This window comes from Bradyrhizobium sp. 956_D2_N1_4, assembly GCF_052076025.1.
GTDB classification, from domain to species: domain Bacteria; phylum Pseudomonadota; class Alphaproteobacteria; order Rhizobiales; family Xanthobacteraceae; genus Bradyrhizobium; species Bradyrhizobium barranii.
Genome location: NZ_CP197237.1, coordinates 3416952 through 3472030, shown reverse-complemented (window position 1 = coordinate 3472030; position 55079 = coordinate 3416952). Strand labels below are relative to the sequence as shown.

Here is a 55079-nt window from a genome sequence, read left to right as displayed (position 1 = left end):
ATCACTTCGAGCTGCTCGCCACCGATGGCGCCGCGCGCACCGGGCGCCTGACCACGCCGCATGGCGTGGTGCGGACGCCGGCCTTCATGCCGGTCGGAACCGCCGGCGCCATGAAGGGCATGCACTGGCGCGAGGTGCGCGAGGCCGGCGCCGACATCGTGCTCGGCAACACCTATCATCTGATGCTGCGTCCCGGCGTCGAGCGGATCTCGGCGCTCGGCGGCCTGCAGCGGTTCACCGGCTGGAACGGGCCGATGCTGACGGATTCCGGCGGCTTCCAGGTGATGTCGCTGTCGGACCTGCGCAAGGTCACCGAGAACGCCGTCACATTCCGTTCGCATATCGACGGCGCCAAGGTCGAGCTGTCACCGGAGCGCTCGATCGAGGTGCAGCGCTTCCTAGGCTCCGACATTGCCATGCAGATGGACGAATGCGTGCGGCTGCCGGCCGAGCGGGACGACATCGAACGGGCGATGCGGCTGTCGCTGCGCTGGGCCGAGCGAAGCAAGCGCGCCTTCGAGAGTGCGCCGGACGGCTACATGCTGTTCGGTATCGTGCAGGGCGGCGACGTGCCGCAGCTTCGTCACGCCAGCGCCGAAGGCCTCGTTGCAATCGGTTTCCACGGCTATGCGATCGGCGGTCTTGCCGTCGGCGAGCCACAGGCGGTCATGCTGGCGATGATCGACGAGACCGCACCGATGCTGCCGAGAGAGCGGCCGCGCTACCTGATGGGCGTCGGCACGCCCGATGACATCCTCGAAGCGGTCAAGCGCGGCATCGACATGTTCGATTGCGTGATGCCGACGCGCAATGGCCGTCATGGCGTTGCCTTCACGCGCTTCGGCCAGGTCAATTTGCGCAACGCGCGCCACGCCGACGATCCGCGTCCGCTCGACGAAGAGAGTTCCTGGCCGTCGGCGCGCAACTACGCGCGCGCCTACCTGCATCATCTCGTCAAGGCGGGCGAGACGCTGGGAGCCATGCTGCTCTCCGAGATCAATATCGCCTACTACCAGTTCCTGATGCAGGGCATCAGGGACGCGATCGCACACGGGACGTTCGACGAGTTCTACCAGCGTACGCGCCAGGACTGGGCGAGGGGCGACATCGCCCCGCGCTAGTCAGTTGCAGACGATCCGCTGCTTGACGGCGTGCTTGGTCACGAAGCCGTAGCCGCAATTGTCGCAGGTCCAGAGATAGCTGATCATATGGTCGGAGATGTAGGCGGATGCTTCGGCGGCGACCATCGAGTCGGCGCAGACGGCGCAGGTCGGCAACTCGCTGCAACGCGGGGCGCGGTGATGTGCGACGGTCGACAACACTTCAGCGACTGCTGACATCGTGGTGACCTCTCTGCTTTGAGACCTAAGTCTAACATAGACCGAATCAGTTGACGAGGTCGCAACACAAATGCGTTGGTTTTCTGATAATTACAGCTCACGCGATTTTGCGATGCAGCGTATTTAACATGTGCCGCATTGTCGCTTGCGTGTCGTCCCAAGCTGTCCGTTACTGCGCAAGAGACGCTGCAGAAACAGAAATTGTCGTCACAGGGAGTTCATCATGGACGCATCGTCCAACACGGGTGCAGCGCACCAGCCCGGCCGCGGCCGGATCTACTCTTCGATCGTCGAGGCCTTTGGCGACACGCCGATCGTGCGCTTGCAGCGGCTGCCGGGCATGCACGGCGTCAACGCGACGATTTTGGCAAAACTTGAATATTTCAATCCCGCCGCGAGCGTGAAGGATCGCATCGGCGCGGCCATGATCATCGCGATGGAGAAGGCCGGCATCGTCAAGCCTGACACCGTGCTGATCGAGCCGACCTCGGGTAACACCGGCATCGCGCTCGCCTTTGTCGCGGCCTCGCGCGGTTACCGGCTCAAGCTGGTGATGCCGGAATCGATGTCGATCGAGCGGCGCAAGATGCTCGCCTTTCTCGGCGCAGAGCTGGTGCTGACGCCGGCGGCACAGGGCATGAAGGGCGCGATCGCGACCGCCGAGGAGCTCCTGAAGACGACACCGAATTCGGTCATGCCGCAGCAGTTCAAGAACCTCGCCAATCCCGAGGTGCACCGCCGTACCACCGCCGAGGAGATCTGGAACGACACCGGCGGCAACGTCGATATCTTCGTCGCCGGCGTCGGCACCGGCGGTACCATCACCGGCGTCGGCCAGGTGCTCAAGCCACGCAAGCCGTCCTTGCGGGTGGTGGCGGTCGAGCCGGAGGAAAGCCCGGTGCTCTCAGGCGGCCAGCACACGCCGCACAAGATCCAGGGCATCGGCGCCGGCTTCGTGCCCGACATCCTCGACCGCTCGGTGATTGACGAGATCGTGAAGATCAACTCGACGACCGCGATCGAGACCACCCGGGCGCTGGCGCGGCATGAGGGCATTCCCGGCGGCATCTCCTCGGGCGCGGCGATCGCAGCTGCGCTCCAGATCGGCAAGCGGCCGGAAGCTGCGGGAAAAACCATTCTGGCTATAGTGCCGTCCTTCTCCGAGCGGTATCTTTCGACGGCTCTGTTTGAGGGAATCTAGGACATGACGGATCAACCGAGGCGGCCGCGCACGCTTGGCGATGCGCGGTCGGAGGCCGAGGCGGCGTTCAAGAAGGTGACCGCCAAGGTCGCCGTGGCGCCACCGAAGCCGAACGTGGCGCCGGGAATCAAGGAGCAGGTCACGCTGCGCATCGACCAGGACGTGCTGGAGTTCTTCCAGCAGGGCGGTCCCGGCTGGCAGGACCGCATCAACGAGGCGCTGCGCAAGGCGGCGGGGAAGTAGCGCCTCCTGCCCAGGGGCGCCGAAGGGCGGCGCGCCGGCGAACTCAGAGGACCTGCGACAGAAACCGCTGCGTTCGCTCGTCCTTGGCCGCCGTAAACAAGGCTTCCGGCGGCCCGTGCTCGACGATCACACCGCGGTCGGTGAAGTAGACGTGATCGGCGACCTCACGCGCGAAGTTCATCTCATGGGTGACGAGGAGGCATGTCATGCCATCCTCGGCAAGCTCCCGGATGGTGACCAGGACCTCCTTGACCGTTTCCGGATCGAGGGCGGCCGTAACTTCGTCGAACAGCATGATGTCCGGTCGCATCGCCAGCGAGCGGGCGATGGCCACGCGCTGCTGCTGTCCGCCGGAGAGCTCGCCGGGATAGGTATCCTCCTTCCCCGCGAGCCGAACCTTGGCAAGCAGCGCCCGGGCGCGCGCTTCGACCTCGGCACGCTTCTGGCCGAGAACATGGATCGGCGCCATCATCACGTTCTGGAGCGCGGTCTTGTGCGGGAAAAGATTGTACTGCTGGAAGACCATCCCGACCTTGCGGCGCAGCGCCAGCTTGTCGAGCCTGGGATCGGACACCTCGATGCCTTCGATCTGAATGCTGCCGGACGAGATCGGCTGAAGGGCATTGATGCAGCGGATCAGCGTGGATTTCCCTGATCCGGACGGGCCGATGATACAGATCACCTCGCTCTTTTTGACCGACAGGCTGATGCCTTTCAGGACCTCGAGAGCTCCGAACGACTTTCTGACGTCGACGCATTGGACGATGGGCTGATCCGGAGTCCAGCTCGTGGCCATGCACTGCTCCCTCAGCGTATGCGGAACCGACGCTCGAGACGCGCGGTCCAGAGGTTGATCGGATAACAGTAGAGAAAGAAACACAGCAGCGCGAAACCGTAGAGCGGAGCGAACAGCTCCGGCCTGCCGCCTTCGGCGGCATGCACCTGCGCAGTCAGGGTGAGCATTTCCGAAACACCGACGATCGATGCCAGCACCGTCGACATCGCGACCAGCGCATAGACGTTCATCCAGGGCGGCAGCATGCGCTTGATGCACTGTGGCAGCATGATCAGCCACATCGTCTGGCGCCGCGTGAACGAGAGCGATTCCGCCGCCTCCCATTGCGTCGACGGAATGGAGCGGACGGCACCGCGCACGACCTCGGCGACGTTCGCCATGACCGGCAATGCGAAGCCCACCGTCGCCTTGATCCAGTCCGGCAAGGGGATGGTCGTCTTGAAGAGGGTGACCTGGAAGGGCACCAGAAACATGACGAAGAACAGCAGCACCAGCCAGGGTGCGTTGCGGAAGAATTGAGTCAGGAGCCAGCTGACGGCGGCGAGCGGTCGAAACTCCGACAACAACCCCAGACCCAGGCCAAGCCCGGCGATGGTCCCCAGCAGCATGGCCAGCAGGGAGATCAGGATGTTGAAGGCGAACCCGCGCAGCAGCAGCGGCGACCACTTCACAATGACTTGCAGCGGGGACAGCACCGCCGGTCCGGTCTGCGCCCACGCGGTGGACGCGGCCATGATGGCGCAGAAACCGAGGATCGCGGCGGCCAGCGGGCCGATCCGAACGGACATCCGGGTCGGCACGGGACGATACGGCAGAAGGACGGCAAGCCTGTGCTCGGGCTGGGCGCCTTTCATCGGGCGTATCCCGGGATGCGCATCGCTCGCTCCCAGCGATGCATCAGCCAGACGAGGACGCCGACAAGGATGCCGTAGGTCGCCAGCAATACGACCATCATTTCGAAGACGTTCTGCGATTCCGACCAGACCTGCTTGACCGCATACAGCGTCTCGGGAACGGCGATCGCGTAGGCGAGGGTGGTCGTCTTGAGCAGGTTGACGAGGTTGTTGTTCAGTGCGGGAAGGCAGACGCGAATGGCCAGCGGAAGGACGATATGGACGTAAGCCTTAAGGCGCGTGTATCCGAGCGCCTCCGCGGCTTCCAGCGTCGTCCTCGGCACCGCCTCGATGCCTGAGCGGAAGATTTCGACGTTGAAGGCGCCCGCGAACAGCGACAGAGAAATGATGGCCCATTGGACGTTGCTCAGCAGCGGAACGCGCATGCCTGCCGCCTCGACGGCCGGGAGCATGGTGCCGAGGCCGAAATAGAAAAAGAAGATCTGGACCAGCGGCGGCGTGTTGCGGAACACCACCACGAAAGCATTGACGGGCAACCGCAGCAGCATGGACGGACTGCCTTGCAGCAAGGCGCCGACCGCGCCGATGATCAGGCTCAGCAGGATGGTCGTGACACTCAGAAGCAACGTCATCTTGAGCCCGCCGAAATAGCGGTCCCAATCGTAGGCATCGTAGAATACGGAGAAATTCAGCCCCGTCGTTTCGTAGAGCCGTTGAAACCAGTCGCCGATTTCGTGCATTTTGCGCGACACCAAACTGTTGAGGCGATGCCTCGTATCAGTGCATTGGCTCGACCTGTTCGGAGCGCAAGACGGATCTGGCGCTCCGCTCTGCGCGTCTATTTGTCCTTGTATTGCTCGTGCATGAGCAGCGAATACTCGGTCGGCGTAATGCCCCACTTCTTTTCCGCTGCCACGATGAAGCCGGTCTTCATCCAGTCCTTTGTCATATCTTCGAGCAGCTTCTGAAGGCTGGAATTATCGAGCGCGACAGCGATCATCCATGGCGATGGCAAAATACCTTTCAGGGGCAAGTCGTAGTCCGCCTTCCACTCGTCCTCGAGCAGCTTGCCTTGCAGGAAGGTCTGATCGTAGACATAGCCGATGCAGTTGCCCTGCTTCATGGCGAACAGAGGCTTCTCCGAGCCGTCAAACGCAACGATTTCGGGGCCGTAGGATTTGGCAACGTCCTTGTTGTACCAGGCCCCCGACGTTGCACAGACGGGTTTTCCCTTGAGCTCGGCCCAGTCCTTGATGCCGGACTTCTTGTTGAGAAGGATGTTCACATAGTCCGAATAGTACAGCGGCTCGATGGCTTGAACCACGCGACGGCGTTCCGGCCTGTCCGACATGGTCGCGATCAGCAGGTCGACCTTTCCCTGCTGAAGAAATTCGATCCTGTTGGAGGCCGCGACCGGAACGAGTTCGAGTTTGACGCCGAGGCGTTTGGCAATGTCTGCGGCGAGATCCGGCTCGATGCCGACCACGTTTCCCGTGGGATCGCGGAAGCCGAAGGGCTTGTAGTCAGCCTTGACGCCGACATTCAACGTGCCGCGCTGCTTGATGGCATCGACGCCATCGGCGGCTTGGGCACTGCCAAGCATCAGCAGCGCCGCGATGCCTGTCATCATGGAACGGACAATGTCTCTCATCGGATGACGCCTCCAGGATTGTGATCACGACGCGCGTTGAGCGCGCTTGTTCAAGATACAAGGCTCGTGCCAAACGTCACGAAAAACGGGAGATGGAGAATGGGCTGAGGTCGATCGCGCTTCGACCGCCGGTCACCATCCCGGCGACGACGTTGCCGATACCTGCCGAGTGCTTGAAGCCGTGGCCCGAGCACGCCGAGACGACACAAATCCGGTCCTGGTCGGGATGGCGGTCGATGATGAAGCCCCGATCGGGCGTCACCGTGTAGATGCAGGCAGCCGCCTGCGCGACGCGCGGCGTGGCGCCGGCGAGCCGCCCCGCGACGTGCTTCCGGTACATTTCAACCGATTCCGCGGGATCGACGGTGCGGTCGATGGCGTCGGCCGTCGTGTTGGTCTCGTACTGCTCGGTCGCGACCTTGAGACGACGATCGCCAGGCAGCGGCGGGAAGCCGTAGAGGTAGTCGACATCCGTCGCGCCATGCATCCAGATGAACACAGGGGCGTCGGCGCGATACGCGCTGGTATCGTCGAGCTCGTACCAATGCAGCACCTGCCGCTTCACCGTGAGCACGCGATCAAACGGCGCGCCGAGCAGGTGGGAATTCCAGCCGCCTGCCGACACCACCACCTGGTCCGCCTCGAATGTGCCCGAGGACGTTTCCACCCGAACGGCGGGGCCGCGCTGCGCGATCGAGAGAACCTCGACTCCCGTGCGGATCGTTGCGCCGAGCTGCTCCGCGCGCGTCAGCTGCGCCTTGATGCAGCGCTCCGGAAAAACGTACCCTCCGCCGGGTTCGTAATAGGCCTTCTCGTTGCCCTGGAGATTCAGGAACTGCGGGAAGCGATGAGCCACCTCTCGCCCGTCGATCACTTCATGCGCGATGCCGAAGTCACGCGCGGCCCCAATCGAGCGCGCGACGAAATCCGGCTTGCCGTGGTGCGACGTCTCGCCGACACCGGGCGCTATGACGACGAGGCCGCATGGGTTCAGCAGCTCGGCAGACGTCTCGGCTTCGAGCTCACGCCAGATCCGGTGCGTATCCAGCACCAGGGGCACGTAATCGCGGCCTTCGCCGACCGCCTGCCGGGTGATGCGGGTTTCGCCGTGGCTGGATCCCATCGTGTGGGGCGGGGCAAAGCGATCGAGGCCAACCGCCTTTACCCCTCGCTTGGCCAGTTGATAGAGGGCCGCGCTGCCCATGGCACCGAGGCCGATCACCAGAATATCCGCTTGCTCGCTCATGGATCGGGACTGCTCAATTGTTAGGACGATCCGAAGTCTGCTTTCGGATGCGGCTCTCCTACAAGGATAATTCATATAATGAAGGCAATTTGCATGTTAATATGACTTCTGCTTAAGCTATGGATATGACGCCACCTGTTCCAGACTTGCGAAGCTTGCAGATTGTCGCTGCCGTCGCGGAGTCCGGCAGCATGCTTCAGGCGTCCCGTCAGTTCGGGATGACGCAATCAGCGGTTTCTCAGGCTGTGCGGCGGGCCGAGGCCTCGATCGGCGTCGCGTTCTTCAATCGTAGCCGGAGGCCGCTTACATTGACGCGGGCGGGTCGCATCCTTGCTGGCCGTGTTCGCGATCTGAATCGCGACTTTGACACGTTACTCAGCGCACTCCGGGACGCAGCGAAACTGCCTGAGCGTGTCGATCTGAGGCTCGGCCTCATCGACTCCTATGCCGCCACGGTCGGCGCACACCTCGTCAAGGAGCTCATGACGGGCGAGGTCGCACTGAGTCTGTCCGTTTGGTCGGGCCTTGCTCACTCGCATGCCGAGGCGCTGGTCCACCGAACGATCGACGCGGCGATCACATGCGATGCGATGGATGACCTGTATGATATCGAGCGCTTCCCGTTTTACCGCGAGCCAAATCTGCTGGTGGTGCCGCGCGGATTGGAAGCCGAATTTGCTGACCTTGATTTGCGGGAGATCCTGACCCGGCATCGCCTGGTCCGGTACAGCGAACGCTCCTATGCAGGCGCTCAGGTCGAGCGCCACCTGAGCCGTTTGGGCATTCGCCCACCGCGGGCCTTTGAGTTTGACACCTCGGACAGCCTGGTCGCCATGGTCGCCACCGGGATGGGCGTAGCGATCACCACGCCGCTGTGTCTGTTGCAGGGGCTCGCTCACGCTGGTCAAGTCAGCGCTCTCCCTCTGCCGGGCCCCGGATTTTTTCGTGAGCTGCTTCTGGTGACCCGCCGTGGCGATCTCTCATCACTGGCGCCGCGCATCGCGGAGATGGCTCGGACGAGCATTACGATGCAGGCGATGCCGCGGATCCGGACGCTAGTGCCTTGGTTCACCCAAGATTACTAGCCATTGCCACCACGAAAAAGGCCCGGCTCTCGCCGGGCCTTTTTGCGTTTTGGAGCCGGGTCCCGCCTCAGCGGCGGAACATGCCGCCCATCATGCCGCCGACGACACCGCCGACGAAGGCCGCGCCGGCATCGCCGCCGCCGCTGTTGCGATGCTGAACCGGTGCGCCGCTCTGGGCCTGGGCCGGGGCAGCACGTCGGGCCGGCTTCGCGCTGTCGTCGCTCGCGGTGGCCGGCGCGGCCGCCACGATCTCGGACAGCAGGGCCTTGTGCTGGAGCTTGTTGAGGTAGCCGGTCGACGGATAGCCGCGGGCGGCCTGCCAGCGCTTCAGCACCGAGCGGGTCTCGTCGGTGAAGGCACCGGTCACCTTGGTGTCGAAGCCGAGCCCGGTCAGGCGGCGCTGCACGTCGCGGCGCTGGCCCTTGTCGAGGCCGATCTGGTCCTCGGTGAGCTGGGTGGAGTCGTCGGTGAAGGTGGCGGGATCGATCCCGGAGTTCAGATTGCGGGTCGCCGTGGACGGGCCGCTCTTGATCGCCGCAAGCCGCGCCAGCGCCAGCGCCTTGAACTGGCCGTTCGGATAGGCCGAGAGATAGGCGTTGAGCTCTTCCGGCTTGTTGGATTCCTTGACCGAGCGCCAGTACTCGAGCTCGACACCGTCGGAGCTGCTCGCTGCCGCCGGCACGTTTCCGGAAGCGGTCGGGGCTGCGTTGGCAACCTGCGTCTGCTGCGACGGGTTGAGATAGACCGCGCCGATCAGGTTGGTGTGGCCCCAGGGAAGCTGGCCCTTACGGGTCTCTTCGTTGACCTGGGCGCGCACCGACGTCATCGCCTGCTGGATCTCGACGCCGGGCTTGGTGATGTTGTCGATCAGTGCGCGTGTGAACGGGCTGTTGTTGCCCTCCTGGCCGTCGAGCGCGGTCTGGCCCGGGCCGGTGGCGAACGCGATCAGCGTGCCTTCGCCCGACTTCATCTCGGCAAGACCGCTCTGCACGTTGACGCTGCGCGTTGCCGAGTTCGACTTGATCTTGGCGGCGAACGGATTGTCGCGGCAGGCATCGAGGAAGACGAGCTTGACCTTGGCGTCGCCCATGGTCTGCTCGAGCGTCAGGTCGATATTGATGGCTGCGCCGAGCTTGACGTCCATCTCCGACTTGATGTCGGCGTCGACGGGCAGGAGGTAGTTGCTGCCGCTGACGGCGATGCCGTGGCCGGCGTAATAGAACACTGCGACATCGGAGCCTTGCGCCTTGCGGCCGAAGTCCAGGAGCTTCTCCGTCATCTGGTCGCGGGTGAGGTTGGATCCTTCGATCACCTCGAAGCCGACATTGCGCAGGGTCGCCGCCATCGCCTTGGCGTCGATCGGCGGGTTCGGTAATTGTGCGACGTTCTTGTAGGAGCCGTTGCCGACGACGAAGGCGACACGGCGGTCGGCCTTCGCGGCACTGACCGACAGTGCCATGCACATCAGCGAAACGAGCAGGGTGAGAGTGCGCATCTGAAATCCCCAACAGAATCGAATTGCAGGCAGCAACAAATTGGCAACGAACCTACACGAAGTGCCCGACTTCGCGCCACCAAAACGGCAGTACGTCGTATTCAACCCGCTGCTGTGTGGCCGAATGTGCACGATGGAAAGACCCTCCAACGTGATCCAGATCACACGGCCACTTCGTTTTTGTCGCGTGAGGCTGCGCGCGGGTTCACTGCGCGCGGGCGGGAACCGGGGCAGTCGGCTTCAGGTTCAGGAGATTGCCGCACAGGATCAGCGTCGCGCCGAGCACGGTCCAGGCGTCGAGCCGCTCCGAATACAGCAGCCAGCCGACAGTCGCGGTGAGCGGCACCCGCAGGAAGTCCATCGGCACCACGATGGTTGCATCCGCGTAGCGGAGCGCGCTGGCGAGGCAATAGTGCGAGAATGTGCCGCAGACCCCGATGACGAAGAGCCATCCCCAGAGAGTGGTTGACGGCCAGGTCCAGACATAGAGCGTCGGCAGCAGGCCCACGACCATCTGCACGACGATCATCCAGAACAGGATCGACAATGCGCTCTCGGTCCGGGTCAGCGATTTCGCCAAGATCATGGAAATGCTGAAGCCGATCGCGGCTCCGAGTGCGATCAACTGGCCCGGATTGATCTCGCCGGTGGCGGGCCGCACGATCATGACGACGCCGACGATGCCGAGCGCGATGGCGGCGATCTTCCAAACGGTCATGCGCTCGGACAGAAACGTTGCGGCCAGCACCGCAGTCCAGATCGGCATGGTGAATTCGATCGCGACGACCTGACCGATCCCGATCAGCGTCAGTGCGTAGAACCAGCCGAGCTGCGCGAAATAATGGACCCCGTTGCGCGCGAGGTGCTGGGGCAGGCGTTTGGTCGCGACCGCCTTGAAACCGCCGGCCCGGTAGATGATCGGCAGCAGCAGCGTGAAGCCGATCACCGAGCGCACTTCCATGATCTGGAAGACGTTCAGCTCGCGCGTGGTCTCGCGGCCGGCAACCGCCATGACCAGCATCAGCGCCAGCCAGCCGGCCATCCACAGTGCAGCCATCGTTTTGGACGGTGTCGCGGTCATCGTTGCTGGTGCGGGTGATCGAGCCCGAGGGGAGGGCCGGTATCGGCGACATCGCCGGCGTTTGCAACGGCCAAAACTGCGGATGCAGCGATGCAGGGCGGCGTGCTAAGGCATCATTGAACAACAAGAAAAGGGAGATCTTCGCTCATGCAAATCTTGCAGCCGGCCGAATGGAAGAAACCGCGGGGCTTTTCTCACGGCGTGGTGGCCGAAGGGCCGGGCCGCTGGGTGGTGCTGGCCGGGCAGACCGGCGGCGACGAGACCGGCAATTACGCGCCTGACATGGCGGCGCAGGTCGCAACCGCGCTGAAGCGGATCATCAAGCTCCTTGGCGAGGCCGGAGCCGGTCCGGAGCACATCGTCCGCCTGACCTGGTACCTGACCAGCCGCAGCGAATATGAGGCCGCGGGCGCCGGCATCGGCGCGGCCTGGAAGGAAACGCTGGGGCGCAATTTTCCGCCCTCGACGCTGCTCTACATCGGCGGTCTCGTGGACGAGCGCGCCAAGGTCGAAATCGAGGTCACGGCGTTCGTGCCGAACGTATAAAACGGATAAAAAAAGCCCCGGCGGAATCGCCGGGGCTTTTGGCTTGAACGCGGTCCGCCTTAGCGCGACAGCGAGATGTTGGCGCCGCGGAACTGGCTGTCCGCGCGCATCGTGACGCTCTGCTTGTTGCCGGACGTCTTCAGCGAGATGTTGGCGTTGAAGCCGGCGGTCGAGGCGACCAGGTCGTAGTTTCCGCCGGCGCCGCGGCCCTGGAGCGAGCCGGAGATGTTGCGGCTGGCCTCGGACCAGCTGCCGGCGATGGTGCCGCCTTCAGCCCTGACGTTGGCGCCGAGATTGAACTTGTAGGCGTCGCTGGCGCAGGTCAGCGACATCTCCATCGTCGGTCCGATCGGGGCGTATCTGGCCCGGCAGCGGATCCGCTCGGTCGAGCCGTCATCGAGCGTGACGGTGCCGGCACCGCTCCAGCTCCCCGCCAGCGGGGCGAACGGGCCGGACTGGGCCTTGCTCTCAGAGTTGGCGATCCCCGCCGCAAACAAAACGGCGGCCGCGATCAGCAGCCGCCGGCTTACGACGCTGATCCCGAATTTCTTACTGGCGCGATGCTTCCCACCGCCCGCTGCACGGTATGCCTGCAGATGCTCCATTCCACTTCCCCGATCCGGCGTTGCCGCTGAGTTGACCGTTGGCATATGCACCATTGATCGAAACTTTCACAAGTCCCCCGCTGCCGATGGTGCCGGAAACGTTAGCGCCGGGCGCGGTGATCTTGCCGTCGGCAACCGTCAGCATGGAGCTCGCGGTCGGCTCGCAGGTACCGCTCTTGGTCACGATGGTGACATGCCAGTTGCCGTCATAGGGGGTCTGGGCGAAAGCGGGAGCGGCGAGGGTGATAACTGAAGCGGCACAGAATGCCGTAATGCGACCAAAACGCATGAATTCCGTCCTTGAATCTGTCTGATATGCTGACGCTTATTCGGCCCAAATGTGACGGAAATTTGTTGCATTGCCAAAGCGAAAATTGTTCCAGTGGAAACAATAGTTTATTTGTGTTTCCGGCTCCAATTTTCGAAGCAGAATCAACGCGCCTTCACGTTAAGGGTAAACGTCAGGAGAGACTCAGGGGAAGGACTGCGGAAGGGACTCACGAAAGACTTGGCGCCAAGGTGGCGAACTGCTCGTCCTGAACCTTGGAGGGCAGCGCCTTGTGGACCTTGACGTAGTCGATCACGTCGGCCAGCAGCTTGAGGCCGAGCGGAGCGAGCGCGCGCTCCCAGAGTTCGCGAGCCGTCTCGCCCTTCCTGACGAAGCACCAGTCCTGGGCGGCGATGGCGCCGGCGTCCATGCGGTCGGCAAGATGATAGATCGTGCCGCCGGCGATCGGATCGCCTTCCTTGATGGTCCATTCCACAGCGGCTTTGCCCCGATGACGCGGCAGCAGCGAGGGATGATAGCCGATCCCGCCGTACTTCGCGGCGGCCAGGGCGTCCTTGCCGATCCGGGCGTGGCTGTGGGCGGTGATGATCAGGTCGGTGTCGGGGCCGATTTCGGAGGCGACCACCAGCTTCGGATTGGCCTGGACCGTCACCTCGATGCCAGCCGCCTTGGCGCTCGCCGCGAGGCGATCCTCGGCGTCGGCCACGACGACCCGCACGATCGGGACGCCGTGCTCCCGGAGCATGTTCAGGGTGGTCACGCCGAAATGGCGGGAGCCGACGAGGGTAATGCGCATGGGTGTCCGATCCGTCTCGCAACTGCGTCATCCCCCGATAACACGTCGGTGCGTCCTGTCACCAGCCGCGGGCGGTTTGTGCCGGTTATCAACAATGCACCGGGCGCGGGGCGCGACGGGCTCCGCGATTGCGCAGCCGGCCGTTCCGGTGCTTCCATGCGCGTATTGCACCGTATCAGGAGCGAGCGCATGCGAAGCGCGTGGTTTTTCCTTCTCGCGGCACTGAGCGTAGCCACGCCCGCGCGCGCCGGCGGGCCGTATCCGGCGGTCCCGCCCGAGGTCGGGGTGGCGCCGTTCATCGGTCCGACGTGGGATGCCTATCGTTGCGTCGAAGGGCCGGTCTATAATTTCTACCACGACGCCTATTACGGCGAGGAGCCGCCCGCACTCTATCGCGGCTACGCCTACAGGCCGTACTACCGCTACAGCGCCTACCGCAGGCTGCCGCGCAAGTATTTTTGCGTCACGGATTAGCGTTGCCGGGCGGCCACATCGACAGCAAATGATGTATCCGCCGGTTCCTCTGTTTCATTTCTAACATAAGCAGCCCCCGTGTGCCGCTAGAATGCACTAACCGGGGCTGGCCAAATTTGATTCCGAATCCGTTTTCGAACCCGGCTTTGGCCGCTGGCGAGTGATCGCCAGCGGCTTTTCATGCCGGCGCCATCGCGAAATCATCAAACGGTAACGCGTTCTCAACCTGCCTGTCGTATCGACGAATCCGTCGCGGATTTGTATTGCGTACCGCGACACCAAAAATGTCCCGCCGGCGTGGGTGCGCCGCGGGCTTTTTTGCCGGGACCGATTTCATGCCGAGCGCAATTGAGCAGATCGTGGACGCCTATGTGCGGCTGAAGAACCGCCGTGGGCTGGACGAGCTGATGATGCACAGGCAGCGGCTCGCGGTCGATCTGAAGAGCAGGTCCGGCTATGATTTCAGCCTGCCGATCGGCAAGATCGACGAGGAGATCGCGATCATCGAGGAGGGGCTCAGCCGGCTGAAGGCCCAGTCCGTGGATCCTCGCGGGATACGTCCGATCTGACGCGCTCAGTCGCGCCGGCCACCGTCGATGACGGTGAACAGCGGCCGTGCCTGGGTCGGCTCGACCAGCAGTTCCTCCACCAGCGCGGTTGCCGCATCGACATATTTGCGCGTCGGTTTGTCGAGCTCACGTTTGGCCTCGTCGTCGAGCGCGACCTTTGCGGCCTCGACCAGCTTGCGCATGCGCGCCGCATGGTCGTCGCCCGCCGTCAGCGTCGCGCGCGCCAGCGAGCGCAGCACGAACAGCTCGCCTTCGAGGCGGAGCAGGCGGTCGTTGAGCCTGGAGAGGACTGCGTTGAGATCGGCCATAGCTGCTGTTCGTCGCGGAGGATCCATTCTGATCTAGCGGCGATCGGTGAACGGAATCCAAACGCCATTGGCGCAATTGGGTTGATCTCCGGCGTCTCGTGGCAGCAGCGATGCCGCCGATGTGAGACATCGTGACGTTGCGACGCATCGTTCCAGCGTGGTTCCCGCACCACATGGTGCCCGGGTGGACGTCTGGAGCACGTATGATGCGGTCTATCCTGGCTTTGGTCCTCCTGATTGCAACATGTCTGTCGGCGGCTGCCGCGCCGGCGCATCATGCCCGCCCGCGCCATCACGTCGTCGCCCATCTGCCCGAGGACGCGCCGGTCCCGCCCGGCTGGTACAAATTTCCCGGGTGGCCGCCGATCCCGCCGTCGGAGAACAGGAATCTCGATCCCTCCAATTTCGGCGGCGGTTGATCGAAGCTACGCCGCGGTTCGGGCGAGATAATCGCGGGCGAAGGCGAGATACCAGTCGAGGCAGGCGGGATTGGCCATCGCCTCCCTGTTGATGACCTTTTCGACGGGCTGGCCCAGCAGCAGCTTCTTGATCGGCAGCTCCTGCTTCTTGCCCGAGAGCGTGCGCGGGATCTCGGCGACGGCAAAGATCTCGTTCGGCAGGAATCGCCGGGACAGGCCGGCCTCGATCGTCTTGTTGATCCTGGCCTGCATCGCAGCGTCGAAGGCTGTGCCCTCGCGCAGCACCACGAACAGCGGCATGTAGCTGTCGCGGCCGAGATATTCGAGGTCGACGACGAGGCTATCCAGCACCTCCGGCAGCGCTTCGATCGCGGAATAGAGCTCGCTCGTGCCCATGCGCAGGCCGTGCCGGTTGATGGTCGCATCGCTGCGGCCATAGATGATGCAGGAGCCGTCCGGATTGACCTTGAGCCAGTCGCCGTGCCGCCACACCGGCCCGCGGCCGCTGCCGTCGAAATTGTCCGGATAGGTCTCGAAATAGCTGGCGCGATAGCGCGCATCGCCCCTGTCGTTCCAGAAACGGAGCGGCATCGAGGGCATCGGCTCGGTACAGACGAGCTCGCCGACCTCGTCGATGACGGCGCGGCCCTGCTCGCTGAAGGCTTCGACCGCCGCGCCGAGCAGGCGGCACTGCATCGCGCCCGGCGTCTGCGGCAGTTCGCGGTTGCCGCCGATGAAGGCGCCGGCAAAATCGGTGCCGCCGGAGATGTTCGCCCACCAGATGTCGGCCTGCGCCTTGCTGCCGTTGATTTTCGACAACGCCGCGAAGCGATCGTTGAACCAGGCTTGCGTATCGGCGCTGAGCGGCGAGCCGGTCGAGCCGAGGCAGCGCAGCCGCGACAGATCGCCGGCCGCAGTGAGATCGATCTCGGCCTTGGCGCAGTTGGCGAAGAACGCCGCGCCGGCGCCGAAGAAGGTCGCTTTCGACTGTGCCACGAACCGCCACAGCGTGGTCCAGTCCGGCTTGTCCTTGGTGCCGCCCGGGCTGCCGTCGAAGATGCAGCAGGTGGTGCCGCTGAGCAGGCCGCCGACCTGCGAATTCCACATGATCCAGCCGGTCGAAGAGTACCAGTGATAGCGCTCGCCGAACGAGTTCGCGTGGTAGGAGCAGCCGAGGTCGTTGTGCAGGCCCAGCAGCGCCAGCACCACGATGACGATGCCGCCATGGCCGTGCACGATCGGCTTCGGCAGGCCGGTGGTGCCGCTGGAATAGACGATCCAGAGCGGATGATCGAACGGCAGCCAGGCCGGCTCGAACGCGTCGATCGCGGCGCCTGTCCTTGCGGCGATGTCGGCGAGCCGGGCGTCCGGCGCTGCGGGCGCGGCCTCGCTGTGCAGGATGACGTGCTCGACCGTCGGCAGCGATCGCCGCAGCTCCGCGACGACGTCCTTGCGATCATGCCGGCGGCCGGCATAGGTGACGGCATCGCAGGCGATCAGCACCTTCGGCTCGATCTGCTTGAAGCGGTCGATCACGGCCGGCGCAGCCATATCGGGCGCACAGACGCTCCAGACCGCGCCGATGCTGGCGCTCGCCAGAAACGCGATGATGGTTTCGGGGATGTTGGGCAGGTAGGCCGCGATCCGGTCGCCGGGCTTGATACCCCGATCCTTCAGATGCAGCGCGAGCGCCGCCGCCTTGCGCCGCAGCTCCGGCCAGCTCGTTTCGTTGAGCTTGCCGTCCTCGCCGCTACTGACGATCGCGGGCAGGCCGGCGGCGTCGGCGGCCTCGACATGCCGGAACACCTGCCGCGCATAGTTGACCTGCGCGCCGGGAAACCACACCGCGCCCGGCATCTTGCGCTCGGCGATCACGGCCGCAAACGGCGTCGGCGATTGCAGATCGTAATAGTCCCAGATGCTGCGCCAGAAGCCGTCGAGATCGCGCACCGACCACTGCCGCATCTCCTCGTAATTCGCGAAGGAGAGGCCACGCTGCTCGGCGAGCCAGTTGCGGTAGAGGGCGATCTGGGGAACGAAGGGGGCGGTCATTTGCGTGTCGGCTTCTGTTGCGGGGAGGGGGAGTTTATCCGGTGTCTCGGCGTAGCAGAAGGCGCACCTCGATGGGCGGATGGCAGACATGACGTCGCCTTCTCGCGGCGCATTTCGCCCGAGTCTTGCGTCGTCCTTTTGGTCTCGTCGAAACAAGGGCGCAGGAAAGGCCGGGCGCCGACTGGCACCCGCAGGTCCGTGCGCTGGAGATGCGCGCGCCCGATCCGCCCCTTGTCTCGGGCCAGGGTGTGTCGTGTGCGATAAATCTGAAATTCGGTAAAGTGGAATGCAATTGCGATGAGGGCTTGACGATGGGCGCCCGGTGTCCCGACGGTAGCTACGGGTTGATCGTCTTCATGCAGACCGGCTCACTATTGGGGATGCTCTTGCATTTCCAATTTGAGCCGAAGCCTGTGGCTTGATTGGCGGATGGGAACCACACAAGCACGACAGCGGAAATGCAAATCAGGGCGAGCGCGAACAAGATTCCCATTGTCTCGGCCCGCGTCGGACATCTTCCAAGCCAACTTATTTTTCGTTTGTTGAGCTCCACTGGCCTACCACTGCACGCCCGCCCAGCGCCGTCCGAACACCGGCGGTTTTGTCTTCACCGCCCGCCAGCCGAAGAAGTGATGCTTCCCCGACCAGGTGTGCACCACGCCGCTGCAGATGCTGCATTTGAAGCTGCCGGTGTGGGCTTCGCTGTGCTCTTCCCGTGTCGCGGTGTAGTTCATGCTGCAACCCGCGCAGGTGAATTCTTCGGTCGTCCAGATGCTGTTGGCCATTGCACATCAGTGTTTTTGAATGTTGGCGAGAAGCGTAGGTGCGGGGATTTGCATCGGCGTAAACTGACCTCGGGAAATCCGGTTAATCGCCGTTAGCCAAACCGGGCTCCGGTCGCGGCGTTGCAGGAGCTTCCCGGGTCTGACGAGCGCCCGTCAGTCCAAATCGCGCCGCCGATTGGTCCAAGCGCGCGCTTGATCCCACAGCTAGATTTCATCGTCGCCTCGGTCGGAGGGCGGACAATTTGGGGGTGAGATCATGCGGAAGAAACTGGTTTTGGCGTCTGCGCTGCTGTCATTGGCAACGCCAGCATGTGCAGCTGACATCATTGCGCCCGCGCCGGTCAAAGCGCCGGTGGCGGCCCAGATCTTCAGCTGGACCGGCTTCTACATCGGCGCGCATGGCGGCGGCGCCTGGAGCAAATGGACCGGCATCGACCCGACCGATCCGACAGCGACCTGGAGCTCGGCCACGGCCAGCGGCGGCATCGTCGGGGGCCAGATCGGCGGCAACTACCAGATCAGCAATTTCGTGATCGGCCTCGAAGGCACCGGCGCCTGGTCCAGCGTCACACTCAATGCCGGCGGCCCGTTCGGTGGCGGTGCCGGCTTCAACCTGTCGCTGAAGAACGACTACATCGCCACGGTCGCCGGCCGTTTCGGCGTCGCCTTCGACCGCGTGCTGCTCTACGCCAAGGGTGGCGCGGCCTTCACCCGCGACAAGTATAGCGTCAACAACGGCCTTGCCGGCCCGCTCGCCGGTTCCGCCTCGGGCAGCTTCAATCGCACCGGCTGGCTTGCCGGCGGCGGCATCGAGTGGATGTTCATGCCGAACTGGTCGGTGCGGGCCGAGTACAACTATATGGGCTTCGGCACGATCACCGAGCAGCCGGTGACGACAGGCAATCTGGTGGCGACTCCAGCCAATGTGAAGCTGAACATCCAGACCGGCACGGTGGGCGTGAACTACCACTTCTGAGCGGACGGAGCGCCACCGCTCGGCCGACTGGACCAACCCGTTCGGCGACAGCTGATGCCGCGCCGGGCGGCGCAGCGGTCCGATCCCTTGCGCCGCCGCGGGTCCGGTCGTCTTGACGCCGGATGCGCGGCTGGCAATAACGCTTTGCCGCGCAAGTGTCGGAACCCGCGTCAATGCCGCAAGGAAAGGCGTGCCCGTGAAAAGTCTCCGTCAGCTCCTGACGGGAGAGGACATTATCCAGCTCCTGATCCGGGTCGGCCTGCTTGGCCTGCTGATCATCTGGACCTTCCTGATCATCCGCCCGTTCGTGCCGATCCTGGCCTGGAGCGCCGTGCTCGCGGTCGCGTTCTATCCGGCCTTCAGCTGGGTCGCCAAGATCCTCGGCGGCCGCCCGAAGACTGCGGCCGCGATCCTCACCCTGATCACGCTCGGCATCGTCATTGGCCCGGCGACCTGGCTCGGCCTCAGCGCGGTGGACGGTGCGCGCGAACTGGCGAAGCAGCTCGGCACCGGCGACCTCGCGCTGCAGTCGGCGCCGGAGCAGCTCAAGTCGTGGCCGGTGGTCGGCCCTTGGCTCTACGATCTCTGGGATCAGGCCTACAACAACATCCGTGCGGTGCTGCGCGAGGTCGCGCCCTATCTCCAGCCGCTGGCGGGACCCCTGTTGTCGCTTGCGGGCGATGCGAGCCTCGGCACGCTCCAGTTTCTGGTCTCGGTGTTCGTCGCCGGCTTCCTGTTTCCGCATGGGCCGCGGCTGGTTGCGGCCGGGCGCGGCTTCCTGTTTCGCATCGTGCCCGAGCAGAGCGAGCATTTTCTCGAGCTTGGTGGCGCCACCATCCGCGCCGTGGCGCAAGGCGTGATCGGCGTCGCCATCGTGCAGGCGCTGCTCGCCGGCATCGGCTTCAAGATGGCAGCCGTGCCGAGCGCCGGCCTGCTCGCCTTCATCGTGCTATTGCTGTCGATCGTGCAGATCGGCGCGTTCCTGGTGATCCTGCCGGTGATCATCTGGATCTGGACCGCCAAGGACGTCACCACGGCGCTGCTGCTCACCGTGTTTCTCGTCCTCGTCGGCTTCATCGACACCATGTTGAAGCCGCTGGTGATGGGGCGCGGCCTCACCACGCCGACCATCGTGATCTTCGTCGGCGTGATCGGCGGCACGCTCGCCCACGGCATCGTCGGCCTGTTCATCGGGCCGATCATCCTGTCGGTGGCCTGGGAGTTGATGATGGCCTGGATCAGGACCGAGGACCGGGCGGCGGCGAGCGAAAGCTGAGCTGCTCGCACGGGCTGTGGTCAAAGCGCCCCGCGAACTTGTCTATTCAACTAGACAAGTTACGATAGGGCGATTCTGTTTTCGATCTACGGCAGTAATGGCGAAGTCTTCCAAGCTGGTTGCCGCAAAACGCGGCAAGGTATTGTTGGTCAGACGGCGGTCGGACGGCCTGTGGATGTTCCCGGGCGGCCGCAAGCGTTCGCGCGAGTCCGACAAGGACTGCCTGCGGCGGGAGATCAAGGAGGAGCTGCCCAAGCTCAAGCTCGGCCGGATCAGCCTGTGGAAGGAAGTGACGGCCAGGAATAAGCGCTCCGGCCGCAAGATGAGCGACGCGATCTTCATCGCCAAGGGAGCCAAGGGCAGGCTCGAGATCGGCGACAAGAAGGAGATCGACCGCGCCGCCTGGCAGAAGCCGCGCGGCATCCGCCTGACGCCGACCTCGCGCTACATCCGCGATCGGCTGTTTCCGAGCAAGCCGCGGCGCCAGTGAGGAGGGGGCCGCGTCTTCGCGGCGCCGGTGCGACAAATCGCCCGCTGGTCCACAACACGAGCCCGAAATCGACAGATCATCGTGCGGTCAGGTCGGCCTACGGTCGTGGTCTGATCGAGACGGCCCCAGCCAGCTGCTATTGCTTGACCGCCAGCGTGTCCAGGCAATGGTTGAGATAGACGGTGCGATCCCTGGGCAGCACCTTGTCGAGATCCGCCTTCAGTGCGCATTCGCGCTGCCGCATCTGCTCGGCCCGGCGCTTCTCGGCCGCCTCGCGATATTCGGGGGCAACCTTGTTGGGATCGACCAGCGCCTGCGCGCGGGCGGGAGCAGTCACGGCGAGCGCGATGGCGGCGATGATGATAATGAACTGCTTCAAATGAGCCTCCGTAAAAGGGCTCATGCTAGCGCGAGGGTAGCGAGGGCTCAAACGGCAAGTACGGCGAGGCGACCGATCGCGCAGCCTGTCCAAGCTGCGTCCGAGAGGCTGTCGGCGGAGTCGGTTTCGACGACCTGAAGTCGGCCAAATGAAGTGGGCCAAGCGAAATCGGCCAAGTGAAGTCCATTCACTTCGAGGCGTGGTCGATCTTGTGCCCGAGATGCCCGGTGTCGTGATCGCGACGCAACTGGCTCAGCGAGGTCTCGTTCAATTGATGCAAGACCTCGCTGAGCGGGGTCGCATCGGGATAACCGGCCGCAAACGCCTTTCCGTAGATCTTGCGCAACGTACCGACCAGCGTGTTGCCGTGCTTCTTGCTGATCGCGCCATCCTTGTCCCGATGGCGGCCGTCCAGGCCCGGTTCCTTCATGTGGTTCTCCCTGTGCGGCGTCTTAAGCGCCTGGAGAGAGCGTGCTCCCAAACGAATTGGTTGGCAACGGTGCGGCGCGCGGGAGTTGAGCGGCGGTCCGTTCGATCGCAAGAGCGTCGCGTTCGCGCTTCGCTCTCCTAGCTGTGAAGCCGCGTCAGATCGCGGTGGGTCGGTCGGCGTATTACATGAGCGGGAACGGACTCGATTGGAGCCGATACGATGCGTGTTGTTTTGGCCCTGGGCCTCCTGATCGTCTTGTGTACGTCTGCGGACGCCGCGCACCACGCTCGTGCGCACAATCCTGCGACACGCCATCCTCCGGTTGATCGTTTCGGCACGGAAGTGAATCCTCGCGTGCGCTTCGCGGTCCCCGGCTGGAGCGATGAAGCAACGGCGCGCTGGCTCAATGATGCCTCGTCCAACGTCGGCCGAGGCGGATAGCCACACCCGGACGCGGTACGCGAAGATCGGCGGAGCCGTGTGAACCAGTTCACACTCGCGCTTCGAGACCGGTGCTATGAAGGCCTCATTGCTTTTACCGATTGATATTTTGAAAACGCCCCAGCGCTCCCTACCAGGCGCTGGGGTTTTCATTTCGATCGCGGTCACGGCCACGGCTCGCGAAGCGTGATCGGATCGGGCGGATGATTTCTGAAAAGTGCCGAGGGGCGGGCGCGACTAAGCGGCTTGCTCCTCGAACGAGGTGTAGACCTGCCCAGCCGGATCGACGATCTGAACGTCCCAGCACCCGTCTTCGACGAGCTCTCTGGCCTTCTTGAGGGCGGCCGCGAGTGACAGCCGCTTGAGGCTGACGACGCCTGCCGTGTCGAAACCGCTGATTTCAAACATGCCGTTCCTCCGGTTTTCCTGAATCTTACACCTTTCGAGGGCGTTGTCTCCCGGCTTTTGTGGCAAGGCCTTTGAACTGCAGACAGCTGCAGCGTCCAGTGCAGCGCGGTGGCCGCCATCGTGCCATCGGCCGACCCTGATGGTCGTGGCGCTCTCGTCGCGTTCAGGCGTCATTCAGAGGGGTTGTCTATCTTGCGGCCTTGGAGGACCGCTTCGATGTTGATCACCACTATTGCGACAATCCTTGCTCTTCATGGCGGTGCAACGGCGCCTGCCGCAGCTGTCGAACGCCCGCTCGAGGTGCAGTATCGCGGCGTACCGAGGCATCCGCCGCCGTGCGGCGATCATTGGGATCAGAGCGCCCGCGACGGGATGTGCTATCCCAACGGCTATCTCCGTCCCGAAGACCAGGCGGCGCTGCAGGGATACTATCAGGGCCCGCGGCCTTACTATGGAATGCGCCGGCGTCCGGTGCCATGCGGCCACGGCGCTGACGTCGATATCCGCGACGGTGTCTGCTACCCCAACGGCACGGTTCCACTACAATTCCAGGACCGGCCAGAGAATTATTATCGGCGGTACTGAGAGACGGGCCGTCAGGCGTGAGACCGGGTGTGCTCCGGATCAGTGTGCTCCTGATCAGCGTGCTCTTGATGAGCTAGCCGCGGAGCCGGTCCAGCGCTACGCTAAGCGGCCTGCTCCTCAAACGAGGTGTGTACGCGCCCGGTTGGATCGACGATCTGAACGTCCCAGCACCCGTCTTCGACAAGCTCTCGGGCCTTCTTGAGGGCGGCCGCGAGTGACAGCCGCTTGAGGCTGACGACGCCTGCCGTGTCGAAACCGCTGATTTCAAACATGCCGTTCCTCCGGTTCTCGTGAATCTTACACCTTTCGGGGGCCTTGTCTCTCGGCTTTGGTGCTTCGAAGCAGGCGGCCGCGTGACTCATTCGGTCGCATAGCCCCCCGTAATCGGCCGGGGCGGCCGGGCCTGCCAGGCGGCCACGTCGCTAACGTGGAATTAATCCAAAATGCCCACAATTTTAGGCAGTTGTAGGTGGGTGCTGCGTAGAGGAGCCGTCGCGAGGACGTTCCGGCGTCGGCTTCCTGTTGCTCGCTCATTTGAGGTCAATGGACATGGCCACGACATCCGAGGCGCAAGGCCTCGTCGAACAACTCGACCCCGCGGCGCTCGCGCTCGCAGTCGCAGGACTCGAGCCCGCAGCCCCGGAAGCTCCGGCCAAGCGGTCCAGCCGGAAATCGGTCCTGGCACTGTCGGTGTGTGCCCTGGCCATCAATGGTGCGGCGGCGATCTATACATTGCCGGCTGATCTTCCGTCGCCGAATCTCAGCAGTCTGGCTGAACTGCTTCCGCGCCGGGAAGCGTCCGCGCCAAAGGCGGATCCGGTTGTCGCTGCCTTGAAGGACATTCAGTCGGCCCAGCAGCAACACACGGCTTCGCTGCAGGAGAACAACCACGCCTTGCAGCAAAATGCAGCCCTGCTGCAGCAGGATTCAATGGTGCTGCTGTCTCTGCGACAGAGCATCACGGACGAACGGGTGGATGTGAGGAAGATATCTTCACAGCTGTCCACGCTCATCGCGAAGCTCGATACGCTGCAAAATGCGATGATGTCGGACGTCACGTCCTCGATCCGAAAAGCGAATGCACGCTATGGACTGTCGGCAGCGATGCGGAAGCGGATGGTTCGGCAGTCGAAGTCTGTCGGGCCGGTTTCAGTTGGGGGAGCGCCGCTGAGTGTGCCGGCTGCGACGTCGGCTCCGGAAAGCTAAAGATAGTTCAAGCGAAGCAGTTGGCATTACTGGCCCTCGAGTTCACGTTGGCCGGTCTTCTTGTCATGCCAAGCAGGACACGATGGCAAGCACGACGTCTGCGCTTAGCTCCCCTGAGTACATCGTGAAAAGGATGCCAGCGCCAAGAACAACAGCAGAGACCTTGAGAATAATCATTTTGAGATCCCCTCGTGGGTGACGAGACACTGGACCCGGATTGTTTCCTGAGTGCTTCGCGTGATGCGGCGAACGGTTTCATTCACCGAGACGTTATCCGTGAGGGGCTGCTCGACTTGGAGGCCCGAACCCCTAGCTCGCGAATGGGGCGGTGGCCGCTGGCTTATCCCGAGACTGCGGTTGGGCCGGGCGACGCGCATACATTTCAGCAAGCTTCTCCGGTCCGGGATATTCGCCTTTCCAAAGCTGAGGAAATGGTGGCCGGTTCAAAATCGATGGTTCGAGCGCCGCAATTTCAGCGGAAACAAAGTCCGTCTCAAGCCTAATCCTATTGTGGAGCGCTACCCCACCTTGGAAGGCGATCCCTTTGAACTTAGTCCACGCGTCTCGATCAAACGGCCGCCGGGTTCCAAGCAAGGCGTTTCTTACTTCATTTACCGCTCGCAGAGCGTTGTCGACAAAGTAGACAGTCAAGCTTTGTGCATTCTCGTCGCCCCACAAAGTTCGCCGCGCCGCATTTAGGACTCCAGCGCTTTGTTCGAGGCGATCAAAAGCGGCTTGCCTGCCTTCGTTGGCGCCAAGGCCGGAAAGCAATAGCCCGGTTTCCATAGATTCGAGATTCGCGGCAACGTTCTCGATTAGGATTTTCATGTCGATGAGTTCGGCAGCACGCTGTCGCAGACGCTCATAGTGCGCAAAGTTGTTCTGCCTGACCAACTCAGAAAGTTGGCGCTGCATTGGCAGGATCGTTCGATAAGCGGCTATGCCAGCAACAATCGCTGCGAGAAGCGATACGGCAGCTCCTAAGGCATTTCCGGCAAATCCTATCCAAGCGTCTGGATTGGCGGCGTTGCTCGCGTGCCAGATTGGCCCAGCGATTCCAAGCCACATCATCGTCGCAAATATCCACAGGATCGCGACGGCAGTCGCGACGCCTGGCCAATGTCTCTCATTCATGCAGCCGTTCCGAGCTCCGCCAGAACATCAGACTTCAACCGGAGGGCGAGCGCAAGGGTCCTCAGTTGCTCGGTTCCGACCTCCAGCCGGTTTCCCGATGTGAAATGGTGGCGGTGATATCGACGTCTCTGCCGGCGGACTGGCGCCAGGCCGCCACGCCGAAACACACCGTCAGCGTCAATGTCGTCAGCAATAGCAGCACCGACAGAAACTGGCTCACGCATACCCCCAAGCAAGATCACACACGAGGGCGCGCACATCTGGTTGATTCGGAAAATGCAGTCCGACTGACCTAGGGAGCGTTTTCCCCAAGGTTGCAGACCCGTGGACCAACACTCGTAGCCCTTGAGCCACCGCGCTCAGGATCCGGCTCCGCACACACCAGGCTTCTGCGCTTCACAAGAATTGGCCGGCTATTGCCGTCGCCACGGCATAAGCTTTGGCTGGATGCTCGATGTCAGCCTCGCCGGCCTTCGCTCTATGATGGAGGCGATTGTCGGAGGCGGTGACTTCACAGCGCTAATTGCTTGGATGGACCGGCGCTGTAGATCTCGTCCGACCGACCAAATTGGAATCGCAGCCCTAGATCTCGCGATGGAATTAGCTGGCAACGCAGTGAAGCGCTGACCCGCCGGTTCACGCTGGCGGCCCCCCTTTAGAATTCGCTAGTTGGGGGGGCTGCCGCTCTTGGCCTTGGACGAATGTTTCACTACCGGTTTGGCTGGCGTGGCCGGCTTCTTCGCTTCGTCGCCGCGGGCAGTTCCCCACGGATCGACTGCCTTCTGGTCGGGAACATTGCCGAGGGAGCGTTGATAGGCGCGCTCGGCCCGAATGTCGTCCGCCTTCTCGGCCTCCGTCTTGTCCTTGGACTCGCCGTACATTGGAACATGGTCCTGAGCCAATGCGGTCTGTGCGATCAGGGCAAACATGACAGCGGCGGCGATTTTGCGCATCGAGAAACTCCCGGTTCTGCGACTAGCATAACATCGCGCCGATTGCGGCATCAATGCATCGGAGTGGCGTCCGGTAACGGCTGATGACGCATCGCCGCCGCCGGTTGAAGCGGTAGAGATAAGCCCGGCGGCTCACAAGGTCGGCGGGGTTCTCTTGCGGGGCAGGCTAGTCATCATCCGCCGACGAGCCGTTAGTTCGCTAGTTGAGCGCGCGCCTGTTTGACATTGCGTGAGACGACACGATCGTAGGCCGATAAAGCGGCATCGGTCGCTAACTCAACCATTTCTCGATAGGCGGCGTCGTTCGTTTGAGTGAAGCTTTCGCGGATTGCTCTGGCAAGCTGTTCGTCTGAAACGGCGTCTCCAGGGGCCGCTCGTCCGGTGAGTCGGCTATACAGATTCAAGCGATACACGTCGGCGGCGATTTGCCAGGCCCAATCCTCCAGTCCCAGTTGTTGAACCACCCGGTCGACCCCTTGCTCTACGTGCAGAAAAATTGGGGTAGTCGACGCTGGGCATAGAAAAAACTAACTCAGGTTAGAAAAAATCTGCCCTACAAATTCAGGTGGAAGCCGCCGCTCGAGGCGCGCGCCGGTTCAGGCACCAACAAATACGCCGCCGGGCTCTAATACATTGTCCCGGCGGCGGTGTTCATTTCCAGCCCCGAGATGGGAACTAACAAAAACCTCGGATAGAGATTTTACGTACGAAACCTGGGAAGGTTTCAGGCTGCCGGTTCACGCTGGCGGGCCTTGGCAGGCCCTGCAAACTCCTGTTGATGTGGCCGAGGAAGCTGTCACATTACTTTGACAGACAGGTGCCAATTTGGAAGGCGCTGGGATTTCAGAGCCCAGACCGGAATACGCGGCGAACGCTGCCAAGCGAATATATTCCGCTTGTGCAGCGTTCAGTATCCTCTCAATTTCGGGAGTTCGGCGTGTTTGATGCTGAAATGACTGCGCTGCTCAGGGCGGTGCTCGATGAAGTTTGCGAAAATATTCCTGTAAGCGAGACGGGCGCCAGAGCGTACGTTGCTTCGAAGCTGCTCGATGCCGCGGCACATGGACAGCTCTCGACCGACGCGTTGAAAGCGGCGGGTCGCGAGGCCCTGAGCCCACCAACGATGTGGCGCTGATTATCCGCTCCACATCACTCGATCACATCGTATTCGAAGGCGACGCCCTCCGGGTCGTTCTCCTCAAACCGTCGTTCCGCGGCGCCCACCGTCGCGAAGACCTTGATGTGATCGATGTCGCCGACCTGCTTGGGGTGTTGCGCCGGCCCTAGTGGGGCTCTTTCGCGCGCATGGAGCGCATCTGCCCGGATCTGGCGGACGGGGAGGGCGTGCTGCCGCTTGAGCGCGCCGGCCTAGTGGCGATCGCGAGCAATTGCCGCGCTGCCATCCTCGACGCAGATCGGCAATCAGTTTGCCAACACAGTGCCCACACACGGCTTTTTCGGTCGGCTTGTGATTTCGCTTAAGTCATTGTTTTGGCTTGGTGAGCGCGCTGGGGCTCGAACCCAGGACCCCGTGATTAAAAGTCACGTGCTCTACCGGCTGAGCTACGCGCTCCCATGGCCGCTGATGGCTTTCAAGATCGATCGCCATCGTCTTCGGACATTCGAGAAGCATGTCTTGCCGCTGCCTCAACTGGCGTCGCGGGGAAAAACCGGCTGTTTCCGGATCATGCTTTCGGCCCGCGCTGTGTAGGGGGACGGGGCGCTGAGGTCAATAGTGCGAGTGGCGGCCCAAACTCTTGGCGGAGGCGGGGATTCGCTCGCGCTTTCCGCCGCTTAGACCGGAATTTTCAACCCGATTGGCGGCCCGCTATCCACGCCGAACAGCGCCGGTGGCTTGCCGGCGCGGAGGTTTCACCCGCGCCGAGAGGCCGTTCGTCCGTCAGTTCGCTTCCCGCCGGACTTCGCTCGGCACCGGTTGCGGCGTGCCGGCGGGGGTCGGCAGGGCCACGGGGCGCAGGCCGATCAGTTCGGCGGTGCGGATCGCGCTGTCGCGCCAGAACTGGAACGAGTTGATGCGGCTGAGCTCGAGGATCGCGATCGCGACCGCGGCCAGGAACGGCAGGCTTTGCAGCACCAGGACGCCGGCGAAGATGTAGATCTCGGTGATCTGGCGATAGCTGTTGGAGGCGATCAGCACGCCGGCGCCGATCACCAGCAGGGTGCCGATCACGGCCTCCCAGAACGCCTGGAACTCGATCGACATCCTGGACAGGCCGCCCTTGGAGGTGCGCGCGAACGCGATGTGCTCGGTGATCAACCCCTGCGCGACCGCGCGCGACACCGTCCATTGCACGCTCATCGCGGCGATCATCGCGCCCATCATCTGGCCGGGCTTGATCGCGACGCGCGCGCGGTACATCGACAGGAAGTGCGCGAGCGAGACGATGAAGGCGCCGATGATCGGCAGCGTCAGAATCTTGTCGGGGATGGCGATGTCGGCGAAGGCGACGATCGGCACCCAGATGAGATTGAGCAGCGCCACCACCACGCCGAGGCTCTCGGCGCCGAGCCAGTTCAGCCAGCCCAAGCCATATTCGCGCTTCTGATCGGGCGTCAGCCGACTGCGGCCGGGCAGGAAGTTCCGCCAGTGCTTCTTCACGATCTGGAGGCCGCCATAGGCCCAGCGGTGACGCTGCTTCTTGAAGGCCTCGTAGGTGTCGGGCAGCAAGCCCTGGCCGTAGCGATGATTGGTGTAGTGGGTGGTCCAGCCGAGTTGCTGGATCGCGAGGCCGAGATCGCTGTCCTCGCAGATCGTGTCGGACGACCAGCCGCCGGCCATGTCCATCGCGGCGCGGCGGATCAGGCACATCGTGCCGTGCACGATGATGGCGTTGGCCTCGTTGCGCTGGACCATGCCGATGTCGAAGAAGCCGGCATATTCGCCGTTCATGATGTAGTGCATGATCGACAGGTCGCCGTCGCGATGCTCCTGCGGCGCCTGCACGAGGCCAACGCGCGGGTCGGCGAAAGCAGGCACGAGGTCCTTCAGCCAGTCGGGATCGACGACATAGTCGGCATCGAGGATGCCGATGATCTCGGCATCGACGGCGGTGCGATCCATCGCGATCCGCAGCGCACCGGCCTTGAAGCCCTGCACCTTCTCGGCGTTGATGAACTTGAAGCGTTCACCGAGCGCGCGGCAATGGTCCTGGATCGGCTGCCAGAACGCGGGATCGGGCGTGTTGTTGATGATGACGACGCATTCGTAGTTCGGATAGTTCAGCCGCGACAGCGCATCGAGCGTCTGCTTCAGCATCTCGACCGGCTCGAAATAGGCGGGGATGTGGATCGAGACCTTCGGGTAGTAATTCTCGGGAACGTTCTCGACCGGCTTGCTCTTGGAGAGCAGCCGCTGCGGCGGCCGGCCCAAGGCCACTGCCGCGATCTCGTCGACGCGCGCCATCGCGATGAGGACAAGGGGAACAAGCAGGATCATGCCGAGCGTGAGCGCGAAGGCCGAGCCGAAGATGAAATAGTGGTCATTCCAGAACGCGAACACGGTCGCGGCCCAGGCGCCGACGCCGTTGGCGGTCGCCGATAGCAGGAACGCCTGCCTGGCGGTCGGCTGTTCCAGCCGCAGGATCGGCAGCGACAGGAGGATGCCGACCAGCAGCGCAATTCCCATCAGCTTCCAGTAGTCGGGATTCTCGACCGGGCCGGTCCAGGCGAATTTCGGCTCGCGGCTGGCGTTGAGGATGCCCCAGTACGGGCCGACGCCGCCCTCGAAATATTTCCAGGGCTGATCGATGGCTTCGACGATGTTGTATTCCATGCCGATGGCTTCGGCGCGGCTAACGAAGTTGCGCAGGGTCAGCGCCTGCTGGAACGGACCGGGGTCGGCGTTGCGAAGGTTGTAGCCCTGGCTCGGCCAGCCGAATTCGGCGATCACGATGCGCTTGCCCGGGAACAGGTTGCGCAACAGGTTGTAGCGATCGACGGCCTGGTCGACGGCCTGGTCCGAGCGGAAGTTTTCCCAATAGGGCAGCACGTGGGCGGCGATGAAGTCGACGTTGGAGGCAAGGTCGGGATTGTCGCGCCAGATGTTCCAGATCTCGCCGGTCGTGACGGGCACGCGGACCGAGCCCTTCACCTTCTTGATCATGTCGATGAGGTCTTCGACCTTCTGCTCGCCGCGGTAGATCACCTCGTTGCCGACCACGACGCCGACGACGTTGCTGTTCTTGCGGGCGAGTTCGATGGCGGCCTTGATCTCGCGCTCGTTGCGATCCTTGTCCTTGTCGATCCAGGCGCCGACGGTGACCTTGAGGCCGAACTCGGCCGCGATCGGCGGCACCAGCTCCACGCCGCCGGTGGACGAATAGAGACGGATCGCGCGCGTCATCGTCGACAGCGTCTTCAGGTCGGCGCGGATTTTCTCGACGGTGGGGATGTTGTCGATGTCGGGGTGCGCCGCGCCTTCGAACGGGGCGTAGGAGACGCTGGGCAGCAGGCCCTTGAAGTCGGGCGCGGGTTCCTTGTCGCGCAGGACTCCCCAGATGCCGGCGTGAAGCACGGACACAAGCAACAGAACGGCGGCGACAACGCGCATCGCGGCTAAACCAAAAGGGGCTGAGGTGGCAGGGAAGCGGATCCGACCCCGAGATCCGACCGAGTCCGCGGCAAATGGAGCATACCTCTGCCGCGCGGTTTCACAACTGTCATGGCCTCATGACCGTATGAGGGCATGACAGTTTCGGAATGTGCGGCAGTGCCAACCGCTTCTATCGCCGATCGTTCCTGAACGGCGGCTGAAACGATCGCGGCTATTTCGAGGGCGCCGGTGTCGGGCTTGCCGCAGGCGCGGGGCTCGCGGCCGGCTGCGGGGCCTGCGAATTGCCCGTGGTTGGCGCCGCCGGCTGGGAGGCGCTGGCTGACGCCTGCTGCGGCTGGGATGCCGGGTTGATCCAGCAGGCGTGCACGCGGCTGTCCAGGGTCTCGGCGACCTTGGGATCGATCTGGCCGCCAAAGCGGGTCAGGCAGCGGAAGGCGGCCTGGATGTGGCCGCCGGGGCAGCCGAAGCGGTCGTAGAGGTCGAGATGGCGGAACGCGGTATCGAGGTCGTCGCGCCACATCAGCCGCACCACGCGCCGGCCGAGCCAGACGCATTCGGGGTTGCCGGCCGGGCCGTTGATGACCTGGGCTGCTTCGGCGAACTCGTCGGTGCGGCGCTGGTTCTGGGCGGCGTCCTTGGCGGCGGCATCGGCGGGCTGGGTGGCTGCCTTGCCCTGGTCCGGGGCGGGCGTGCCGCTCTGGGCGGAGGCGCCACCGAGACCGACCATCACGACCAGGGAGGAGACGGCCAAGGTGGCGGCGAACTGCCGCAGGACCGCATTTCGTAACTCGAACACCCGTTGCCGCATGAATTCCCCAATATATCAGCTGACCGCCCGCGCCAGGACCTCGCGGACTCGCCGGTGATGGCGTCCAAATGGGTCCCCAATGCGGCGGCAAAGTCCTGCCGAGTCCATGACCTGAATTTGAAATTTTGTCCAGCAAAGTCACGATCCTAGGCCTCTGTCGAACGGCCGCAGGTAAATTCCTCGGGGGAGGGAAGGATCCATCCCGGACACACCCCTTGGCAGATGGCGCGTGAGCAGGTAATCGACGGCACCTCGCGGAGGACGGAACCGATTTCTCTTCGTACGCCACTGGCGCTTCTGCTCGTTTCACTGGGTGCGATTGCTGCCGTGTGGTGGTGGCTGGCCACGCCAATCACGCTCGCGCGCGCCCCGATCGACCCGGCCGACAAGGTCCAATGCGTCTCCTATGCGCCGTTCCGCGGGGAACAGTCGCCGCTGAACGCGTGGACCCATATCGAGGCCGACCAAATCGAGCAGGATTTGCGCCAGCTCAAGGAGATCACCGACTGCGTCCGCACCTATTCGATGGAGAACGGGCTCGACCAGGTGCCGGCGATCGCCGCCAAGGTCGGCGGGCTGAAGGTGCTCCAGGGCATCTGGCTCTCCAGCAACCGCGCCAAGAATTTTGAGCAGGCCGCGCTCGCCGTCCGCCTCTCCAAGGAATTTCCCGGCATCATCACCAGCGTCATCGTCGGCAACGAGGTGCTGTTGCGCGGCGAGATGACGACCGCGGACCTCGTCTCCATCATCCGCTCGGTGAAGGCGCAGGTCAGCGTGCCCGTCACCTATGCCGACGTCTGGGAGTTCTGGCTCAGGAATCGCGAGGTCTATGACGCCGTCGACTTCGTCACGATCCACATCCTGCCTTATTGGGAGGATGTTCCGGTGAAGGCGAAGTTCGCAGCGAGCCATGTCGAGGCGATCCGCGAGCGCATGGCGGTCGCGTTCCCCGGCAAGGAGATCCTGATCGGCGAAACCGGCTGGCCCAGCGAAGGGCGCATGCGCGAGGGCGCGCTGCCGTCGCGCACCAACCAGGCGCGCGTCGTCTCGGAAATCCTGGGCCTGGCGAAAGCAAACAAGTTTCGCGTCAATCTGATCGAGTCCTATGACCAGCCCTGGAAGCGCAAGCTGGAAGGCACCGTCGGCGGCTATTGGGGCCTGTACGACTCGGTGCGCCGGAACCTGAAATATCCGCCGGGCCAGCCGATCAGCAATTTCCCGTACTGGAAATGGTACATGGGCGCCGGCATGGGCCTCTGCGTGCTGGTGTTCGCGGTCGCCGGCCTCACGCTGCGCAGGCGGCCGTGGACGCCGCGCTTCTCGGCCTGGCTCGGCGTCGCGATCTCGGCGACGTCAGCGGGCACCCTGCTCGGGATCGGCGCCGACAAGATGTACTATGAGAGTTACGGCATCGGCGGCTGGCTGCACTGGGGCGCGCTGCTTCTGGCCGGCATCCTGTCGCCGATCTTCTGCTCGCAGGCGATGGTGATCGGCCGCAGCCTTCCGACCTTCCTCGATCTGCTCGGCCCGCGCGAGGGCCGCAAATGGTCGAAGCTCACCGCCGTGCTCGGCCTGACGCTGGCGGTGACCGCGGTGATCGCGGCGCAGACCGCGCTCGCCTTCGTGTTCGACTCGCGCTACCACGACTTCCCCTACGCCTCGCTGACGATGGCGGTGGTGCCGTTCGCGGTGCTGATGCTGAACCGGCCGCAGATCGGCCAGCGTCCGATCGCGGAATCGGTATTCGCGGGCCTGCTCACGCTGGCGGCCGCCTATGTGCTGTTCAACGAGGGCCGCGAGAACTGGCAGTCGCTGTGGACCTGCGCGATCTACTTGCTGTTCGCGTTCACGCTGTGGCGGGCGCGGGCCGAGCAAATCCAAGAATGAACAGGCCGATCGCAAGGCCCGACAGCACGACATTGTAGAGCACGATGCCGAGGCCGGCGGCGACGATGCCGACGGTCAGCAGCACGATCGACGGCCGCATCAGGTTCAGCGTCGCAACCACCAGCGCGACGATGCCGAACACCGAATTCTTGAACAGCACCGTCGAGACTGTGCGCGCCTTGCAGATCAGCGTCTGCAGGCCAGCGTCACAGGCGAGGCCGACGGTCGAGTTCTCGATGCCGAGATAGCGCAGATAGATCGCATAGCCGACGGACACGAAACCGACGACGATCAGGAACTGCACCTGGTAGGGCGTGAGGCGGAAGGGCTTTTTTGTCATGGGCGCAATATGGTCGGGATGACGGGAGGGGGCAACAGGCGAGGTGGATATTTCTGATCGCTTGCGCTGTTCGACGAGTCATTGGTCGACGGCCATTGACGCCCCAATTTGATGAGAGGCCGCAGTGATCTAACTCGTCCGCGTTCCTACCGCCTGAAGAACGACGACAGCGTCGATCCCGCCGAGGCCGTCTCCGGCTTCGCCGGTGCGGCCGGCGGCTGAGGCGCGGGTGCAGGCGCGGGCTCCTCGCGCTTCGACGAGCGTTTTGAGGAGTAGCTGCGGCGGCGCTTCTCCGGTTTGGCGCCAGGAGCGGGCGCTGGCGCAGTCTCGGCTTGCGGGACGGCGTCCTGGTTCTTGTCCGCGTTCTTCTCCTGAACCCGGTCCTGAGTCTTCTCTTGTCCCTTCTCCGATCCGCCGCGCATCGACAGCCGCTGGCCGTCGAACACGGTGGTCTCGCAATGGCGGTCGCTTTCGGCAAGGCCCGCGCAGAGCTTTGCGGCGGCGGCGGCATTGATCAGCGGGCCGGCGCCCAAGCGGAGCTGCATGCCGAGGCCGGTGTTGCCTTCCTTGATCATGATGATCGGCCGCAGCGCCGCGACCTCCGGATTGGACTTGATCAGGCCGCGCCAGAGCGCGCGCAGGCCGTCGAGCGAGTTGGCGCCACCGAGGTCGATGGCGAAGCGCGTCTGCTGGACAGCGATCGCGGGGGCCTCGCTCTCGGCCGTCTCCGGCGGCTTGGCTGGCGCCGCGGCGACCTCGGTCGGGGTGGGCGCCTGTTCGGGCTTCTTCTCGGCGGCCTTCTCCGTCGTCTCGGGCTGCGTCAGCTTCGATGCGGCGGGATCGGGTGGCGCCATGATCGACTTGGATGGCACCAGCGGAAGCATGGGCAGTGCCGACGTTGTCAGCGGCGACTGCGATACCAGCGAGGCCATGGCGGCGTTCTGCGGCGGCGGGATCAACTGATCCTTTGCGGCCTCCTTCACAGCGTCTTTTGTCGGCTCCTTCGCCTGGTCCTTCGCGGCTCCCGCGCGCGGCTTGTCACTCGAGGGAGCCGGCGTGGAGGCGACCGGCGCGACGCTAGGCGCCGCGGGCTGCGCGTCAGGCGCCGGCGCGTCCTGCGGTTTCGCGCTCTGCTTGGCGATGGCGCCGGTGACGGAATCCATCCCTTGCTCGAGCACGGTGACGCGCGAATAGAGCCGGTCCCGATCGGTGTTCAGCGTCTCGATGGCGGAGGCGAGGCGGCGGGCCTCGTTCTGGCTCTCCTTGGTCAGCATCTGGAGCCGGTCGGCCTGGCGCGACAGATCGGCGGACGCAACCTGGTCACGGCGCCAGCCGAGCTGGGCCTGATTGGCCATCACGGCCATCACGACAGCGCCGACGGCAACCACGCCCCACGCGCCCAGCCGCCACATCATGCTGCGGTCGACCGCGCTTTCCTCGGCCAGAAGTCCGGAGAACAGCCCGCCGGTCTCCTTGGTCCCGAAGGCGTCCGCCAGTGGGTCGGAATCCTTTGCCATGAACGTTAAGTGCCCAGCCCCGAGCTGCTTCCCCGAATCAATCAGGGAACATTAACAGGAAAACCCCGTCGCACTTGAATTCCGGGCGTTTGCGGGGGTAGCAAGGCGACAGCTCATGACGGCATCGGCCTGGCGCCGCCCGTTGATTCGGCCATGTTTGACAGGATTTCGATGACCGCCCGTTCCAGCCTCACGATCGTACTCGCCGCCGGCGAAGGCACGCGCATGCGATCGAACCTGCCGAAAGTGCTGCATCCGGTCGCCCACCAGAGCCTGCTCGCGCACGTGCTCGCCGCCACACCGAAGGGAACCGGCACCTCGCTCGCCGTCGTGATCGGCCCCGACCATCAGGCGGTCGGGGACGAGGCGAAACGTATCCGTCCCGATGCGCTCACCTTCGTGCAGGCAGAACGGCTCGGCACCGCGCATGCGGTGCTGGCGGCGCGCGAGGCGATTGCGCGGGGCGCCGACGATCTGCTGATTGCCTTCGGCGACACGCCGCTGATCTCGGCCGAGACCTTTGCGCGGCTGCGCGCGCCGCTCGCGAAGGGCGCAGCAATCGCCGCGCTCGGCTTTCGCGCCGCCGATCCCACCGGCTATGGCCGCTTCATCGTCGAGGGCGACCGTCTGGTCGCGATCCGCGAGCATGCCGATGCCAGCGCGGAAGAGCGCAAGATCGATCTGTGCAATGCCGGCCTGATGGCGATCGACGGGCGCCGTGCACTCGCGATCCTCGACAAGATCGGCAATGCGAATTCGAAGGGCGAGTATTATCTGACCGACGCGGTCGGCGTCGTTCGTGAACAGGGATGGGAGGCCGTCGTGATCGAGACCAGCGAGGACGAGGTGCGCGGCATCAACACCAAGGCGCAGCTCGCGGAGGCCGAAGGCGTGATGCAGGCGCGCTTGCGCAAAGCGGCGATGGAAGCAGGCGTCACGCTGATCGCGCCCGAGACCGTTTATCTGTCCGCCGATACCGTGTTCGGCAATGACGTCACCATCGAGCCGTTCGTGGTGATCGGTCCGGGCGTGTCGATCGCCGACGGCACGGTGATCCATTCCTTCTCGCATATCGTGCAGACCACGCTCGGCAAGAACGTCTCGATCGGCCCCTATGCGCGGCTGCGACCCGGCACCTCGCTCGGCGACGGCGCGCGGATCGGCAATTTCGTCGAGACCAAGGCCGCGACGCTGGAGGCCGGCGTCAAGGTCAACCATCTCTCCTACATTGGTGACGCCACCATCGGCGCCAATTCCAACATCGGCGCCGGCACCATCACCTGCAACTACGACGGCTTCAAGAAGCACAAGACGATCATCGGGCAGGGTGCCTTCGTGGGCACCAACTCTTCTCTCGTCGCGCCCGTGAAGATCGGCAACGGCGCCTATATCGGCTCGGGCTCGGTGATCACGCGCGATGTGCCCGACGACGCCATGGCGCTGGAGCGCAACCAGCAGACCATCAGGGAAGGCGGCGCCGCGCGCTATCGCGAGATGAAGACCGGCGGCAAGAAGCCGGAAAAGAAGCCGGAGAACTGAGCGCCAACTGCCGTGTCCTCTCGCTTTGTGCGCGATCTCTTCAGTTTTCTGATCGACACATTCGTCACGGGGATGGGGCGACTGCTGCTGCGGGAAGTGAACGAGTACGATCCGCCCGAGATTTTGGCCCTCGTCATCGGGCTGGCGTTCTGGGCGCTCCTCATTTCCCTCGTCTGGGCCGTGACGCTGGGGTGGTAGGGCGCGCCGCTATTCGTCGTCGGAGAATTCCGAGAAGATCGCGCGCGTCAGGCGCCAGCCGCGCGGCTTTGCCCGTTTCGCAGGTTCTCCGGCGGCGTGCTTGACGAAGACGGGCTTGCTTTCCTTGCCGCGCTGGGGCGGCGGCCAATGCGCAAGGTGCGTGCCAGTGGTCTCGCTGGCGCGCAAGAACGTCGATGACAGACCTTTGCGGTCGGATGAGCCTTTCATGGCCTTATTCTCCTGTCCCGGAATCGTTGGCCAAACTTGTTGACAAGGAGTTAATGCGCGCGGTTTAAGGCCGGCCAATTCGACGCAGTCGAAGCCGGATGCGAAACGGTGCTGTCTCAATCAGCAATAATTATTGAGTATCTGGTTCCTTAGGAACTTCGCTAAAGACCGAGCGGATCGTTTAGGCGATTTTTCGACGATTTGGGGGATATTGATCCGCATGTGCGGGATTGTCGGCATTCTCGGGCGCACGCCGGTTGCAGAGCAATTGGTGGATTCGCTCAAACGTCTTGAATATCGCGGCTACGACTCCGCGGGCGTCGCCACGCTCGAAGGCAAGCATCTCGAGCGCCGCCGCGCCGAGGGCAAGCTGAAGAACCTGGAGAAGCGTCTCGAAGCCGAGCCGCTCAAAGGCACAACCGGCATCGGCCACACCCGCTGGGCCACCCACGGCAAGCCGACCGTCAACAATGCCCATCCGCACGCGACCGAACGCGTTGCCGTGGTCCACAACGGCATCATTGAGAATTTCCGCGAGCTGCGCGAGGAGCTCGAGAAAAAGGGCACGGTGTTCCACACCGAGACCGACACCGAGATCGTGCTGCATCTCGTAGACGATCTGCTCACGCGCGGCAACAAGCCCGTGGAAGCGGTGAAGCTGACGCTGGCGCGGCTGCGTGGCGCCTTCGCGCTCGGCTTCATCTTCGCCGGTGACGACGACCTCATGATCGGCGCCCGCAACGGCCCGCCGCTCGCGATCGGATATGGCGACGGCGAGATGTATCTCGGCTCCGATGCCATCGCGCTCGGCCCCTTCACCGACACGATCAGCTATCTCGAAGACGGCGACTGGGTCGTGCTGACGCGCAAGGGCGCCACGGTCTTCGACAAGGACGGCCACGCCGTCCAGCGCGAGAAGATCAAGCACGCCGCCTCGACCTCGCTGGTCGACAAGGCCAATTACCGCCACTTCATGGCGAAGGAAATCCACGAGCAGCCGGAAGTGGTCGGCCACACGCTAGCGCGCTATGTCGACATGGCGACCGAGCGCGTCTCGCTGCCGGTCAAGCTGCCGTTCGACTTCAAGAGCATCCAGCGCATCAACATCACCGCCTGCGGCACCGCGAGCTACGCCGGCTTCGTCGCGAAATACTGGTTCGAACGCTTTGCGCGCGTGCCGGTCGAGGTCGATGTCGCCTCCGAATTCCGCTACCGCGAGGCGCCGTTGCGCAAGGGCGATCTCGCCATCTTCATCTCGCAGTCGGGCGAGACCGCCGACACGCTGGCCGCGCTGCGCTATGCCAAGGCTGAGGGCGTGCACACGGTGGCCGTCGTCAACGTGCCGACCTCGACGATCGCGCGCGAGAGCGAGACCGTGCTGCAGACGCTCGCCGGCCCCGAGATCGGCGTCGCCTCGACCAAGGCCTTCACCTGCCAGCTCATGGTGCTGGCAAATCTTGCGATCGCGGCCGGCAAGGCCCGCGGCGAATTGTCCGACGAGGACGAGACCAAGCTCGTTCATGGCCTTGTCGAGATCCCGCGCCTGATGTCGGACGCGCTCACCACCGAGCTCCAGATCGAGAAGCTCGCGCGTGAGATCGCCAAATCGCGCGACGTGCTCTATCTCGGCCGCGGCACCAGCTTCCCGCTCGCGCTCGAAGGCGCGCTGAAGCTGAAGGAGATCTCCTATATCCATGCCGAGGGCTATGCCGCCGGCGAGCTGAAGCACGGGCCGATCGCGCTGATCGACGAGACCATGCCGGTCGTCGTCATCGCCCCCTATGACCGCGTGTTCGAAAAGACCGTCTCCAACATGCAGGAGGTTGCCGCCCGCGGCGGCAGAATCATCCTGATGACGGACGCCAAAGGCGCGGAGGAGGCGACCGTCGAGTCCCTCGTCACCATCGTCATGCCCGACATGGCGGCCGCGTTCACACCGATGGTCTATGCCGTCCCCGTTCAGCTGCTCGCCTATCATACGGCGGTCATCATGGGCACCGACGTCGACCAGCCGCGCAACCTCGCGAAATCGGTGACCGTGGAATAGGCAGAAGGGATCAGGCCGGAACGCTAGGTAGTCTTCCAAAACCTGCTAGAAGACCCTAGCTTGAGTGCAGCGACCGACCTGGAACCCGAATGACCCCCCGCGACGACGCGCCTGCGCCGCTTGATCCCATCCCGGAACCGCATACCGGCCTGATGGGCCGCTTCCGCAATTATTTTCTGACCGGCCTCGTCGTGACGGGGCCAATTGCCATCACGCTGTATCTGGTCTGGTGGTTCGTCACCTGGGTTGACGGCGTGGTGCGGCCGTTCGTGCCGCTGGCCTACCGGCCCGAAACCTATCTGCCGTATGTCGTTCCAGGTTGGGGACTGATTGTCGCATTCTTCACGCTGACGCTGGTCGGCTTCCTCGCGGCCAACCTGATCGGCCGGACGCTGGTCGATATCGGCGAAACCTTCCTCGGCCGCATCCCGGCGGTGCGCGCCATCTATCGCGGCCTGAAGCAGGTGTTCGAGACGCTGTTCTCGGGCAAGGGCTCGAGCTTCCGCAAAGTCGGCCTGGTCGAGTTTCCGTCGCCGGGAATGTGGTCGATCGTGCTGATCTCGCAGTCGCCGAATGAAGAGGTCGCGCGCAGCCTGCCGGGGCAGGAGGAGCACGTCTCCGTATTCCTGCCGTGCTCGCCGAACCCGACCACGGGCTTCTTCTTCTACGTGCCCAAGAGCAAGATCGTCGAAGTCGACATGAGCACCGAGGACGCCGCGACCCTGATCATGTCGGCCGGCGTGGTGCAGCCGGGCTTGGCGCCGGACCCGAAGAAGGCCGCCGCGCTCGCGGGCATGGCGAACGCCGCGCGCATCGCCAACGCGTCGGCGCTCCAGCCCCAGCCTGCGAAGGTGGAGTAGGGCCATTCCCGTTTCGGATGGCCGCATTCACGCAAGCACTTTCGTCCTCTGCTAGTCTTCCGGTTGAATTGAGCGCCTCGCTCGGAATTCGACCTGGAGTGCATGATGACGAAGACCATTGCGATCCTCGCGCCCGGCGCCATGGGCAGCGCCGTGGCCCGCCGCCTCGGCGAAAACGGTGCGCGCGTGCTGACATCGTTGAAGGGGCGCAGCGAGGCGACGCAAAAGCGCGCCGCGGATGCCGGCATGATCGGCGCCGAGGACGACGCGATCGTGGAGGCCGACATCATCCTTTCGATCGTGCCGCCGGGCGAAGCCGTGGCTTTGGCCGAACGCCTGGCCGCGCTGATCGTCCGGCGCGAGAAGAAGCCCATCGTCGTCGACTGCAACGCGGTCAATGTCGATACCGTTCAAAGAATCGAGGAGATCATCGGCTCGGCGCAGGCGCCGTTCGTCGATGGCGGCATCATCGGCTTCCCGCCGCAGCCCGGCAGCAAGAGCCCGGCTTTCTACCTGTCCGGCGAGTACGCTGGGGATCTCGCGGTGCTGAAGGATCTCGGGCTCGACGTGCGGATTGTCGAGGGACCCGTCGGCGCGGCCTCCGCGCTGAAGATGTCCTATGCCGGTATCGTCAAGGGCCTGGCCGGCATCGGCTCGGCCATGGTGGTCGCGGCCACGAAAGCGGGCGCGGCCGATGCGCTGCGCGACGAGCTCGCGCTGAGCCAGCCCGCGGTCCTGGCCCGGCTCGAAGTCGCGCTGCCGGACATGATCCCGAAGGCCTATCGCTGGGTCGCGGAGATGCGGGAGATCTCGGGTTTCCTCGGGCCCGACCATCCGGCGAGCCAGATCTACGAAGGCTTTGCACGCTGGTTCGAGCACCTCGCCGCGGATGCGAATGGCGAAGCGGTGGATGCGGCACTGCTGAAGGCCTTCGCAGCGCGTGTCGCGCAGAAGAAGGCCTGACCGTCCAGTCCGACGTCACGGCGATGGATCACTCGCCGTGCACTGAAACCGACTCCAGAAAACCCTGGATGTCCCGGTCGCGTCTCAGGCGCACGACCGGGACATCGGGGCCATATTGAAGGCGCTCGGCCTCGATGACGGGCACGCGCTCGGTGTCGTAGCGCCACGCCTCCTTCATCAGTTTCCAGTCGAACTGTTCCGGACATCCCTCGGGCAGATCGGGTCGCGTCGTGTCGCGATCGAACGCGGAGCGCCAGAGAATGCGCCACTGGCAGAGCCAGCGTGGGCGGTCGATGACGACCAGGGTGTCGGCACGCGCAAGCGTGAGATCGAAGGCGAGCCCCGAGAAGCTGCCGTCGATGACCCATGCGTCGCCCGCGATCTCCTCCGCGACGCGTAGACGGAAGCTGGCCTTGTCGGATGGCTTCCATCCCGGCCGCCAGTAGAGCACGTCGAGATGCACCACGGGCAGTCCAAGCTTCCGCCCGAGACTTCGGGAGAGGCTCGTCTTTCCGCTTCCCTGAGAACCGACGACGATGACCCTGCGCATGAGCGCAAGGTTTCATAAAGTCGACCGCGGCGAAAGGGTGAGTCTTCTGAAGCGGCTCTATCCACTTCGTCATTGCGAGCGCAGCGAAGCAATCCAGCCTGTCTCCGTGGGAAGATTCTGGATTGCTTCGCTGCGCTCGCAATGACGGGGAGGAGACGCCGCACGCCCCGTCTGCTATCGTTTCTGCGGAGACAGATGGATGCAATCGGAGTTCGAATGAGAGTGCTGGTGATCGGCGCAGGCGCGCTTGGAGGCTATTACGGAGCTCGCCTGGTCCGAGCGGGCGGCGACGTGACCTTTCTGGTGCGAGCGAAGCGTGCCGAGCAATTGCGGCGGAATGGATTGCAGGTCGCGAGTCCGCATGGCGACTTTGCCGTACAGCCGAAGATCATCTTGGCAGACGATCTCAAGGAGACATTCGACGTCGTGCTCGTCGGGGTGAAATCCTACTCGCTCGACGATGCGATGGCCCAGTTTGCCCCGGCAGTTGGCGCCGATACGATGATCCTGCCGATCCTCAACGGGTTGAAACATATCGACACCTTGACCGCGAAGTTCGGTGCAGCGCGCGTCCTCGGCGGGTTGGCGAACGTCAGCGCCGGCCTCGATGCGGATGGTCGTGTCGTTCAGTTCATGGCCAATCAGACCATCGTCTTCGGCGAGACCAACGGGGCGCTGAGCGAGCGTGCGCTCGCGCTGGAAACATTGCTCCATGTCCCCGGCATCGACGTGCGCGCCAGCGAAGCGATCATGCAGGACATGTGGGAAAAGTTCGTCCAGCTCAGCACGCTCGCTGGCATCACTTGCCTGATGCGCGCAAGTATCGGCGACATCCTGGCGGTGCCGAACGGCGAGCAGTCCATTTTCCGGCTGTTCGCGGAATGCTGTGCCGTTGCAACGGCGTCGGGTTTTGAGCCGCGCGCTCCGTTCATCGAGTTTGACCGAAAGCTCTTCACCACCTTGGACTCGCTGCTCAAGGCCTCGATGTTGCGCGATATCGAGCGTGGTTCGGTTACCGAAGCGGAGCATATCCTGGGCGATATGGCCAATCGCGCCCGCACGCTCGGTATCGATACGCCGCTGCTGGATCTGGCCCGCGCGCATGTGGCGGCTTATGAGGTCGGACGCCGAAGAGCAGCAGGCTAACCCGCCCCGATCAGCGGGATCGCTTCGTCCCGCTCGTAGAGATACAGCAGGCACCGTAGCGCCTCGCCGCGCTCGCCCTTCAGCTTCGGATCGTCTTTGAGGATCCGCAGCGCCTCGTCTCTAGCCTGGGTGATGAGCTGGCCGTGCACCTCCGACCGCGCGATGCGGTAGCCCGGCAGGCCGCTCTGGCGCACGCCGAGCACATCGCCTTCGCCGCGCAGCTTCAAATCTTCCTCGGCGATGCGAAAACCGTCGGTGGTCTCGCGGATCACCTTCAGACGTGCCTTCGACATCTCGCCAAGCGGCTCCGAGTAGAGAAGGAGGCAGGTCGAGGCTTCCGAGCCGCGACCGATGCGGCCGCGCAACTGGTGCAGCTGGGCAAGGCCAAACCGTTCGGCGTTCTCGATCACCATGATGGTCGCGGCCGGCACGTCGACGCCGACCTCGACCACGGTGGTCGCAACCAGAAGGCCGATCTCATGGGCGGCGAACTGGCCCATCACGCGGTCCTTCTCGGTGCCCTTCATCTGGCCGTGGACGAGGCCGACGCGGTCGCCGAAACGCTTTTGCAAGCTCTCGAAGCGTTTGGTCGCATTGGTCAGGTGCTCGGTGCCTTCGGCCTCGGATTCCTCGACCAGCGGGCAGATCCAGTAGACCAGCTTGCCCGCCTCCAAGGCCCGGCCGATGCTGTCCGTGACCTCATTGAGGCGGCTCATCGATATGGTGCGGGTCTCGATCGGCTGGCGGCCGGCGGGCTTCTCGCGCAACTCGGAGATGTCCATGTCGCCGAAATAGGTTAGCACCAGCGTGCGCGGGATCGGCGTCGCACTCAGCACCAGCACATCGACGGCGGCGCCCTTCGAGGTCAGCGCGAGGCGTTCGCGCACCCCGAACCGATGCTGCTCGTCGACGACGGCCAGGGCGAGATCGTTGAAGATCACGTCGTCCTGGATCAGCGCATGGGTGCCGACGAGGAGATTGATCTCGCCGGCTTCGAGTTGTGCCAACAGCTCGCGCCGCTCCTTGCCCTTCTCGCGGCCGGTGAGGATGGCCACGCGCAGCCCTGCGCGCTCCGCGAGCGGGGCGATGGTCTTGATGTGCTGCCGCGCCAAAATTTCCGTCGGCGCCATCAGCGCGGCCTGCTTGCCGACTTCGGCGACGGCGGCGGCCGCCAGCAGCGCCACCACGGTTTTGCCCGAGCCGACATCGCCCTGAAGCAGGCGCAGCATGCGCACGGGTTGTTGCAGATCGTTCGCGATCGCGGCGGTCGCTTCTCGCTGCGACGACGTCAATGCATAGGGCAGGGCGTCGATGATCTTGTTGCGCAAGTGACCGTCGCCGGCGTTGCGGACGCCGGCCGGGCGGCGCAATTGCGCGCGGATCAGGGCCAGCGCGAGCTGGCCGGCCAAAAGCTCGTCGAAGGCGAGGCGCGACCAGTAGGGCTTTTCGGGCAGGATGTCGGTGAGCTCGACCGGCTGATGCACGCGGCTGAGCGCCTCGGTGACCGTCGGAAAACTGCAGCGGCGCATCACCTCCGGGCTGATCCATTCCGGCAGGGCGGGCAGCTTCTGCAGCGCTTGCGCGACCGCGCGTCGCAGCGAGCCGAGCGCCAGACCCGTGGTCAGCGGATAGACCGGGTCGATGCCCGAGAGCTTCGAGATCGCCTCTTCGTCGAGCACGCGGTCGGGATGCACGATCTGCGGGATGCCGTCATACATCTGCAGTGTGCCCGAGACGTAGCGCTTCTCGCCCATCGGCAGCAGCTTTTCGACATAGCCGGGCTTGGCGCGGAAGAAGGTCAGCACGACGTCGCCGGTGTCGTCGCTGGCGTAGACGAGATAGGGCGCCCGGGCGTTGCGCGGCGGAGGCGGGCGATGGCGATCGACGGTGACCTCCAGCGTCACCATGGTTCCCTGGACGGCGTCGCGGATCTTTGGCCGCGCACGGCGGTCGATGACCTGGCTCGGCAAATGCAGCAGCAGGTCAATCAGGCGCGGCGTCTCATTGCGGCTGAGCAGGTACTGCAGCAGCTTGTCCTGCTTCGGACCGACGCCGGGCAGGCTGGTCACGGGAGCAAACAGCGGATTGAGCAGGCTGGGGCGCATCAGGCGAATCTAGGATCGTTTCGGCCCGTCATGCCCGGCTTTATGCCGGGCATCCACGGCTTTTTTCGCGGCGCCCGCGCGGGCAGCGGGCCATGCCAAATCGAGGGCTGACAGGGGCGGTCCGAGTGGCTATATCACCCCGGCCCGGCACGTCCGGGCTTTCTGCGTTTGACTGGATCTGAGACATGACGGGAACGACACGATCGAGCAACGGGCTGGACGATCGCCGCAAGCGGCTTCTGTTCCGCTGCTGGCACCGCGGCACGCGCGAGATGGACCTGATCCTGGGCCGCTTCGCGGATGCCGAGATCGGCAATCTGTCCGATGACGAGCTGACCGAGCTCGAGACCCTGCTCGAGGAGTCCGATCCCGATCTCTATGCCGCCATCACCGGTGACAAGGTGCTGCCAGCTGATGTCACCGGCGCGCTGTTTGCCCGCATCAAGGCGTTCCCGATTACGGACGGCGATTTATGAAACAGGGGATGAAGTCGCCGGCCGAGCTGCTCACGCCCGGCCGCGCGCTGACGCTTGCCAATGTTGCCGAGGGCGCCGAGGGCCTCGTCATCTCCGATCTGGCCCGCGCCATCGCGGCGCGGCCGAAGAAACCGGCCGTCAGCCTCGCCGTGGTCTGCCGCGACGGTGGGCGAATGCAGCAGCTCGAGCGCGCGCTGCAATTCTTCGCGCCCGATTTGCCGGTGCTGACCTTTCCGGCCTGGGACTGCCAGCCCTATGACCGCGTCTCGCCGCATGGCGGCATCCTGGCGCAGCGCCTGACCACACTGGCGCGGCTTGCGCCGCTGACCGGCAGCGACAAGCCTCTGATCGTGCTGACCACGGTGAACGCAATCGTGCAGCGCGTGCCTGCGCGCGAACTCGTTGCCGCGCAGGCGCTGTCGGTCGCGCCCGGCAATGTGGTGCCGATGGACACCATCGTCGCCTGGCTCGAGCACAACGGCTACAACCGCTCCTCGACCGTGCGCGAGCCCGGCGAATATGCCGTGCGCGGCGGTATCCTGGACCTGTTTCCGGCCGGCCTCGACCAGCCGGTCCGCTTCGACTTCTTCGGCGACAGCCTGGAATCGATCCGCTCCTTCGACGCCGAGACCCAGCGCACGATGCTCGACATGCGCTCGCTCGACCTCGTGCCGATCTCGGAATTCCAGCTCGTCACCGACACCATCCGTCGCTTCCGCATGGGCTATGTCGCCGAGTTCGGCGCGCCCGAGCGCGACGACGCGCTGTACGAGGCCGTCAGCGAGGGCCGCCGCCATCCCGGCATGGAGCACTGGCTGCCGCTGTTCCAGGACCGGATGGACACGCTGTTCGACTATCTGCAAGGCGCAGCCATCGCGATCGAGCCGCAGGCCGAGGACGCGGTTCGTGAGCGCTTCAAGCAGATCCAGGATTACTACGAAGCCCGCCGCGATGCGATGGAGCATCCCGGCGGCGGTGCCATCTACAAGCCGCTGCCGCCTGACAGGCTCTATCTCACCGACGAGGAATGGACCAGGCGCGAAAGCGAGATGTCGCTGGTGCGGCTGACGCAGTTTTCGGTTCCGGCCGATGGTGCGACGATCGTCGATGCCGGCGCGCGCAAGGGCCGCGACTTCGCACCCGAACGCAACGACGCCACCGTCAACGTGTTCGAGTCCGTCGTCAGCCACGTGATGGCGCTGCATGCCCAGCGCAAGAAGGTCGTGATCGCTCTCTGGAGCGAGGGATCGCGCGACCGCATGACCTCGATGCTGCGCGACCACAAGCTGACCCATACCACCAGCGTCAACGCCTGGCGGACGGTGCAGGCGACCCCGCGCAACGAGACCATGCTCGCCGTGCTCGGCCTGGAGGCAGGGTTCGAGACCGACGAGATCGCGCTGATCAGCGAGCAGGACATCCTTGGCGACCGCCTGGTGCGGCCCCGCAAGGCGAGCCGCAAGCTCGACAATTTCATCTCGGAGGTGACGAGCCTCACCGCCGGCGACATCGTCGTCCATGCCGACCACGGCATCGGCCGCTTCATCGGCTTGCAAACCCTCGACGTCGCCGGCGCGCCGCATGACTGTCTTGAGCTGCATTACGCCGCCGACGCAAAACTGTTTCTGCCGGTCGAGAACATCGAGCTGCTGTCGCGCTACGGCTCCGACCAGACCGCGGTCGAGCTGGATCGTCTGGGCGGCAGCGGCTGGCAGACCCGCAAGGCCAAGCTCAAGAACCGTATCCGCGAGATCGCCGGCGAGCTGATCAAGATCGCCGCCGCGCGCCATTTGCACGAGGCGCCAAAGCTGCCGGTGCAGCCGGGACTTTACGACGAGTTCTGCGCGCGCTTCCCCTATGACGAGACCGAGGACCAGTTAGGGGCCATCGAATCCACGCTGAAGGACCTTGAGCTCGGCCGTCCGATGGACCGGCTGATCTGCGGCGACGTCGGCTTCGGCAAGACCGAGGTGGCCTTGCGCGCGGCCTTTGCCGTCGCGCTCGAAGGCAAGCAGGTCGCGGTCGTGGTGCCGACCACGCTGCTCGCCCGCCAGCACCACAAGACCTTCACCGACCGCTTCAAGGGCTTTCCAGTGAATGTGGCGCAGGCCTCGCGCCTGGTTCCGACCAAAGAGCTGAACCTGGTCAAGAAGGGCATTGCCGACGGCTCGGTCGACATCGTCGTCGGCACCCACGCGCTGCTCGGCAAGGCGATCAAGTTCCGCGATCTCGGCCTCGTCATCGTCGACGAGGAGCAGCATTTTGGTGTCACCCACAAGGAGCGGCTGAAGGCACTTCGGTCCGAGGTGCACGTGCTGACGCTGTCGGCGACGCCGATCCCGCGCACGCTGCAACTGGCGTTGACCGGCGTCCGCGAGCTCTCGATCATCGCATCGCCACCGGTCGACCGCCTCGCGGTGCGTACCTTCGTCGCCCCGCATGATCCGCTGATGATCCGCGAGGCGCTGCTGCGCGAGCGTTATCGCGGCGGCCAGGCGTTCTACGTGGTGCCGCGCATCGACGACCTCGCCGAGGTCAAGGACTTCCTCGACAAGAACGTGCCGGAGATGAAGGTCGCGGTCGCGCACGGCCAGATGCCGCCCGCGGTGATCGAAGACATCATGACCGCCTTCTACGACGGCAAGTTCGACATCCTGCTGTCGACCACCATCGTGGAATCCGGCCTCGACATTCCCAACGCCAACACCCTGATCGTGCACCGTGCCGACATGTTCGGCCTGGCGCAGCTGTATCAGCTCCGCGGCCGCGTCGGCCGCTCCAAGCTGCGAGCCTATGCGCTGTTCACGCTGCCGGCGCAGCAGAAGATCACCGCGCAGGCCGAGCGCCGGCTCACCGTGTTGCAATCGCTGGAGACGCTGGGCGCGGGCTTCCAGCTCGCCTCGCACGACCTCGACATCCGCGGCGCCGGCAACCTGCTCGGCGAGGAGCAGTCCGGCCACATCAAGGAAGTCGGCTTCGAGCTCTACCAGTCGATGCTGGAGGAGGCGATCGTCAACCTCAAGGCCGGCGTGTCCGAGCCCGCCGCCGACCGCTGGTCGCCCTCGATCACCATCGGCATGCCCGTGCTCATTCCGGAAGACTATGTCGGCGACCTCTCGGTGCGGCTGTCGCTGTACCGGCGGCTGGCCGATCTCGACACCGAGGAGGAGATCGAGAACTTTGGCGCCGAGATGCGCGACCGTTTCGGCGTGCTGCCCGACGAGGTGCGCTATCTGTTCAAGGTCGCCGCGATCAAGGCGTTCTGCCGCACGGCCAATGTCGGGAAGATCGACGCCGGTCCGAAGGGCGCCGTCATCGCCTTCCGCGATAATTCGTTTGCCCATCCCGACCGCCTGGTGTCGTTCATCCGCAGCTATGGCCAGGCCGCCAAGGTGCGGCCGGACATGAAGGTGGTGTTCCTGCAGGACTGGGAGACGCCGGAAGAGCGGCTCGCCGGCACCACGGAGATCATGCGCCAGCTTGCACAGCTCGCGCAGAGCAAGAAGGCGGCGTAATTGTTCCGAGCGCCACCGGAGCGGTACTTGGATACAAGACAGCGGCATATGGCCACTTGCGGAATGATCGAACGACAGCCATGTTCGATTCGTCGAGTTTGGCCGACGATTTGGCCTCGCCGCTGATAGCGTGCCCGACTGATGACCTGATTCGTGTGACCCGCGACTGGTTTACCGGCCGCGGGTTTTTTGTACCGCAAAGCGGGGCTGCCCCGCCCATTGAAACTTCTGAGGTCGCGAGCGTGTCTATCAATATCGATTCAGGCCAGGAACACGGTGACGAACACGACGACGTCATGTATCCGCAGGTCCTGCCGTTCATATTGGTCCACGCGGGATGCGTCGCGGCGATCTGGTCGGGCGTCTCGTGGCAAGCCGTTACCATTTGCGCGGTTCTGTACTGGCTGCGCATGTTTGCGATCACCGCCGGCTATCACCGGTATTTCTCGCATCGGGCTTACGCGACCAGCCGGGTGTTTCAGTTCATCCTGGCCTTCCTGGCCCAGAGCAGCGCTCAGAAAAGCGTCCTCTGGTGGGCTGCCAAACATCGCCATCATCATCTTCACTCGGATACGGCGCAGGATGTGCATTCGCCCCGGCACAAGGGCTTCCTCTACAGTCATCTCGGCTGGATCTTCTACCGGCAGCACGATGCAACCGACCTGGTGAAAGTATCGGATCTGGCGTCGTATCCCGAGTTGATGTGGCTGCACAAACTGGAGCTTCTGCCGGCGTTCGTGCTCGCGGGCCTCTGCTTCCTCATTGCGGGGTGGTCAGGGCTCGTGGTCGGCTTCCTCTGGAGCACGGTGCTCGTGTATCACGGCACGTTCTGCATCAACTCCCTCGCACATGTTCACGGCCGCAGGCGGTATGTGACCGGCGACGATTCCCGCAACAACTGGCTGCTCGCTCTCGTCACGATGGGTGAGGGGTGGCACAACAATCACCACGCCTATCAGGCCAGTGCTCGACAGGGCTTCCACTGGTACGAGATTGATCTCACCTATTATATCCTGGTGGCTTTGTCCTGGCTCGGGATTGTCCGGGATCTGAAGATGCCGCCCAAGCAGGTCCTGCGCAATGAGCATCGGTTGGGATCACGCGCGATCAAGCAAGCGGCCGAGCAGCTCGCCGCTCGCTTCAATCCTGAACACATCGCACAGGCGATCAAGACGTCGATCCATGAGACCGAATTGTCGGTCCGGGACGCGATCATTCTGTTGCAGCAGCGTGCCGATTTGCGTCTGTCCAGCATGCCGACTCGCGACCAGTTGCTGGCTGAAGCGCAGCGCATGTTCGCAAAGACGATGTCGCTGGACGACATCGTCGACCGGGCCCACGAGCTCCTGAACGAGACTGTCGGCTTTCTCCTGGCCACTCCCGCTCTGGCGGCCGCACCGAAATCGAACGCGAATAGCGGCGTTTAGCGCCACGTTCCCCGGACAAGGGGCGCGCACGAGATCAGGGATTGCTGACGCGCGACTACGACGCCGCGCGCGACGCGTCGGCTGAGAGACGCCCGAGCAGTGACCGCGCCGTATCCGACGGCGACAGCGAGTCCACGCTGACGACGGGATCGCTGCGCATCTCGTGCTTGCCGTTGGAGGTGTGCCGCATCACCGCCGACAGGCGGCGGGCGATCATGTGGGCGGTGCGGAAGTCGGTCTCCGCGAACACGACGACGACGGAACCGTCTTTCTGCGCCACGCCAAAATCCATCTGCCGCATCAGGCGGCTCAGGATCCGCGCGGCGTCGAGCTGGGCGCGGGAATTGCCGGGCTCGAAGGCGAAGCGCGCCACGGAGAGGCCGCCGCCGCGGGCAAGAGCCTGCTCGACCGCCTTGGCGAAATCGCGGGCAAAAGCTTCCACCGTGAGCAGGCCGCTGCGCGGGTCGAGCCAGCCGCCGGCATCGATCGAACGCAGCGTGCGGCTCAGTTGCGCTTCCATCGCGTGCTGGCGGATCAGCGGCAGCGCGTTGGCGGCGACCTTCGCCGGCTCGCCCGGGATCAGCTCGAGATTGGGCAGGTCGTAAGTCTGCGCGAGCTGGTGCGCGGTGACAACCACGGGCAGGCTGCGGAATCGGGTGTCTTCGGCGAGCACCGTGAGGAAGGCGTCGGTGACGCGCGCGGTAAAACCTTCGGCGAGTACGACGCCATCGATGTCGCGGGTGTTGAGATGCTTGGCAGCGGCCTCGATCGAGAGCGCGCCGACGACCCCGACGCGTTCGCCGAGTGCGACGGAGAGCGCAGGATAGGCTGTGCCGCGGCCGATCAGGAGCACCGTCGCATCGCGTGCCGGATCCCCCTCCGGCAACCCGACTTTCGCGTCCGGCAGCCGGCGCAGAACCGTCGCATGGAGAGTCCGTACGCGCAGCGCGGCGCGGAGCCGCGCGACGAGGCGGTCGGAATTGCCGCCGCGCGAGGAGAAGGGCAGGGCGTTCTGCGGCAGCGTGCCCGCAGCATCGAGCGCCACGAACGGCAGGTAGGGCGATTGGTCCGCGATCTTCCTGGCGAGCGTCGCCAGATGGGGCTCGTGCCCGGCATGCATCGCGGCGAGAACCGCGGCCGGCTGCACCTGCTCGACCGCGCGCGCCGCGCTGGCCCAGTCGGCGTCGACGACGGGAAACAGACGGGCCTCGTCCAGGGCCGCAATGAAAGGCGGCCGCTGGGCGTTGGACACAAACAGGATCGGGCCCGCCTGGGACATCGCAAACTCTGATCACGCAACAGATGCTGCGCAATCTAGTCCGGTTGCCTTAATGCAGCGTCAATGGACGGGTCGAAACTACGCTTAAACCGGCCCGGAGCGGTCGCGAAAAGCCTCGACCATCAGGGGGTTAAGCCCGAGTTCATTGAGCGCTTCGCGGGCGCGGGCATTGTCTTGCGCCCGTCCTGCGAGCCGGTGACCCGAGAGCCGGTCGGGCAGTGCGGTGAGCAGGGCGCCCTGGCCGAGCCGGCGCGCCCATTCCTGGAGGTCGTTGGACAGGAAGCGGTAGCCGCCGACGGCCATGATGCCGGAGGGCGGTGCGGTGATGCAGATCGCGCCGCTCGGACGGTCGAGCCGCGCGGCATAGCCGGTGTCGACATAATCGCGCGGCGGCTGCGCCGTCAGCGTGTCGCCGACCGGCTGCGGCGGCGCGTAGGCCGCGATCGGCACCATCGCTCCGCGCAGGCCGAGCGTGCCCCTGGGCGTCAGCAGGATCTCGCCGGCGATGGAGGAACCGGACTGCTCGCGCGGGGCGCCGTGCGGTCCGGGCATCACCGCAACAGGCATGCCGTCCTCGCCGCGGCGGGCGCCGAACAGCCCGGCCTCGCCGAACAGATAGACGTCGGTCAGCGGTGCATGCGGCGCGATCCAGGCATCGCTCGCCGCCACCTGTTCGGGGGCGCGCCAGAGGCCGATGACGTTGCGCAAGCTCGGCATCCGCGCCGCGAGATCGGCATCGCCGAGCCGCAGCGCGAGCTGCGCGGGGGCGATCAGCACCTCGCATTCGTGCTCGTTGATTTGCCGTTCCAGCACGTCGTTCTCGAAGGGATGATGCAGCGCCAGCGTGCCGCCGCAGAGCAGCCACACCGCGAGCGAGGAGGCGAGGCCTGCGAACGACATCGGCGTAAACGCCGCCATCACGGTCGCGCCCTGCTTGATGTCGGCTTCCAGCGACATCGCGAGCCCGCCGGCGATCAGGCTGAAATGCGGCCGCGGCACCGGGCGAAAGCCTTCCGCGGTGACGTCGAAGGAGATCATCGCCGCCTTGCGGCCGTCCTGGATCACGGCGCGCGTGGTGCCGGGCGGGCGGGCCAGCACGTCGTCGAGCGAAGCCATGCCCTCGGGCAGGTCGGCGCCGAAACCGCAGACGTAGCGGATCGAGAAGGCCTCCGCGGCGGCGTGCATCGCGAGGTCGGAATAGCTGACGCCGTCGACCTTGCTCATGGTGACGATGGCGCGCGCCGCGGTGCGGTTCAGCGCGGCGGTCAGTTCCGCATGGCGCCAGAGCAGCGGCAGCACGGCGACGACGAGCCCGGCGCGATGCGCGGCGAGCACTGTCAGCACGAACTCGACCGTAGCAGGCAGCTGGATCGCGATGACGGAATTGGCCGGCAGGCCCGATTCGACGAAATGCGCCGACAGGGCCTCGATGGCGGTGTCGGCCTCGGCGTAGGTCATGCGCCGCGGCTGGTGGCCGGTCACGCGGGCCTTGTTGAGGGGATCGAGCAAAGCGGGCGCGTGCGGTTGCCGCATCAGCGTGCGCTGAAACAGCGTGTCGAGCGTCGGCGATACGGCTGGCTGATTCACGGCGTCACTTCGCTTGCGGCTGCCCCTTCGACCACCAGGTCTCCGGCAGGTAGCCGGACAGCGCGGTGGCCTTTGGCCGTTCTATCCGATTCCAGCGCGCGATCCATTGCTCGGATACGTTAAACAGGGGGATTGTATAGAAACCGGAGATCAGGGCGCGGTCGAGCGCCCGCACCGCCGAGACGAAGGCCGTGTGATCACGGGCCTCGAGGAGAGCGTCGATCATGGCATCGACGGCGGGATCTTTGGCGCCCATGTAGTTGCGGGTGCCCGGATTGTCGGCGGCCGCGCTCCCCCAATAGAAATACTGCTCGTTGCCGGGCGACAGCGACTGGTCCCAGCGGTTCTGGATCATGTCGAACTCGTAGCCGAGCCGGCGCTGGTCGAACTGCACGGGATCGACCGCGCGAACGCTCGGCTCGATGCCGGCGCGCTTGAGGTCGCGCTGGAACGCGAGCGCGATGCGCTCCTGGTCGCGGGTCGTCACCAGCATCTCGAAGGTGAAGGGGGCTTTTGTCGCGCGGTTGCGCAGCACGGTGCCGTCGAGATCGTAGCCGGCGTCCGACAGGAGCTTGAGTGCCGCGCGCAGCGTCGTCCGGTCGCGCCCCGAGCCGTCGGTGACGGGCAGGCGGTAGCTGCCGTCCATGACGTCGGGCGGGATCTGCGCGGCGAAGGGCTTCAGCAGCTCGCGTTCGCGCGCATCCGCAGGCCGGCCATAGGCCGACAGGTCGGAGCCGGCGAAATAGCCGGCAACGCGCGAATAGAGTCCGAAGAAGTAGTTGCGGTTGACCAGCTCGAAATCGAACAGCAGCGTCAGTGCCCGGCGCACGCGGATGTCGGCAAAGATCGGACGGCGCGTGTTGAACACCAGGAATTCGGAAGTCTGCGGCACGCCGGGCTTGATGGTGTCGCGGATCACTTCGCCGCTTTTGGCGGCTGGAAAGTCGTAACCGTCGTGCCAGCGCAGCGGCTCATGCTCGACGCGGAAATCATAGAGGCCGCGCTTGAAGGCTTCGAACTGGCCATTGGCCTCGCGAAAATAGTCGAGCCTGATCTCATCGAAATTGTAGAGCCCGCGATTGATGGGCAGGTCGCGGCCCCAATAGTCGGGATTACGGGTCAAGGTCACGCTGGCGCCGGGCTTCACCGCCGTGATCCGATACGGGCCCGAGCCGATCGGGCTGGTCAGCGTCGTCTCCTCGAAGGTCGCGACATCCACGGCATGCTTCGGCAGGATCGGCATCAGGCCGAGGATCAGCGGCAATTCCCGGTCGTTGGCGCCAGCCAGGTCGAAGTGGACGGTGAGAGGGTCAGGCGCCTCGGCCTTGGCGACCTTAGAGTAATATTGCCGATGGTTGGGGCGGCCGTGATCGCGCAGCAGCTGCCAGGAGAACAGCACATCCTCCGCCAGGACCGGCTTGCCGTCGGAGAAGCGGGCGCGGGGATCGAGTCGGAACGTGACAAAGCTCCGCGCGTCATCGGTCTCGACCGATCTGGCGAGCAGGCCGTAGAGCGTGAACGCCTCGTCATTGCCGCGTGCGAGCAGGCTCTCGACCACATAGTTCCGCACCGGCTGCACGGCCAATCCCTTGACGATGAAGGGATTGAGGCTGTCGAAGGTGCCGAGAATGCCCCAGGTCAGCCGGCCGCCCTTGGGGGCATCAGGGTTGGCGTAGGGCATGTGGGTGAAATCGGCCGGCATCGCCGGCTTGCCGTGCATCGCGATGGCATGGGCTTCCTCAGCCCCTGCGCCGCTTGCGGAGAGCACGGAGGCCACGACGAAGGCGAGAAGACAGAGGCGGGTGCCAAGGCCCTCAGGAAGGCCCTCGAGAAGGCGCTGGAACATGGACATCGGCACACGTTGATTCGAGGACCTGCGGGCCTGAATCCTATCACAAGGAATTTCACGGATCGCAGGCCA

The 55079-nt window shown here is 64.4% G+C and carries 57 protein-coding genes and 1 tRNA gene (1 of these 58 only partly in view); 25 read left to right on the top strand and 33 right to left on the bottom strand.

The genetic code is table 11. From position 1 onward, the window contains the following. Positions 1-1121: the 3' portion of a tRNA guanosine(34) transglycosylase Tgt gene (gene tgt, locus AB7535_RS16300; RefSeq protein WP_439036674.1), read on the top strand. 28 nt of this gene lie to the left of the window's left edge; 1121 of the gene's 1149 nt are visible here — the last part of the coding sequence; its start codon lies off the left edge, out of view; its stop codon occupies positions 1119-1121. On the opposite strand, the gene AB7535_RS16295 is transcribed toward tgt, so the two are convergent. Further along, complete coding sequence (locus AB7535_RS16295; protein ID WP_028152106.1) at positions 1122-1340, bottom strand: hypothetical protein; 219 nt, start codon at positions 1338-1340, stop codon at positions 1122-1124. Positions 1341-1563: 223 nt separating this feature from the next. Between AB7535_RS16295 and cysK the strand changes: the two genes are divergently transcribed. Both cysK and AB7535_RS16285 read left to right on the top strand, forming a co-directional pair. Beyond that, on the top strand, positions 1564-2541 hold the full coding sequence (cysK, locus tag AB7535_RS16290; protein WP_166096645.1) for a cysteine synthase A: 978 nt from the start codon (positions 1564-1566) through the stop codon (positions 2539-2541). Positions 2542-2544: 3 nt separating this feature from the next. Next, on the top strand, positions 2545-2784 hold the full coding sequence (locus AB7535_RS16285; RefSeq protein ID WP_028152108.1) for a BrnA antitoxin family protein: 240 nt from the start codon (positions 2545-2547) through the stop codon (positions 2782-2784). A 43-nt stretch (positions 2785-2827) separates the two neighbouring features. On the opposite strand, the gene AB7535_RS16280 is transcribed toward AB7535_RS16285, so the two are convergent. The 5 genes from AB7535_RS16280 to solA form a co-directional block, all read right to left on the bottom strand. After that, positions 2828-3580, bottom strand: coding sequence for an amino acid ABC transporter ATP-binding protein (locus AB7535_RS16280; protein ID WP_038955459.1), 753 nt, complete (start codon positions 3578-3580; stop codon positions 2828-2830). An 11-nt stretch (positions 3581-3591) separates the two neighbouring features. Then, on the bottom strand, positions 3592-4434 hold the full coding sequence (locus AB7535_RS16275) for an amino acid ABC transporter permease (RefSeq protein ID WP_166096644.1): 843 nt from the start codon (positions 4432-4434) through the stop codon (positions 3592-3594). After that, a complete protein-coding gene (locus AB7535_RS16270) occupies positions 4431-5174 on the bottom strand; it encodes an amino acid ABC transporter permease (protein ID WP_166096643.1) in 744 nt (247 codons plus the stop codon). Before AB7535_RS16270 ends, AB7535_RS16275 begins: the two co-directional genes overlap by 4 nt. Positions 5175-5272: 98 nt before the next feature. Further along, a complete protein-coding gene (locus tag AB7535_RS16265; RefSeq protein WP_135213698.1) occupies positions 5273-6085 on the bottom strand; it encodes a transporter substrate-binding domain-containing protein in 813 nt (270 codons plus the stop codon). Between the two features lie 76 nt (positions 6086-6161). Beyond that, positions 6162-7331: an N-methyl-L-tryptophan oxidase gene (gene solA, locus AB7535_RS16260; protein ID WP_135213697.1), complete on the bottom strand. Its 1170-nt coding sequence runs from the start codon at positions 7329-7331 to the stop codon at positions 6162-6164. Positions 7332-7450: 119 nt separating this feature from the next. Here solA and AB7535_RS16255 point away from each other — a divergent pair, with 119 nt between their 5' ends. After that, the gene (locus AB7535_RS16255; RefSeq protein WP_343287528.1) at positions 7451-8416 is read left to right on the top strand and encodes a LysR family transcriptional regulator; all 966 of its coding nucleotides are present in this window, start codon (positions 7451-7453) and stop codon (positions 8414-8416) included. A 67-nt stretch (positions 8417-8483) separates the two neighbouring features. Here the strand turns inward: AB7535_RS16255 and AB7535_RS16250 are convergent, their stop codons facing one another. Further along, positions 8484-9911, bottom strand: a complete 1428-nt coding sequence (locus AB7535_RS16250) for a caspase family protein (protein WP_135213696.1) — start codon at positions 9909-9911, stop codon at positions 8484-8486. 205 nt (positions 9912-10116) lie between these two features. Continuing rightward, positions 10117-10992 carry a DMT family transporter gene (locus tag AB7535_RS16245; protein WP_135213695.1) on the bottom strand — a complete coding sequence of 292 codons (876 nt, stop codon included), beginning with the start codon at positions 10990-10992 and terminating at the stop codon, positions 10117-10119. 147 nt (positions 10993-11139) lie between these two features. On the opposite strand from AB7535_RS16245, the gene AB7535_RS16240 reads away from it, so the two are divergent. Next, entirely contained in the window at positions 11140-11538 is a 399-nt protein-coding gene (locus AB7535_RS16240; RefSeq protein ID WP_071913733.1) for a RidA family protein, read from the top strand. A 59-nt stretch (positions 11539-11597) separates the two neighbouring features. Here AB7535_RS16240 and AB7535_RS16235 read toward each other — a convergent pair whose 3' ends face one another. The 3 genes from AB7535_RS16235 to AB7535_RS16225 all read right to left on the bottom strand — a co-directional run bounded on the left by AB7535_RS16235 (position 11598) and on the right by AB7535_RS16225 (position 13228). Continuing rightward, complete coding sequence (locus AB7535_RS16235) at positions 11598-12143, bottom strand: hypothetical protein (RefSeq protein ID WP_167767902.1); 546 nt, start codon at positions 12141-12143, stop codon at positions 11598-11600. Beyond that, a complete protein-coding gene (locus AB7535_RS16230; protein WP_014495138.1) occupies positions 12088-12432 on the bottom strand; it encodes a hypothetical protein in 345 nt (114 codons plus the stop codon). The genes AB7535_RS16235 and AB7535_RS16230 overlap by 56 nt, the downstream gene beginning before the upstream one ends. Positions 12433-12640: 208 nt before the next feature. Continuing rightward, on the bottom strand, positions 12641-13228 hold the full coding sequence (locus AB7535_RS16225) for a formyltransferase family protein (RefSeq protein ID WP_063983185.1): 588 nt from the start codon (positions 13226-13228) through the stop codon (positions 12641-12643). 189 nt (positions 13229-13417) lie between these two features. On the opposite strand from AB7535_RS16225, the gene AB7535_RS16220 reads away from it, so the two are divergent. Both AB7535_RS16220 and AB7535_RS16215 read left to right on the top strand, forming a co-directional pair. Beyond that, on the top strand, positions 13418-13702 hold the full coding sequence (locus AB7535_RS16220; RefSeq protein ID WP_063986359.1) for a hypothetical protein: 285 nt from the start codon (positions 13418-13420) through the stop codon (positions 13700-13702). Positions 13703-14037: 335 nt separating this feature from the next. Then, the gene (locus AB7535_RS16215; RefSeq protein ID WP_135213693.1) at positions 14038-14271 is read left to right on the top strand and encodes a hypothetical protein; all 234 of its coding nucleotides are present in this window, start codon (positions 14038-14040) and stop codon (positions 14269-14271) included. 5 nt (positions 14272-14276) lie between these two features. Here the strand turns inward: AB7535_RS16215 and AB7535_RS16210 are convergent, their stop codons facing one another. Continuing rightward, entirely contained in the window at positions 14277-14579 is a 303-nt protein-coding gene (locus tag AB7535_RS16210) for a hypothetical protein (protein WP_063983186.1), read from the bottom strand. Positions 14580-14782: 203 nt separating this feature from the next. Between AB7535_RS16210 and AB7535_RS16205 the strand changes: the two genes are divergently transcribed. After that, complete coding sequence (locus tag AB7535_RS16205; protein ID WP_244623042.1) at positions 14783-14998, top strand: hypothetical protein; 216 nt, start codon at positions 14783-14785, stop codon at positions 14996-14998. Positions 14999-15004: 6 nt separating this feature from the next. Here AB7535_RS16205 and AB7535_RS16200 read toward each other — a convergent pair whose 3' ends face one another. Both AB7535_RS16200 and AB7535_RS16195 read right to left on the bottom strand, forming a co-directional pair. Beyond that, on the bottom strand, positions 15005-17050 hold the full coding sequence (locus tag AB7535_RS16200) for an acetoacetate--CoA ligase (protein WP_135213692.1): 2046 nt from the start codon (positions 17048-17050) through the stop codon (positions 15005-15007). 557 nt (positions 17051-17607) lie between these two features. Beyond that, a complete protein-coding gene (locus AB7535_RS16195) occupies positions 17608-17835 on the bottom strand; it encodes a hypothetical protein (protein ID WP_135213691.1) in 228 nt (75 codons plus the stop codon). A 256-nt stretch (positions 17836-18091) separates the two neighbouring features. Here AB7535_RS16195 and AB7535_RS16190 point away from each other — a divergent pair, with 256 nt between their 5' ends. From AB7535_RS16190 to AB7535_RS16180, 3 genes are all read left to right on the top strand, one after another. Further along, a complete protein-coding gene (locus tag AB7535_RS16190) occupies positions 18092-18811 on the top strand; it encodes an outer membrane protein (RefSeq protein ID WP_135213690.1) in 720 nt (239 codons plus the stop codon). A 190-nt stretch (positions 18812-19001) separates the two neighbouring features. Further along, the gene (locus tag AB7535_RS16185; RefSeq protein WP_063983192.1) at positions 19002-20087 is read left to right on the top strand and encodes an AI-2E family transporter; all 1086 of its coding nucleotides are present in this window, start codon (positions 19002-19004) and stop codon (positions 20085-20087) included. Positions 20088-20184: 97 nt separating this feature from the next. Next, on the top strand, positions 20185-20577 hold the full coding sequence (locus AB7535_RS16180) for an NUDIX hydrolase (RefSeq protein ID WP_028152127.1): 393 nt from the start codon (positions 20185-20187) through the stop codon (positions 20575-20577). A gap of 136 nt (positions 20578-20713) precedes the next feature. Here AB7535_RS16180 and AB7535_RS16175 read toward each other — a convergent pair whose 3' ends face one another. The 3 genes from AB7535_RS16175 to AB7535_RS16165 all read right to left on the bottom strand — a co-directional run bounded on the left by AB7535_RS16175 (position 20714) and on the right by AB7535_RS16165 (position 22235). Then, positions 20714-20956 carry a hypothetical protein gene (locus AB7535_RS16175; RefSeq protein WP_063983193.1) on the bottom strand — a complete coding sequence of 81 codons (243 nt, stop codon included), beginning with the start codon at positions 20954-20956 and terminating at the stop codon, positions 20714-20716. A gap of 187 nt (positions 20957-21143) precedes the next feature. Further along, entirely contained in the window at positions 21144-21386 is a 243-nt protein-coding gene (locus tag AB7535_RS16170) for a hypothetical protein (RefSeq protein ID WP_028152129.1), read from the bottom strand. A gap of 678 nt (positions 21387-22064) precedes the next feature. Further along, on the bottom strand, positions 22065-22235 hold the full coding sequence (locus AB7535_RS16165) for a hypothetical protein (RefSeq protein ID WP_167541702.1): 171 nt from the start codon (positions 22233-22235) through the stop codon (positions 22065-22067). 216 nt (positions 22236-22451) lie between these two features. On the opposite strand from AB7535_RS16165, the gene AB7535_RS16160 reads away from it, so the two are divergent. Next, positions 22452-22820 (top strand): hypothetical protein, encoded by a 369-nt coding sequence (locus AB7535_RS16160; RefSeq protein ID WP_049807936.1) that lies wholly within the window; start codon positions 22452-22454, stop codon positions 22818-22820. Between the two features lie 101 nt (positions 22821-22921). Here the strand turns inward: AB7535_RS16160 and AB7535_RS16155 are convergent, their stop codons facing one another. Continuing rightward, entirely contained in the window at positions 22922-23092 is a 171-nt protein-coding gene (locus AB7535_RS16155) for a hypothetical protein (protein ID WP_166096634.1), read from the bottom strand. A 271-nt stretch (positions 23093-23363) separates the two neighbouring features. Between AB7535_RS16155 and AB7535_RS16150 the strand changes: the two genes are divergently transcribed. After that, positions 23364-24026 (top strand): hypothetical protein, encoded by a 663-nt coding sequence (locus AB7535_RS16150; RefSeq protein ID WP_439036673.1) that lies wholly within the window; start codon positions 23364-23366, stop codon positions 24024-24026. 309 nt (positions 24027-24335) lie between these two features. Here AB7535_RS16150 and AB7535_RS16145 read toward each other — a convergent pair whose 3' ends face one another. The 4 genes from AB7535_RS16145 to AB7535_RS16130 all read right to left on the bottom strand — a co-directional run bounded on the left by AB7535_RS16145 (position 24336) and on the right by AB7535_RS16130 (position 26577). Further along, positions 24336-25160, bottom strand: coding sequence for a hypothetical protein (locus AB7535_RS16145; RefSeq protein WP_439036672.1), 825 nt, complete (start codon positions 25158-25160; stop codon positions 24336-24338). 61 nt (positions 25161-25221) lie between these two features. Then, positions 25222-25380 (bottom strand): hypothetical protein, encoded by a 159-nt coding sequence (locus AB7535_RS16140; protein WP_439036671.1) that lies wholly within the window; start codon positions 25378-25380, stop codon positions 25222-25224. 445 nt (positions 25381-25825) lie between these two features. After that, entirely contained in the window at positions 25826-26113 is a 288-nt protein-coding gene (locus AB7535_RS16135) for a hypothetical protein (protein ID WP_135213686.1), read from the bottom strand. A 191-nt stretch (positions 26114-26304) separates the two neighbouring features. Beyond that, a complete protein-coding gene (locus AB7535_RS16130; RefSeq protein WP_135213685.1) occupies positions 26305-26577 on the bottom strand; it encodes a hypothetical protein in 273 nt (90 codons plus the stop codon). A 473-nt stretch (positions 26578-27050) separates the two neighbouring features. On the opposite strand from AB7535_RS16130, the gene AB7535_RS16125 reads away from it, so the two are divergent. Together AB7535_RS16125 and AB7535_RS16120 are read left to right on the top strand one after the other, a co-directional pair. Next, positions 27051-27248, top strand: a complete 198-nt coding sequence (locus AB7535_RS16125) for a hypothetical protein (protein ID WP_193560862.1) — start codon at positions 27051-27053, stop codon at positions 27246-27248. Then, entirely contained in the window at positions 27239-27400 is a 162-nt protein-coding gene (locus tag AB7535_RS16120; RefSeq protein WP_167767900.1) for a hypothetical protein, read from the top strand. The genes AB7535_RS16125 and AB7535_RS16120 overlap by 10 nt, the downstream gene beginning before the upstream one ends. Before the next feature lie 210 nt (positions 27401-27610). Here AB7535_RS16120 and AB7535_RS16115 read toward each other — a convergent pair. The 3 genes from AB7535_RS16115 to AB7535_RS16105 all read right to left on the bottom strand — a co-directional run bounded on the left by AB7535_RS16115 (position 27611) and on the right by AB7535_RS16105 (position 31494). Beyond that, positions 27611-27686 (bottom strand) — tRNA-Lys (locus tag AB7535_RS16115). Between the two features lie 327 nt (positions 27687-28013). Continuing rightward, the gene (locus AB7535_RS16110; RefSeq protein ID WP_063983203.1) at positions 28014-30683 is read right to left on the bottom strand and encodes a glycosyltransferase; all 2670 of its coding nucleotides are present in this window, start codon (positions 30681-30683) and stop codon (positions 28014-28016) included. A 214-nt stretch (positions 30684-30897) separates the two neighbouring features. Next, a complete protein-coding gene (locus AB7535_RS16105; protein ID WP_135213684.1) occupies positions 30898-31494 on the bottom strand; it encodes a beta-1-3, beta-1-6-glucan biosynthesis protein in 597 nt (198 codons plus the stop codon). 222 nt (positions 31495-31716) lie between these two features. On the opposite strand from AB7535_RS16105, the gene AB7535_RS16100 reads away from it, so the two are divergent. Further along, the gene (locus tag AB7535_RS16100; RefSeq protein WP_135213683.1) at positions 31717-33381 is read left to right on the top strand and encodes a glycoside hydrolase family 17 protein; all 1665 of its coding nucleotides are present in this window, start codon (positions 31717-31719) and stop codon (positions 33379-33381) included. Here the strand turns inward: AB7535_RS16100 and AB7535_RS16095 are convergent. Next, positions 33341-33721: a hypothetical protein gene (locus tag AB7535_RS16095; RefSeq protein WP_028147889.1), complete on the bottom strand. Its 381-nt coding sequence runs from the start codon at positions 33719-33721 to the stop codon at positions 33341-33343. The two genes, AB7535_RS16100 and AB7535_RS16095, sit on opposite strands and share 41 nt — an antisense overlap. Before the next feature lie 146 nt (positions 33722-33867). Next, positions 33868-35238 carry a hypothetical protein gene (locus AB7535_RS16090; protein WP_208071271.1) on the bottom strand — a complete coding sequence of 457 codons (1371 nt, stop codon included), beginning with the start codon at positions 35236-35238 and terminating at the stop codon, positions 33868-33870. Between the two features lie 171 nt (positions 35239-35409). Between AB7535_RS16090 and glmU the strand changes: the two genes are divergently transcribed. Next, positions 35410-36777 (top strand): bifunctional UDP-N-acetylglucosamine diphosphorylase/glucosamine-1-phosphate N-acetyltransferase GlmU, encoded by a 1368-nt coding sequence (gene glmU / locus AB7535_RS16085; protein ID WP_135213861.1) that lies wholly within the window; start codon positions 35410-35412, stop codon positions 36775-36777. 12 nt (positions 36778-36789) lie between these two features. After that, entirely contained in the window at positions 36790-36975 is a 186-nt protein-coding gene (locus AB7535_RS16080) for a hypothetical protein (protein ID WP_135213681.1), read from the top strand. 9 nt (positions 36976-36984) lie between these two features. Here AB7535_RS16080 and AB7535_RS16075 read toward each other — a convergent pair whose 3' ends face one another. Next, the gene (locus AB7535_RS16075) at positions 36985-37203 is read right to left on the bottom strand and encodes a hypothetical protein (RefSeq protein WP_071913760.1); all 219 of its coding nucleotides are present in this window, start codon (positions 37201-37203) and stop codon (positions 36985-36987) included. Between the two features lie 220 nt (positions 37204-37423). On the opposite strand from AB7535_RS16075, the gene glmS reads away from it, so the two are divergent. The 3 genes from glmS (at position 37424) to AB7535_RS16060 (ending at position 41073) form a co-directional block, all read left to right on the top strand. Next, positions 37424-39250 carry a glutamine--fructose-6-phosphate transaminase (isomerizing) gene (gene glmS, locus AB7535_RS16070; protein ID WP_208071273.1) on the top strand — a complete coding sequence of 609 codons (1827 nt, stop codon included), beginning with the start codon at positions 37424-37426 and terminating at the stop codon, positions 39248-39250. 89 nt (positions 39251-39339) lie between these two features. Then, positions 39340-40110 carry a DUF502 domain-containing protein gene (locus tag AB7535_RS16065; RefSeq protein WP_135213679.1) on the top strand — a complete coding sequence of 257 codons (771 nt, stop codon included), beginning with the start codon at positions 39340-39342 and terminating at the stop codon, positions 40108-40110. A gap of 105 nt (positions 40111-40215) precedes the next feature. Continuing rightward, complete coding sequence (locus tag AB7535_RS16060; protein WP_135213678.1) at positions 40216-41073, top strand: NAD(P)-dependent oxidoreductase; 858 nt, start codon at positions 40216-40218, stop codon at positions 41071-41073. 28 nt (positions 41074-41101) lie between these two features. Here the strand turns inward: AB7535_RS16060 and AB7535_RS16055 are convergent, their stop codons facing one another. Continuing rightward, positions 41102-41539 carry an AAA family ATPase gene (locus tag AB7535_RS16055; protein WP_224580756.1) on the bottom strand — a complete coding sequence of 146 codons (438 nt, stop codon included), beginning with the start codon at positions 41537-41539 and terminating at the stop codon, positions 41102-41104. A 300-nt stretch (positions 41540-41839) separates the two neighbouring features. Here AB7535_RS16055 and panE point away from each other — a divergent pair, with 300 nt between their 5' ends. After that, positions 41840-42769: a 2-dehydropantoate 2-reductase gene (gene panE, locus AB7535_RS16050; protein WP_135213677.1), complete on the top strand. Its 930-nt coding sequence runs from the start codon at positions 41840-41842 to the stop codon at positions 42767-42769. Here panE and recG read toward each other — a convergent pair. Then, entirely contained in the window at positions 42766-44874 is a 2109-nt protein-coding gene (gene recG / locus AB7535_RS16045; protein WP_135213676.1) for an ATP-dependent DNA helicase RecG, read from the bottom strand. The genes panE and recG overlap by 4 nt on opposite strands. Positions 44875-45059: 185 nt before the next feature. Between recG and AB7535_RS16040 the strand changes: the two genes are divergently transcribed. The 3 genes from AB7535_RS16040 (at position 45060) to AB7535_RS16030 (ending at position 50292) form a co-directional block, all read left to right on the top strand. After that, on the top strand, positions 45060-45350 hold the full coding sequence (locus AB7535_RS16040) for an FAD assembly factor SdhE (RefSeq protein WP_028147879.1): 291 nt from the start codon (positions 45060-45062) through the stop codon (positions 45348-45350). Then, positions 45347-48865: a transcription-repair coupling factor gene (mfd, locus tag AB7535_RS16035; protein WP_135213675.1), complete on the top strand. Its 3519-nt coding sequence runs from the start codon at positions 45347-45349 to the stop codon at positions 48863-48865. Before AB7535_RS16040 ends, mfd begins: the two co-directional genes overlap by 4 nt. A 296-nt stretch (positions 48866-49161) precedes the next feature. Then, positions 49162-50292 (top strand): acyl-CoA desaturase, encoded by a 1131-nt coding sequence (locus AB7535_RS16030; RefSeq protein ID WP_167767924.1) that lies wholly within the window; start codon positions 49162-49164, stop codon positions 50290-50292. A 55-nt stretch (positions 50293-50347) separates the two neighbouring features. On the opposite strand, the gene AB7535_RS16025 is transcribed toward AB7535_RS16030, so the two are convergent. The 3 genes from AB7535_RS16025 to AB7535_RS16015 form a co-directional block, all read right to left on the bottom strand. Continuing rightward, entirely contained in the window at positions 50348-51571 is a 1224-nt protein-coding gene (locus tag AB7535_RS16025; RefSeq protein WP_135213674.1) for a GGDEF domain-containing protein, read from the bottom strand. Positions 51572-51655: 84 nt separating this feature from the next. Then, entirely contained in the window at positions 51656-53158 is a 1503-nt protein-coding gene (locus AB7535_RS16020; RefSeq protein WP_135213673.1) for a class I adenylate-forming enzyme family protein, read from the bottom strand. Positions 53159-53162: 4 nt separating this feature from the next. Further along, positions 53163-55010 carry an extracellular solute-binding protein gene (locus AB7535_RS16015; protein WP_167767899.1) on the bottom strand — a complete coding sequence of 616 codons (1848 nt, stop codon included), beginning with the start codon at positions 55008-55010 and terminating at the stop codon, positions 53163-53165. Positions 55011-55079: the final 69 nt, after the last annotated feature.

Coding starts and splice junctions, on each gene's coding strand:
- AB7535_RS16295 (WP_028152106.1), bottom strand. CDS start 1,340: ATGTCAGCAGTCGCTGAAGTGTTGTCGACCGTCGCACATCACCGCGCC.
- cysK (WP_166096645.1), top strand. CDS start 1,564: ATGGACGCATCGTCCAACACGGGTGCAGCGCACCAGCCCGGCCGCGGC.
- AB7535_RS16285 (WP_028152108.1), top strand. CDS start 2,545: ATGACGGATCAACCGAGGCGGCCGCGCACGCTTGGCGATGCGCGGTCG.
- AB7535_RS16280 (WP_038955459.1), bottom strand. CDS start 3,580: ATGGCCACGAGCTGGACTCCGGATCAGCCCATCGTCCAATGCGTCGAC.
- AB7535_RS16275 (WP_166096644.1), bottom strand. CDS start 4,434: ATGAAAGGCGCCCAGCCCGAGCACAGGCTTGCCGTCCTTCTGCCGTAT.
- AB7535_RS16270 (WP_166096643.1), bottom strand. CDS start 5,174: ATGCACGAAATCGGCGACTGGTTTCAACGGCTCTACGAAACGACGGGG.
- AB7535_RS16265 (WP_135213698.1), bottom strand. CDS start 6,085: ATGAGAGACATTGTCCGTTCCATGATGACAGGCATCGCGGCGCTGCTG.
- solA (WP_135213697.1), bottom strand. CDS start 7,331: ATGAGCGAGCAAGCGGATATTCTGGTGATCGGCCTCGGTGCCATGGGC.
- AB7535_RS16255 (WP_343287528.1), top strand. CDS start 7,451: ATGGATATGACGCCACCTGTTCCAGACTTGCGAAGCTTGCAGATTGTC.
- AB7535_RS16250 (WP_135213696.1), bottom strand. CDS start 9,911: ATGCGCACTCTCACCCTGCTCGTTTCGCTGATGTGCATGGCACTGTCG.
- AB7535_RS16245 (WP_135213695.1), bottom strand. CDS start 10,992: ATGACCGCGACACCGTCCAAAACGATGGCTGCACTGTGGATGGCCGGC.
- AB7535_RS16240 (WP_071913733.1), top strand. CDS start 11,140: ATGCAAATCTTGCAGCCGGCCGAATGGAAGAAACCGCGGGGCTTTTCT.
- AB7535_RS16235 (WP_167767902.1), bottom strand. CDS start 12,143: ATGGAGCATCTGCAGGCATACCGTGCAGCGGGCGGTGGGAAGCATCGC.
- AB7535_RS16230 (WP_014495138.1), bottom strand. CDS start 12,432: ATGCGTTTTGGTCGCATTACGGCATTCTGTGCCGCTTCAGTTATCACC.
- AB7535_RS16225 (WP_063983185.1), bottom strand. CDS start 13,228: ATGCGCATTACCCTCGTCGGCTCCCGCCATTTCGGCGTGACCACCCTG.
- AB7535_RS16220 (WP_063986359.1), top strand. CDS start 13,418: ATGCGAAGCGCGTGGTTTTTCCTTCTCGCGGCACTGAGCGTAGCCACG.
- AB7535_RS16215 (WP_135213693.1), top strand. CDS start 14,038: ATGCCGAGCGCAATTGAGCAGATCGTGGACGCCTATGTGCGGCTGAAG.
- AB7535_RS16210 (WP_063983186.1), bottom strand. CDS start 14,579: ATGGCCGATCTCAACGCAGTCCTCTCCAGGCTCAACGACCGCCTGCTC.
- AB7535_RS16205 (WP_244623042.1), top strand. CDS start 14,783: ATGATGCGGTCTATCCTGGCTTTGGTCCTCCTGATTGCAACATGTCTG.
- AB7535_RS16200 (WP_135213692.1), bottom strand. CDS start 17,050: ATGACCGCCCCCTTCGTTCCCCAGATCGCCCTCTACCGCAACTGGCTC.
- AB7535_RS16195 (WP_135213691.1), bottom strand. CDS start 17,835: ATGGCCAACAGCATCTGGACGACCGAAGAATTCACCTGCGCGGGTTGC.
- AB7535_RS16190 (WP_135213690.1), top strand. CDS start 18,092: ATGCGGAAGAAACTGGTTTTGGCGTCTGCGCTGCTGTCATTGGCAACG.
- AB7535_RS16180 (WP_028152127.1), top strand. CDS start 20,185: ATGGCGAAGTCTTCCAAGCTGGTTGCCGCAAAACGCGGCAAGGTATTG.
- AB7535_RS16170 (WP_028152129.1), bottom strand. CDS start 21,386: ATGAAGGAACCGGGCCTGGACGGCCGCCATCGGGACAAGGATGGCGCG.
- AB7535_RS16165 (WP_167541702.1), bottom strand. CDS start 22,235: ATGTTTGAAATCAGCGGTTTCGACACGGCAGGCGTCGTCAGCCTCAAG.
- AB7535_RS16160 (WP_049807936.1), top strand. CDS start 22,452: ATGTTGATCACCACTATTGCGACAATCCTTGCTCTTCATGGCGGTGCA.
- AB7535_RS16155 (WP_166096634.1), bottom strand. CDS start 23,092: ATGTTTGAAATCAGCGGTTTCGACACGGCAGGCGTCGTCAGCCTCAAG.
- AB7535_RS16150 (WP_439036673.1), top strand. CDS start 23,364: ATGGACATGGCCACGACATCCGAGGCGCAAGGCCTCGTCGAACAACTC.
- AB7535_RS16145 (WP_439036672.1), bottom strand. CDS start 25,160: ATGAATGAGAGACATTGGCCAGGCGTCGCGACTGCCGTCGCGATCCTG.
- AB7535_RS16135 (WP_135213686.1), bottom strand. CDS start 26,113: ATGCGCAAAATCGCCGCCGCTGTCATGTTTGCCCTGATCGCACAGACC.
- AB7535_RS16110 (WP_063983203.1), bottom strand. CDS start 30,683: ATGCGCGTTGTCGCCGCCGTTCTGTTGCTTGTGTCCGTGCTTCACGCC.
- AB7535_RS16105 (WP_135213684.1), bottom strand. CDS start 31,494: ATGCGGCAACGGGTGTTCGAGTTACGAAATGCGGTCCTGCGGCAGTTC.
- AB7535_RS16100 (WP_135213683.1), top strand. CDS start 31,717: ATGGCGCGTGAGCAGGTAATCGACGGCACCTCGCGGAGGACGGAACCG.
- AB7535_RS16095 (WP_028147889.1), bottom strand. CDS start 33,721: ATGACAAAAAAGCCCTTCCGCCTCACGCCCTACCAGGTGCAGTTCCTG.
- AB7535_RS16090 (WP_208071271.1), bottom strand. CDS start 35,238: ATGGCAAAGGATTCCGACCCACTGGCGGACGCCTTCGGGACCAAGGAG.
- glmU (WP_135213861.1), top strand. CDS start 35,410: ATGACCGCCCGTTCCAGCCTCACGATCGTACTCGCCGCCGGCGAAGGC.
- AB7535_RS16075 (WP_071913760.1), bottom strand. CDS start 37,203: ATGAAAGGCTCATCCGACCGCAAAGGTCTGTCATCGACGTTCTTGCGC.
- glmS (WP_208071273.1), top strand. CDS start 37,424: ATGTGCGGGATTGTCGGCATTCTCGGGCGCACGCCGGTTGCAGAGCAA.
- AB7535_RS16065 (WP_135213679.1), top strand. CDS start 39,340: ATGACCCCCCGCGACGACGCGCCTGCGCCGCTTGATCCCATCCCGGAA.
- AB7535_RS16060 (WP_135213678.1), top strand. CDS start 40,216: ATGACGAAGACCATTGCGATCCTCGCGCCCGGCGCCATGGGCAGCGCC.
- panE (WP_135213677.1), top strand. CDS start 41,840: ATGAGAGTGCTGGTGATCGGCGCAGGCGCGCTTGGAGGCTATTACGGA.
- recG (WP_135213676.1), bottom strand. CDS start 44,874: ATGCGCCCCAGCCTGCTCAATCCGCTGTTTGCTCCCGTGACCAGCCTG.
- AB7535_RS16040 (WP_028147879.1), top strand. CDS start 45,060: ATGACGGGAACGACACGATCGAGCAACGGGCTGGACGATCGCCGCAAG.
- mfd (WP_135213675.1), top strand. CDS start 45,347: ATGAAACAGGGGATGAAGTCGCCGGCCGAGCTGCTCACGCCCGGCCGC.
- AB7535_RS16030 (WP_167767924.1), top strand. CDS start 49,162: ATGTATCCGCAGGTCCTGCCGTTCATATTGGTCCACGCGGGATGCGTC.
- AB7535_RS16025 (WP_135213674.1), bottom strand. CDS start 51,571: ATGTCCCAGGCGGGCCCGATCCTGTTTGTGTCCAACGCCCAGCGGCCG.
- AB7535_RS16015 (WP_167767899.1), bottom strand. CDS start 55,010: ATGTCCATGTTCCAGCGCCTTCTCGAGGGCCTTCCTGAGGGCCTTGGC.